Annotated in this window: 58 protein-coding genes and 2 tRNA genes (2 of these 60 only partly in view); 33 read left to right on the top strand and 27 right to left on the bottom strand. The window is 60.9% G+C overall.

Annotated features, from left to right (window positions below; all coding sequences use genetic code 11):
• From O4G74_RS03695 to O4G74_RS03680, 4 genes are all read left to right on the top strand, one after another.
• Window positions 1-266, top strand: the 3' end of a protein-coding gene (locus O4G74_RS03695; protein ID WP_269401311.1) for a uroporphyrinogen-III synthase. Its footprint begins 454 nt before the window's first position; the window shows 266 of its 720 coding nt (coding positions 455-720); the start codon falls outside the window, past its left edge; it ends in the stop codon at window positions 264-266.
• A 60-nt stretch (window positions 267-326) separates the two neighbouring features.
• The gene (locus O4G74_RS03690) at window positions 327-1,517 is read left to right on the top strand and encodes a COG4223 family protein (RefSeq protein WP_269401310.1); all 1,191 of its coding nucleotides are present in this window, start codon (window positions 327-329) and stop codon (window positions 1,515-1,517) included.
• Between the two features lie 11 nt (window positions 1,518-1,528).
• Entirely contained in the window at window positions 1,529-2,998 is a 1,470-nt protein-coding gene (locus O4G74_RS03685; protein WP_269401309.1) for a heme biosynthesis protein HemY, read from the top strand.
• An 87-nt stretch (window positions 2,999-3,085) separates the two neighbouring features.
• Window positions 3,086-3,161: transfer RNA gene (locus O4G74_RS03680), tRNA-Thr, on the top strand.
• A 192-nt stretch (window positions 3,162-3,353) separates the two neighbouring features.
• Here the strand turns inward: O4G74_RS03680 and O4G74_RS03675 are convergent.
• The 3 genes from O4G74_RS03675 to rffA are packed head-to-tail and all read right to left on the bottom strand — an operon-like array spanning window position 3,354 to window position 5,924.
• Window positions 3,354-3,776 (bottom strand): GtrA family protein, encoded by a 423-nt coding sequence (locus O4G74_RS03675; protein WP_269401816.1) that lies wholly within the window; start codon window positions 3,774-3,776, stop codon window positions 3,354-3,356.
• Window positions 3,776-4,735: a glycosyltransferase family 2 protein gene (locus tag O4G74_RS03670; protein ID WP_269401308.1), complete on the bottom strand. Its 960-nt coding sequence runs from the start codon at window positions 4,733-4,735 to the stop codon at window positions 3,776-3,778. The genes O4G74_RS03675 and O4G74_RS03670 overlap by 1 nt, the downstream gene beginning before the upstream one ends.
• A gap of 55 nt (window positions 4,736-4,790) precedes the next feature.
• Window positions 4,791-5,924, bottom strand: a complete 1,134-nt coding sequence (rffA, locus tag O4G74_RS03665; protein WP_269401307.1) for a dTDP-4-amino-4,6-dideoxygalactose transaminase — start codon at window positions 5,922-5,924, stop codon at window positions 4,791-4,793.
• 320 nt (window positions 5,925-6,244) lie between these two features.
• Between rffA and O4G74_RS03660 the strand changes: the two genes are divergently transcribed.
• On the top strand, window positions 6,245-7,963 hold the full coding sequence (locus tag O4G74_RS03660) for a hypothetical protein (RefSeq protein ID WP_269401306.1): 1,719 nt from the start codon (window positions 6,245-6,247) through the stop codon (window positions 7,961-7,963).
• 16 nt (window positions 7,964-7,979) lie between these two features.
• Here the strand turns inward: O4G74_RS03660 and thpR are convergent, their stop codons facing one another.
• Window positions 7,980-8,519, bottom strand: a complete 540-nt coding sequence (gene thpR, locus O4G74_RS03655) for an RNA 2',3'-cyclic phosphodiesterase (protein ID WP_269401305.1) — start codon at window positions 8,517-8,519, stop codon at window positions 7,980-7,982.
• Between the two features lie 53 nt (window positions 8,520-8,572).
• Window positions 8,573-8,905: a DUF2853 family protein gene (locus O4G74_RS03650; protein ID WP_269401304.1), complete on the bottom strand. Its 333-nt coding sequence runs from the start codon at window positions 8,903-8,905 to the stop codon at window positions 8,573-8,575.
• A gap of 253 nt (window positions 8,906-9,158) precedes the next feature.
• On the opposite strand from O4G74_RS03650, the gene O4G74_RS03645 reads away from it, so the two are divergent.
• From O4G74_RS03645 to O4G74_RS03635, 3 genes are all read left to right on the top strand, one after another.
• The gene (locus O4G74_RS03645) at window positions 9,159-9,941 is read left to right on the top strand and encodes a Bax inhibitor-1 family protein (RefSeq protein ID WP_269401303.1); all 783 of its coding nucleotides are present in this window, start codon (window positions 9,159-9,161) and stop codon (window positions 9,939-9,941) included.
• 156 nt (window positions 9,942-10,097) lie between these two features.
• Window positions 10,098-10,553 carry a DNA repair putative endonuclease MmcB gene (gene mmcB / locus O4G74_RS03640; RefSeq protein WP_269401302.1) on the top strand — a complete coding sequence of 152 codons (456 nt, stop codon included), beginning with the start codon at window positions 10,098-10,100 and terminating at the stop codon, window positions 10,551-10,553.
• Window positions 10,554-10,602: 49 nt separating this feature from the next.
• Window positions 10,603-11,157: a hypothetical protein gene (locus O4G74_RS03635; RefSeq protein WP_269401301.1), complete on the top strand. Its 555-nt coding sequence runs from the start codon at window positions 10,603-10,605 to the stop codon at window positions 11,155-11,157.
• On the opposite strand, the gene O4G74_RS03630 is transcribed toward O4G74_RS03635, so the two are convergent.
• Together O4G74_RS03630 and msrB are read right to left on the bottom strand one after the other, a co-directional pair.
• Window positions 11,154-11,303: a hypothetical protein gene (locus O4G74_RS03630; RefSeq protein WP_269401300.1), complete on the bottom strand. Its 150-nt coding sequence runs from the start codon at window positions 11,301-11,303 to the stop codon at window positions 11,154-11,156. The genes O4G74_RS03635 and O4G74_RS03630 overlap by 4 nt on opposite strands.
• Window positions 11,304-11,365: 62 nt before the next feature.
• Window positions 11,366-11,896, bottom strand: coding sequence for a peptide-methionine (R)-S-oxide reductase MsrB (gene msrB / locus O4G74_RS03625; protein ID WP_269401299.1), 531 nt, complete (start codon window positions 11,894-11,896; stop codon window positions 11,366-11,368).
• Between the two features lie 158 nt (window positions 11,897-12,054).
• On the opposite strand from msrB, the gene O4G74_RS03620 reads away from it, so the two are divergent.
• Window positions 12,055-12,306, top strand: coding sequence for a DUF2312 domain-containing protein (locus O4G74_RS03620; protein ID WP_269401298.1), 252 nt, complete (start codon window positions 12,055-12,057; stop codon window positions 12,304-12,306).
• Here the strand turns inward: O4G74_RS03620 and O4G74_RS03615 are convergent.
• Window positions 12,303-13,532: an FAD-dependent oxidoreductase gene (locus O4G74_RS03615; RefSeq protein ID WP_269401297.1), complete on the bottom strand. Its 1,230-nt coding sequence runs from the start codon at window positions 13,530-13,532 to the stop codon at window positions 12,303-12,305. The two genes, O4G74_RS03620 and O4G74_RS03615, sit on opposite strands and share 4 nt — an antisense overlap.
• A 57-nt stretch (window positions 13,533-13,589) precedes the next feature.
• Between O4G74_RS03615 and O4G74_RS03610 the strand changes: the two genes are divergently transcribed.
• The 4 genes from O4G74_RS03610 to O4G74_RS03595 all read left to right on the top strand — a co-directional run bounded on the left by O4G74_RS03610 (window position 13,590) and on the right by O4G74_RS03595 (window position 16,322).
• Window positions 13,590-14,153 carry a hypothetical protein gene (locus O4G74_RS03610; protein ID WP_269401296.1) on the top strand — a complete coding sequence of 188 codons (564 nt, stop codon included), beginning with the start codon at window positions 13,590-13,592 and terminating at the stop codon, window positions 14,151-14,153.
• Window positions 14,143-14,601, top strand: coding sequence for an ASCH domain-containing protein (locus tag O4G74_RS03605; protein WP_269401295.1), 459 nt, complete (start codon window positions 14,143-14,145; stop codon window positions 14,599-14,601). Before O4G74_RS03610 ends, O4G74_RS03605 begins: the two co-directional genes overlap by 11 nt.
• A gap of 41 nt (window positions 14,602-14,642) precedes the next feature.
• Window positions 14,643-15,497, top strand: coding sequence for an SDR family oxidoreductase (locus tag O4G74_RS03600; RefSeq protein WP_269401294.1), 855 nt, complete (start codon window positions 14,643-14,645; stop codon window positions 15,495-15,497).
• An 87-nt stretch (window positions 15,498-15,584) separates the two neighbouring features.
• Window positions 15,585-16,322 (top strand): enoyl-CoA hydratase/isomerase family protein, encoded by a 738-nt coding sequence (locus O4G74_RS03595; RefSeq protein WP_269401293.1) that lies wholly within the window; start codon window positions 15,585-15,587, stop codon window positions 16,320-16,322.
• A gap of 3 nt (window positions 16,323-16,325) precedes the next feature.
• Here the strand turns inward: O4G74_RS03595 and O4G74_RS03590 are convergent, their stop codons facing one another.
• A complete protein-coding gene (locus O4G74_RS03590) occupies window positions 16,326-16,709 on the bottom strand; it encodes a YidH family protein (protein WP_269401292.1) in 384 nt (127 codons plus the stop codon).
• A 32-nt stretch (window positions 16,710-16,741) separates the two neighbouring features.
• Window positions 16,742-17,638, bottom strand: a complete 897-nt coding sequence (locus O4G74_RS03585) for a tyrosine recombinase XerC (RefSeq protein ID WP_269401291.1) — start codon at window positions 17,636-17,638, stop codon at window positions 16,742-16,744.
• A gap of 106 nt (window positions 17,639-17,744) precedes the next feature.
• Between O4G74_RS03585 and O4G74_RS03580 the strand changes: the two genes are divergently transcribed.
• The 5 genes from O4G74_RS03580 to atpD all read left to right on the top strand — a co-directional run bounded on the left by O4G74_RS03580 (window position 17,745) and on the right by atpD (window position 24,906).
• Complete coding sequence (locus tag O4G74_RS03580; RefSeq protein ID WP_269401290.1) at window positions 17,745-19,913, top strand: primosomal protein N'; 2,169 nt, start codon at window positions 17,745-17,747, stop codon at window positions 19,911-19,913.
• A 169-nt stretch (window positions 19,914-20,082) separates the two neighbouring features.
• A complete protein-coding gene (gene atpH, locus O4G74_RS03575; protein WP_269401289.1) occupies window positions 20,083-20,643 on the top strand; it encodes an ATP synthase F1 subunit delta in 561 nt (186 codons plus the stop codon).
• 7 nt (window positions 20,644-20,650) lie between these two features.
• Complete coding sequence (atpA, locus tag O4G74_RS03570) at window positions 20,651-22,186, top strand: F0F1 ATP synthase subunit alpha (RefSeq protein ID WP_119379176.1); 1,536 nt, start codon at window positions 20,651-20,653, stop codon at window positions 22,184-22,186.
• Between the two features lie 26 nt (window positions 22,187-22,212).
• Window positions 22,213-23,097, top strand: a complete 885-nt coding sequence (locus O4G74_RS03565; protein ID WP_269401288.1) for a F0F1 ATP synthase subunit gamma — start codon at window positions 22,213-22,215, stop codon at window positions 23,095-23,097.
• 12 nt (window positions 23,098-23,109) lie between these two features.
• Window positions 23,110-24,906, top strand: coding sequence for a F0F1 ATP synthase subunit beta (atpD, locus tag O4G74_RS03560; RefSeq protein WP_269401287.1), 1,797 nt, complete (start codon window positions 23,110-23,112; stop codon window positions 24,904-24,906).
• Window positions 24,907-24,984: 78 nt separating this feature from the next.
• Here atpD and O4G74_RS03555 read toward each other — a convergent pair whose 3' ends face one another.
• Entirely contained in the window at window positions 24,985-25,776 is a 792-nt protein-coding gene (locus O4G74_RS03555; RefSeq protein WP_269401286.1) for an enoyl-CoA hydratase/isomerase family protein, read from the bottom strand.
• A 158-nt stretch (window positions 25,777-25,934) separates the two neighbouring features.
• On the opposite strand from O4G74_RS03555, the gene O4G74_RS03550 reads away from it, so the two are divergent.
• Together O4G74_RS03550 and O4G74_RS03545 are read left to right on the top strand one after the other, a co-directional pair.
• A complete protein-coding gene (locus O4G74_RS03550) occupies window positions 25,935-26,342 on the top strand; it encodes a F0F1 ATP synthase subunit epsilon (protein WP_269401285.1) in 408 nt (135 codons plus the stop codon).
• A gap of 109 nt (window positions 26,343-26,451) precedes the next feature.
• Complete coding sequence (locus O4G74_RS03545; protein ID WP_269401284.1) at window positions 26,452-26,997, top strand: hypothetical protein; 546 nt, start codon at window positions 26,452-26,454, stop codon at window positions 26,995-26,997.
• Here O4G74_RS03545 and O4G74_RS03540 read toward each other — a convergent pair.
• Genes O4G74_RS03540 through O4G74_RS03525 form a run of 4 tightly spaced genes read right to left on the bottom strand, consistent with a single transcriptional unit; the run spans window position 26,994 to window position 29,677 of the window.
• Window positions 26,994-27,254: a hypothetical protein gene (locus tag O4G74_RS03540; protein ID WP_269401283.1), complete on the bottom strand. Its 261-nt coding sequence runs from the start codon at window positions 27,252-27,254 to the stop codon at window positions 26,994-26,996. The genes O4G74_RS03545 and O4G74_RS03540 overlap by 4 nt on opposite strands.
• Before the next feature lie 55 nt (window positions 27,255-27,309).
• Entirely contained in the window at window positions 27,310-28,095 is a 786-nt protein-coding gene (locus O4G74_RS03535; RefSeq protein WP_269401282.1) for a thioesterase family protein, read from the bottom strand.
• A gap of 9 nt (window positions 28,096-28,104) precedes the next feature.
• Complete coding sequence (locus O4G74_RS03530; protein WP_269401281.1) at window positions 28,105-28,425, bottom strand: 2Fe-2S iron-sulfur cluster-binding protein; 321 nt, start codon at window positions 28,423-28,425, stop codon at window positions 28,105-28,107.
• 16 nt (window positions 28,426-28,441) lie between these two features.
• Window positions 28,442-29,677, bottom strand: a complete 1,236-nt coding sequence (locus O4G74_RS03525) for an NAD(P)/FAD-dependent oxidoreductase (RefSeq protein ID WP_419715364.1) — start codon at window positions 29,675-29,677, stop codon at window positions 28,442-28,444.
• Window positions 29,678-29,878: 201 nt separating this feature from the next.
• Between O4G74_RS03525 and O4G74_RS03520 the strand changes: the two genes are divergently transcribed.
• From O4G74_RS03520 to O4G74_RS03475, 10 genes are all read left to right on the top strand, one after another.
• Window positions 29,879-30,997: a cystathionine gamma-lyase gene (locus tag O4G74_RS03520; RefSeq protein WP_269401279.1), complete on the top strand. Its 1,119-nt coding sequence runs from the start codon at window positions 29,879-29,881 to the stop codon at window positions 30,995-30,997.
• Complete coding sequence (tsaE, locus tag O4G74_RS03515; RefSeq protein ID WP_269401278.1) at window positions 30,997-31,452, top strand: tRNA (adenosine(37)-N6)-threonylcarbamoyltransferase complex ATPase subunit type 1 TsaE; 456 nt, start codon at window positions 30,997-30,999, stop codon at window positions 31,450-31,452. Before O4G74_RS03520 ends, tsaE begins: the two co-directional genes overlap by 1 nt.
• Window positions 31,442-32,539: an aminoglycoside phosphotransferase family protein gene (locus O4G74_RS03510; RefSeq protein ID WP_269401277.1), complete on the top strand. Its 1,098-nt coding sequence runs from the start codon at window positions 31,442-31,444 to the stop codon at window positions 32,537-32,539. Before tsaE ends, O4G74_RS03510 begins: the two co-directional genes overlap by 11 nt.
• A complete protein-coding gene (locus O4G74_RS03505) occupies window positions 32,539-33,261 on the top strand; it encodes a nucleotidyltransferase family protein (protein WP_269401276.1) in 723 nt (240 codons plus the stop codon). Before O4G74_RS03510 ends, O4G74_RS03505 begins: the two co-directional genes overlap by 1 nt.
• A complete protein-coding gene (gene addB / locus O4G74_RS03500; protein WP_269401275.1) occupies window positions 33,258-36,338 on the top strand; it encodes a double-strand break repair protein AddB in 3,081 nt (1,026 codons plus the stop codon). Before O4G74_RS03505 ends, addB begins: the two co-directional genes overlap by 4 nt.
• Window positions 36,331-39,840, top strand: a complete 3,510-nt coding sequence (gene addA / locus O4G74_RS03495) for a double-strand break repair helicase AddA (RefSeq protein WP_269401274.1) — start codon at window positions 36,331-36,333, stop codon at window positions 39,838-39,840. The genes addB and addA overlap by 8 nt, the downstream gene beginning before the upstream one ends.
• 18 nt (window positions 39,841-39,858) lie before the next feature.
• Window positions 39,859-40,212 carry a thioredoxin gene (gene trxA / locus O4G74_RS03490; RefSeq protein WP_267896085.1) on the top strand — a complete coding sequence of 118 codons (354 nt, stop codon included), beginning with the start codon at window positions 39,859-39,861 and terminating at the stop codon, window positions 40,210-40,212.
• Between the two features lie 71 nt (window positions 40,213-40,283).
• Window positions 40,284-40,781: a hypothetical protein gene (locus O4G74_RS03485; protein ID WP_269401273.1), complete on the top strand. Its 498-nt coding sequence runs from the start codon at window positions 40,284-40,286 to the stop codon at window positions 40,779-40,781.
• Window positions 40,782-41,444: 663 nt separating this feature from the next.
• The gene (locus O4G74_RS03480; RefSeq protein ID WP_269401272.1) at window positions 41,445-42,236 is read left to right on the top strand and encodes an SDR family NAD(P)-dependent oxidoreductase; all 792 of its coding nucleotides are present in this window, start codon (window positions 41,445-41,447) and stop codon (window positions 42,234-42,236) included.
• Window positions 42,237-42,320: 84 nt separating this feature from the next.
• Entirely contained in the window at window positions 42,321-42,587 is a 267-nt protein-coding gene (locus O4G74_RS03475) for a hypothetical protein (RefSeq protein ID WP_269401271.1), read from the top strand.
• Window positions 42,588-43,232: 645 nt separating this feature from the next.
• On the opposite strand, the gene O4G74_RS03470 is transcribed toward O4G74_RS03475, so the two are convergent.
• Complete coding sequence (locus tag O4G74_RS03470) at window positions 43,233-43,979, bottom strand: DUF3800 domain-containing protein (protein WP_269401270.1); 747 nt, start codon at window positions 43,977-43,979, stop codon at window positions 43,233-43,235.
• A 340-nt stretch (window positions 43,980-44,319) separates the two neighbouring features.
• On the opposite strand from O4G74_RS03470, the gene O4G74_RS03465 reads away from it, so the two are divergent.
• The gene (locus tag O4G74_RS03465) at window positions 44,320-44,913 is read left to right on the top strand and encodes a hypothetical protein (protein WP_269401269.1); all 594 of its coding nucleotides are present in this window, start codon (window positions 44,320-44,322) and stop codon (window positions 44,911-44,913) included.
• A 172-nt stretch (window positions 44,914-45,085) separates the two neighbouring features.
• On the opposite strand, the gene O4G74_RS03460 is transcribed toward O4G74_RS03465, so the two are convergent.
• From O4G74_RS03460 to O4G74_RS03430, 7 genes are read right to left on the bottom strand one after another with little or no spacing between them, the layout of a single operon-like run.
• Window positions 45,086-46,354 carry a bifunctional folylpolyglutamate synthase/dihydrofolate synthase gene (locus O4G74_RS03460; RefSeq protein ID WP_269401268.1) on the bottom strand — a complete coding sequence of 423 codons (1,269 nt, stop codon included), beginning with the start codon at window positions 46,352-46,354 and terminating at the stop codon, window positions 45,086-45,088.
• Window positions 46,351-47,340 carry an acetyl-CoA carboxylase carboxyltransferase subunit beta gene (locus O4G74_RS03455; RefSeq protein WP_269401267.1) on the bottom strand — a complete coding sequence of 330 codons (990 nt, stop codon included), beginning with the start codon at window positions 47,338-47,340 and terminating at the stop codon, window positions 46,351-46,353. Before O4G74_RS03455 ends, O4G74_RS03460 begins: the two co-directional genes overlap by 4 nt.
• A gap of 27 nt (window positions 47,341-47,367) precedes the next feature.
• Window positions 47,368-48,195, bottom strand: a complete 828-nt coding sequence (gene trpA / locus O4G74_RS03450) for a tryptophan synthase subunit alpha (RefSeq protein WP_269401266.1) — start codon at window positions 48,193-48,195, stop codon at window positions 47,368-47,370.
• Window positions 48,195-48,524 carry a divalent-cation tolerance protein CutA gene (cutA, locus tag O4G74_RS03445; RefSeq protein ID WP_269401265.1) on the bottom strand — a complete coding sequence of 110 codons (330 nt, stop codon included), beginning with the start codon at window positions 48,522-48,524 and terminating at the stop codon, window positions 48,195-48,197. Before cutA ends, trpA begins: the two co-directional genes overlap by 1 nt.
• 28 nt (window positions 48,525-48,552) lie before the next feature.
• Window positions 48,553-49,029 (bottom strand): hypothetical protein, encoded by a 477-nt coding sequence (locus O4G74_RS03440; RefSeq protein ID WP_269401264.1) that lies wholly within the window; start codon window positions 49,027-49,029, stop codon window positions 48,553-48,555.
• Window positions 49,029-50,240, bottom strand: a complete 1,212-nt coding sequence (gene trpB / locus O4G74_RS03435) for a tryptophan synthase subunit beta (RefSeq protein WP_269401263.1) — start codon at window positions 50,238-50,240, stop codon at window positions 49,029-49,031. Before trpB ends, O4G74_RS03440 begins: the two co-directional genes overlap by 1 nt.
• Window positions 50,161-50,919 (bottom strand): phosphoribosylanthranilate isomerase, encoded by a 759-nt coding sequence (locus tag O4G74_RS03430; protein ID WP_269401262.1) that lies wholly within the window; start codon window positions 50,917-50,919, stop codon window positions 50,161-50,163. The genes trpB and O4G74_RS03430 overlap by 80 nt, the downstream gene beginning before the upstream one ends.
• A 123-nt stretch (window positions 50,920-51,042) precedes the next feature.
• Between O4G74_RS03430 and O4G74_RS03425 the strand changes: the two genes are divergently transcribed.
• A complete protein-coding gene (locus O4G74_RS03425; RefSeq protein ID WP_269401261.1) occupies window positions 51,043-52,218 on the top strand; it encodes a CaiB/BaiF CoA transferase family protein in 1,176 nt (391 codons plus the stop codon).
• Between the two features lie 17 nt (window positions 52,219-52,235).
• Here O4G74_RS03425 and O4G74_RS03420 read toward each other — a convergent pair whose 3' ends face one another.
• The 4 genes from O4G74_RS03420 to O4G74_RS03405 form a co-directional block, all read right to left on the bottom strand.
• Window positions 52,236-52,838 (bottom strand): hypothetical protein, encoded by a 603-nt coding sequence (locus tag O4G74_RS03420; protein ID WP_269401260.1) that lies wholly within the window; start codon window positions 52,836-52,838, stop codon window positions 52,236-52,238.
• A gap of 51 nt (window positions 52,839-52,889) precedes the next feature.
• On the bottom strand, window positions 52,890-54,662 hold the full coding sequence (locus O4G74_RS03415) for an EAL domain-containing protein (protein WP_269401259.1): 1,773 nt from the start codon (window positions 54,660-54,662) through the stop codon (window positions 52,890-52,892).
• A 2-nt stretch (window positions 54,663-54,664) separates the two neighbouring features.
• Window positions 54,665-55,210, bottom strand: a complete 546-nt coding sequence (locus tag O4G74_RS03410) for a GAF domain-containing protein (protein WP_269401258.1) — start codon at window positions 55,208-55,210, stop codon at window positions 54,665-54,667.
• Window positions 55,211-55,294: 84 nt separating this feature from the next.
• Window positions 55,295-55,384, bottom strand: a tRNA-Ser gene (locus O4G74_RS03405).
• A 107-nt stretch (window positions 55,385-55,491) separates the two neighbouring features.
• Between O4G74_RS03405 and msrA the strand changes: the two genes are divergently transcribed.
• Window positions 55,492-55,644: the start of a peptide-methionine (S)-S-oxide reductase MsrA gene (msrA, locus tag O4G74_RS03400; protein ID WP_269401257.1), read on the top strand. Its footprint extends 501 nt past the window's final position; the window shows 153 of its 654 coding nt (coding positions 1-153); its start codon is at window positions 55,492-55,494; its stop codon lies beyond the right edge, outside the window.

The following is a 55,644-nucleotide window of genomic DNA, read 5'->3' as shown; positions in this document are numbered from 1 at the left end:
GCCACGCGCCCGGCCTCGCTCCGGCTGCTCGCGCAGCGATAGAACGAGGTGAGCGCTGCATTGTCCTCATCCACTCCGCGAAAGGGGCGAAGGCTTTCATGGATCTCAGCGAGGGTCTGGACCTTAGTCGCATCTCGTACGTTGCGATCTCAGAGCAGGCGGCCGGGCCCCTGCGTGAGGGCGGTGAGGACCTGATTGACGTTGCAGACCATCCAGACGAAGCGCACCTCCTGGAAACGCTCGACCGTTTGCTTGTGGCGCGCTGAGCGGCAATACATTGAAGGGCATCTGGACCGATTGGCCCGGAGCCGACAGGATGAACCCGAATGAGTGATCCGCAGACCCCGACTACAGATCCGATCGATGCCGAGTTCGAACCGGCAGAGCACGAGTCTGCGCAGGAAACCCGCGCCGACGAAACACCTGCCCGCAAGACGTCCAGCAGCGGGCCGGGCTGGCTCTCTCTTCTGTTCGTGATGCTTGTCGCCTTCGGCGCGCTTGGGCTTTCCCTCTGGTCGTCCGGCCTCCTGCAGAAAGGGTTGAAGCCGGACGAGACCGCGACCGGCCTTGCCGCGATGACGGATCGCCAGGGAGAGCTGGTCAGCCGCATTGAAACGCTTGAACAGCAAGTCAGCGACATCAGCGCGCGGATCGACAGGCTAGGCAGCGACATCGAAACGCTCGATACTGCGCCCGCTGCGAATGCGACGCCCACCGATAACACCACTGTCGATGAAGGTGCACTTGTCGACCTCTCTGCCCGAATTGAAGCGGTGGAAGCGGCGCTGGAAAACCAGCCAGCCGCAACGTCTTCGATTGACCCCCAGCGCATTGCCGATCTTGAAGCCGCGCTCCAGACTTTCGACAGTGAAAGCGCGCCCACCTCAGCGGAACTTGCAGCCCTGAAGCAGGAAGTCTCGAGCCTCCGGGCCCGCGTGCAGCAGCTCGCTTCCGCGCAGTCTGCACTGGAAGAGGCTGGCGCTGAAACCTCCAGACGCGCAGAAAACGCCCGGCGCTCTGCCACGTCAGCAGCTGAAAGCGCGCTTGCAATCGCCTCCATCGAGAACGCCATCTCCGCAGGGGCGAGCTTTGAAGCGTCCGCACAACGCTTGCAGGAACTCCAGCCCGCCAGTGAAGCCGCTGCTACGCTGGAGCGCTTGTCGCGTGGCCCAGTCCCCAGCCTCGCCATGCTTCTGGGACGCTTCGATGAGTTAAAGGGCGACGCGCTGGACAAGGATAGTCAGGCGGCTGGCGAACCGGGCTGGGTCGACACGATCTTCGGCGACACGGTCTCCGTCCGGCGTGGCAGCGGCGCAAGCATTGTCCCTGATATTCTCTTACGGGCTGAAGCCGCCCTAGAAGCTGGTGATCTTGAAGAAGCGATTTCAACGCTCGAAGGTCTGCCCGCAGAAAGCCGGGCTGTTTACGCGGACTGGCTCACCTATGCTCGCAATCAGGTTGACGCCCAAAGCGCGATTGGCGCCCTTCGCCTCGAATTTGCCGCGCAAACCCCTTAGATGAGTCTCCAATGATCGCTCTTTTCCTCATCGTCTGTCTCGTCGTTGTCGCTGGCCTTATCGTCCTCTGGGCGTCCGGCCTGTCGGGCAATGTCGTCATTACGCTCGGCACTGACACAATCAGCATCGAGCTTGTCGTGGCGATTCTGGGTGTCATCCTGCTCGGCGCCGTCATGGCGCTTGTGTGGGCGGCCCTTGCCGGTCTTATCAAGCTGCCGAAGCGTTTTGGCCAGGCGCGCCGCAATTCGAAGAAGCGCAGCGCCAACCGGTCACTCGCCGACGGGATCCTCGCCGCTGAAGCTGGCGATATCAGCCTGTCGCGCAAACATGCGAGCCGGGCGGCGCAGCATGCAGATGATGAGCGGCTGAAACTGCTGCTCGAAGCACGCACGGCCGAGATCGCCCATGATTGGCCAAGCGCCGAGCGCGCCTGGGGCCAGCTGGCCCGCCTGCCGGGCGGCGAACTTGCCGGCCTCCGCGGCGCGGCCATTGCCGCCACAGAGCGTGGCGACACCGCCGCCGCCGAAGCGCGCGCCCGTGAAGCGCTGGAACTCAAGACGGCTGCCGACTGGCCATTCACATCGCTCTTCGACAGCCAGGTCGCCCGCGGCCACTGGCAGGACGCGCTGGAAACACTCGCCATCGGTGAGCGCCGCGGCCTCATTTCGGGCGACAGCCTCCGCCGCAGGCGCTCGGTGCTCTACACGGCGCACGCGACCAGCATGCCGAATGCAGAGCGGCGTGATGCTCAGAAGCTGCTTGCCGATGCCCTTCGTGCCTCACCGGCATTCGCACCTGCGGCCTATCATGGTGCGCGGCAGCTAAAGCTCGAAGGCAAGGCGAAAGCCGCTCAGGGCGTCCTTGAGCTCGGTTGGCGTTCCAGCCCACATCCAGCTCTCGCGCATCTCAGCCGCCGGCTCGACCCGGAAGATACGCCCAAGACGCAGACCGCACGGTTGCGCGCGCTGATCGGCACGAACCCTGATGCGCGTGAAAGCCGGATCCTCAAGGCAGAGATTGCAATGGCCGACCGTGACTGGATCGGCGCCATCAAGGAGCTTGCCCCACTGGTGGAGGAACAACCCACAGCGCGCCTCTGCCTACTTCTGGAACAGGCGCTGCGCGGCTATGGCGACAATTCCGAAGCTGACCGCTGGGGACGTATGGCGAGCACGGCATCGCGAGAAGCCGAATGGTCGGACATCGACCCGAACGGGCAGGCCTTCGACTATTCGCGCCGCGACTGGGCGCGCCTCGTCTACGCCTTCGGCGATGCGGGCACGCTTATCCATCCACGCTACGAATCCTATGGACGTGAGCTTGAAGCAGGCCGCTATATTGCCCTCCCCTCACCAGTTGCAGCTGTACGCACGCGAGAAGCTGAACCGCAAAAGGCGCTACCGCCTGCGAGCGAACCGACACGTACGATGACCGAACCGCCGGCAGACTATGTCCGCGGGGGCGCCGAGGACGACGACTAGCGACGCAATGGAGCGCGCTGCACCCCTCTGAATTGGCCACTTGCCGAACGGCACACTTGCAGGTATGGAGGCGCCTTCCAACGGATAGCCGCCTTAGCTCAGCTGGTAGAGCATCGCATTCGTAATGCGGGGGTCAGGTGTTCAAGTCACCTAGGCGGCACCACTCATTTCCCGGTTTGCTTCGCAAATTTTTGGTCCACTGGACCAAAAACAGGGAATGAATGCGGCGGCCACCGCCTTCCAAAGAACGAGACTCAAGTGAAAGATTCCCGGTAGGGGCTTTTGGCTTTTGACCCCTATCGGCTATTCGAACCTCACCTCAGTACTGGCCGAGGCCACCAGAAAACGGGCCCGCTCAGCCCGCCTCGTTCGGCGGTTTGAAGACGACAAGCGACAAGACAACGAACGAATAGACCGCCGCCACGCCTACGCTGAACAGCACTGAGAGGATCTCTGGCCAGCCAAGGATCGTCGCGAACACTGGATAGATCGAGATCTGCAACAGATAGGTCGACGCATAGAGCAACGTGTAAAGGATCAGCGAACGCACGATCGCCGCGTTACTCCTGAAGACAAAAGACCGCTGCAGGTAGAAGTTCAGCAACAAGCTGCCGACCGTCGTTACCGCAAACGCGATTTCATGCGGCACACCCAGCTTTCTCTGGATGTAGACGATCGCCGCTGCGAGCAGGTTCATGGACGCGCCAACCACAATGTATCGGATCAGCGCACCGCTTCTCGGCGACGATTTCAGCTTCTTGAACAGCCCACCAATCATCACGGTTTCGGTTTGTCCGACCCCGGCACATCATTGAGATAATCGGCCACTATATAGGATGGGCGCGCCTTAGCCTCTCGCAGTGTCCGGCCGACATAAATCCCTGTCAGTCCCACACTGCAGATGAGCACCCCGCCCATAAACCAGACCGACAGGATGAGAGACGGATAGCCAGACACGCTGAACTGCCCCAACAACGCCTGGATGAAGGTCACAATGGACAGCACGAAGGTGATCGCGGCGATGATCAGGCCGATCGTGACGATGATCCAGAGCGGCCGGTCGGAAAACGAGAATACGACATCCGAAGCCAGTTTCAGCAGCTTCCTGAAAGTGTAGGACGACTTGCCTTCACTGCGCCGACTATGGGCGACATCAAGATAGACAGGGTCAAACCCCATCCACTGGATCATCACAGGGAAGTACTTCTGTTCTTCTTCCCAGCTGCAATAGGCATCGACGACGGTGCGGTGATAGAGGCCGAAATTGGCGACGCTCGCATCCAGTGGCTTGCCCGTCATGAAGCTCAAAAGGCCATAATAACCCGCCGAAATTGCCCGGCGATACAGGCTGTCATTACGCTCGGCCCGGCGCGCGAGAACGATCTTGGCGTCCTCTTTCTGGGCCGCTTCGAACAGGTTCGGGATCTCTTCCGGCTGGTCCTGCAGGTCGCAATCCATGACCACGACCCAATCCCCGGTCGCGTGCTTGAGGCCCGCCTCGATCGCCGAATGCTGACCGAAATTGCGTGAAAACCTCATGCCCTTAACAAACGGGTTTGCCGCGCAGATTTCTTTTACGACAGCCCATGACCCGCGTGGGCAGTGATCGTCTACCAGGATGATCTCATAGCTGATGCCCATCTTGTTACAGACATCGGCCACACGCTGGCAAAGCGGCTCCAGCGAGGTTGGGCTGCCATAAACCGGGGAGACAACTGACAGGGTTGGTGACGTCATGGAGTTTGTTCTTCCTGTAAGTCGCAGGCGGGCGCGTCGATGCCTCGACGGGTCGTCAGGTCTGGAAATAGGCCTCGACCGCTTCAATCACCTTGTCGCATTCATGCCCATCCATTGTGTACATCGGCAAGCGGACAAGACCGTCGGAGACAGCATCTGTCGTCTTCAACTCTCCTGCCGCCCGGCCAAACTTTTTCCCGCCAATGGAGGAATGAAGCGGCACATAATGGAATGGTGCCATGACGTCCCTGGACTTCAGATATTCCCGGAACGCTTCGCGCGCCTCCAGTTCGGGGAAAAGCAGATAGTACATGTGCGCATTGTGCTCGCACTCCGGCGGGATGAAAGGCAGGCGCGCCCTGTCTTCCGGGACGCAGACCTTGAAGGCGTCGTTGTAGCGATGCCAGACAGCGAGGCGCCCTTCACGCACCGTATCGGCCACCTCTAGCTGACCATACAGGAATGCAGAGATGATCTCGCCAGGCAGATAGGACGAGCCGATATCAACCCAGGAATACTTGTCGACAGCGCCGCGGAAGAAGAGCGAGCGGTTCGTGCCCTTTTCCCGCAGGATCTCGGCGCGCTCGCAATACTGCGGATCGTTAATACAGAGCGCACCGCCCTCACCGCTGATGATGTTTTTCGTCTCGTGGAAGCTGAAGGCTGACATCACACCAAGCGTGCCAGCATTGCGCCCCCTATAGGTTGAGCCAAGCGCCTGCGCGGCGTCCTCAACAACCTTGAGGCCATGCCGGTCGGCGATTGCGTTGATCGCATCCATGTCGCAGACGACACCGGCATAATGCACCACGAAGATGGCCACGGTCTTTTCCGTGATGGCCGCCTCTATCACCTCGGGTGAAATATTCAGCGTGTTCGGATCGATATCCACAAAAACCGGGGTCGCCCCACGCAGGCAGACGGCGTTGGCCGTAGAAACAAAGGTGAAGGACGGCATGATCACTTCATCGCCTGCCTCCAGGTCCAGCAGGATCGCCGCCATTTCCAGCGCCGCCGTACAGGAATGGGTGAGGAGCGCTTTCCTTACCCCGAGCATTTCCTCGAGCTTTGCGTGGCAGCGTTTGGTAAAAGCGCCATCGCCAGAAATCTGACCGAGCTCGATCGCCTCGCGGATATAGTCGATCTCCCTGCCCTGAACTTTAGGCTTGTTAAACGGTACTGTCGCCATGATCCCCGGCTTATCCTCATATCCCTGTGCGCATGCTCTTAGTACGCGCGAATCCTGCGTTCAAATAAATAGATGAATGACTGCGCGCGCAATGCGGCTGGCGCGGTTCGAGTCTGGCGTACTGACTGGCGTATAAAGCGAAGTTGCATCCCCGTAGCGGGAACGCTAACAGCCAGTGTCTTGCAGATTGCCTGAGGGGGCAGCAAGGGTAATGCCTTACACTTGTGGTAGTGCACGAAGGGGAGCAGCAGGTGAATTCATACGCTGAGCGCATAGCGAACCATCCTCGGTCGCAAAGAGCGCCCGTCCTGTTTCTGATTTTGCTCATTCTGGTTTTCTACGGCTATGGCCGCTGGGTGATCGCCGACTATTATGACGCTGCGATCCCGCACTACGATTCAGTGGGCGCCTATCTCAGATACTTCATCGTACTGGACGCCGTGCACCAGCATGGGCTGGTTCCGGCAATTCCGTACGCATTCGCTGATGCGCTCTCGCCGCTTCAATCGATCTTCACGCTTGCTTTCAGCCCCTTCCTCAGCAAGTCGATGTCGTCCTTCCACCTGTACAATACGCTGTGCTTCATCCCTGCTGTTTTCGGCATGTATGCGGCCGCGCGCGCCTATCGCTGCACCGCGGGAACGTCGGTTCTATTCGCCTGCCTGCTTCTCGTCCCAGGCGGCATGTATTACTGGGACCTCGGAGTCTTCGACCTTCGCCGTGACCCGGGCACATATTTTCTACTGGTTGGTGCGCTCTTCTTCGCCATCGCATATTTCGCCGGCGAAGCGCCCACACCGCGCCGGCGCCTCGCCTACGGTATCTGCACTGGCGTAACAGCGGGGCTGTGCCTTCTGTCGCGCGACTCTGCCTTCGGCTTCCTGTTCGGCGTGGTTGTGTTGCCCGCGATTGGTATGTGGCTCGCAAATTTCCGCCGCAAGACGGTTCGTGACAATCTGTTCGATCTTATCCCGGTCATCGTCAGCTTTATTCCGTTCGTCTTTATCTGGGGCCTGTTTGTCGATTCCATTCTTGGACGGATCCTGAACCCGTACCTCTATTATGGCGCAGGCAATGACGGGCCGACGACGCTGGTGGACAATGTCGCGGTAACCCTCTTCCTGATTACCGATCTTGGTCATTCCTTCTTCTGGATGAGTTCCAAATGGGAGACCGTGAAGATCATGGCGGGTTTCGCAGCTCTCGTCGCGGGCATCTACTTCCTGTCTCGCAACACGCCGGCCGCCAAACCAGAGCCGCAACCTCGTCAGCTGAGCGCGACATCCAGAACGGTCACGCTCGTGTCCATTACGGTATTCATTGTCCTCTACGTCCACTTCTTTCTCGCCTTCGTCGTAGGCTGGCTCTCGGTGAATTCGCGTTCGATCCTCGAGGTCGCGGCGCCCTACTATCCGTCGATGGCCGCCTTTCTTGTTGCTGGGCTTCTCGGGCTGACCTTCCTGCCGCGCAGCCAGCGTATGCGTGTCCAGATTGGCAGCGCACTTCTCGCGCTTACCCTTGTCGTTGTCGGCATGCATACCCGCTCGCAGACACGCAAACCGAACTATCCAGACTGGTTCGTCTCCGCGCATGAGCAGGTCGGGCAGATGCTCGCCAATAGCGGCACGCCTTATGTCGTGGCCGAGATGGCCAGCGACTTCCGTATGCCTGCGGTTCAGCTCTACGCCGTGCAGAGCGGTGCGAAGCCACCTCAGCGCCTCTTTTATCAGTTCGACGGGCGCGGGCATGACTTCTTCGTCGCGGGGCCTGCCGATCCGGCCATGAACGCTGGGTTCGAAGCTGCGATGGAAGAGGCCGTCCTTTGCCGGGCTGACTTCATCCTGACCTTCGCAGATATGAGCCGCTATCAGATAGAAGGCGCCGCCATCTACCTCGAAAGCTCTGGCACCGAGGTGGTCAACCGCATTACGGGCAAGCTCGAAGAAGCGCCAAAGACCTTCTACGGCGAAACCCCGGAAAGCCCGCTTTTCCGCGTCATCGATAACCGCGCCAGAAGCGCCTGCGAAACTGCACAATAAGCCTGCAGGCTATCGCTCATACGCCAAGCGGATAGTCGGCGACCGCCTCATAGATGCTCTTCTTGCCTTCGCGCGGAATGCTCTCGTAGAGGTGGAAGAGGTCAGCCGTCCACGGGCCTGCACGCAGAACCTGCCAGCGCTCCGACCAGGCCATTGCAGCCTCAAGCGATACGTTACTGAGATAGGCTAGCGTTATGTGCGGTTTGAAAGGTTTGGCGTCAGGCGAAACGCCAATCCGGACCGCGGCCTTGCGACAATCGCTGGCGAGTTGATCAAGCACCTCGCTCCGCTTTACGGTTGCGAACAGGGATGACGGCTCCTTACGGCCGAACCAGCCAACGCCTGCGATCTCGAGGTCAAATTGCGGCGGCGACAGCTCTCCGATCTCCGCGTCGAGTTCGGCGGCGACGGGCTCGGCGATCTCCCCAAAGAAGCCAAGCGTCACATGGAAATGAGATCGGTCACGCCAGCGCGCGCCATCGACGCCCTTCTGCAAGGGTTCGAGTCGATCGGCAATATCGTTAGGGACGGGCAGGCCCGCGAACAGTCTGATCATGCTCCAAGCTGACCGCTAATCGCTGCCTCCATCAAGAGCAGATAAGCGCCAAACTATCCGGCGAGCTCGTCCAGCTTTCCGAAATGCTCTGCCAGGAGATAGTAGAAGGTCACGCGCGACTTGTTTCCGCCCTCCGGCTTCAGCGTCTCGCAGATCTTGCCAATTGCGGCATCAATCTCGGCATTCTTTTCCTTCAGACCCAGCTTGTTACGACAGTATTTGTCTCGAACCCGCTGAAGTTCTGTCTGGTCAGAACAGGAGACCAGTGAAGAATCCCGATTTCGCAGGGCGATACCGAGGTGGCCGACAATCTTTTCGGCGGCTTTCTGGTTATAGCCTTTTGCGTACTTCTTGATGTTGTCAGCATATGCCGATGCGTCGGCCATACGTCGTCCCCCGTAAGTATTTCGCTGCGTCCCTGCTGTCACACCCCGACAGCTTGTATATGCTGCCGCCAGACTTGGCGAAAGTCAAACTAGACTTGGGCTCTTTTCCCGTGTGAGGCGTAAAATCAAAGTAATGGTTCGTGCGCATCACGCTTGCGTCAACACATCCGGTTCTCCTTGAACTCGGGCATCATTTCCCACATATTATCGCTAATCGGCATGCACGTATGCCGGCCTTTCGAAAGAGGGATAAATGAACGACTTTAACTCATCTGTCGCCCGCGGCAGGACTATGGATGCCAGCATTGACCAGGGGCTTCGCACCTTCATGCTCGGCGTCTATCAGAAACTGACGCTCGGCATCGCGCTTTCTGGCGTGCTCGCCTTTGCGGCCGGCACCTGGGACCCGCTCACCGCGCTGATCTTCGGCACGCCATTCTATTACGTCGTGGCTTTTGCCCCGATCGCGCTGATCTTCGGCTCCATGTTCTTCATGAAGAATCCGTCACCCGTTGGATCGGCCATCCTGTACTGGGCGATCGTGACCTTTGTCGGCCTTGGCCTTGGCGTATATTTCTACATGGCTAGCTCGGGCATCTCGACCCAGACAGCTGGCGGTATTTCGCAATCGCTGAACTATATGACGATCGCGAAGGCCTTCATGATCACAGCCTCGGCCTTTGGCGCGCTGACGCTCTGGGGTTACACGACCAAGCGTGACCTGTCGGCTATTGGCAGCTTTGCCATCATGGCGCTCTGGGCCCTCGTGGCCGTTTCGCTGGTCTACATGGTTCTGCCCATGCTTGGCATTCTGGAAGCGTCTTCCGGCATGGAATGGCTGATCTCGGGCGGTTTCGCGCTCCTATCGGCTGTTCTTGTCGCCTGGCAGACCCAGGAACTGAAGGAAGGCTATTACCAGCTTTCGCATGATGGCCGCAGTCTGGCCGTGATGACGAACTGGGGTGCCCTCAATTTCTTTATCATGTTCGTGAACATGTTCCGCTTCGTGCTGATGCTCCTCGCCTCGCGCGAATAAGCAGCCGCGCAGCTAACAATTGACGAAAGCCCCGGAACAGCCGTTCCGGGGCTTTTTTTATGCGCCGAGCCCAGCAGGACCGCGCTTCCCCGCTTGACGATCTGCGCTTGCTTTGAGAGGCTCGGAACAGATCATGAACCTGAAGGTGGGGCGCTGATGGCCTATGACCCACACAATCCATGCGCCAGCGATATCTGCCGCGGCGTCCTCCGACTGTTCGGCGCGATGAACCTCGCAGGCGTAACGGAGATGACCCTTGCCAATGGCAGGCGCGCCGATGTCGCTGCCATTGGCCCGAAAGGCGAGATCGTCATTGTCGAGATCAAGAGCTCCGTCGCTGACTTTCGCGCGGACGGCAAATGGCCAGACTACCGCCCCTTCTGCGACCGTTTCTATTTTGCGGTCAGCCACGGTTTTCCGAAGGACCTGATCCCGGACGAGACAGGCCTGATCGTGGCGGACGGATTTGGCGGTGCAGTCCTGCGAGAGCCAGACGTAACACCTTTGGCTGCAGCGCGGCGAAAAGCCATGACCCTTCGTTTCGCGCGGCTCGCGGCCATCCGTGCCACCCAATACGTCCACCAGCCTTTCACCCCGGAAGCGGCCAAATAGGTGGCAGGCAAGTCTGGACGCCTGCCCGTAGAATGCCTAGCTGAACCCCATGAGCCTTGCCTATCCCCTCGCCACCTCTGCTGACGATGCCCTGAAGGCTGGCGGGGATGCCGCGCGAACGCGGTATGAGGCCGAGAGCCTTGCGGGCGATACGCCAATCCTGTCGCTGGAAACTGAATGGCTACAGCCGGATGCGGCTGACGTTCAGAGCCTGATCAAGGAAGCCGAGTCAGGCGATGCAAAGGGCTTCATTCAGATTTACGAGGATGCTGACGGCAAACCGGTGCTTGCTGTCACCTACTGGAAGCTGAAACATGCACGCACCGGCGAGGCCGCAGCCTCAGCCCCGAAGCCGTCAGAGCCAGAACCAGAAAGTCCGCCGCCGCCGAAGCCGAAGAAGCAGGCGACGGAAATCGATCATACCGACGACCTCTATTTCCGGCATGCGCGCAGTAAGCGCTCACGCAAGACCAAGCAGGCAGATCCGCGCCAGATGGACCTCTTCGTCAGCCCCGACCAGCGCGGCTACGAACACAAGGACCCCCATAATCCGAATACGATGCTGACGGATGAGGAAGGCGACGGCACCACATTCGGTGGTTAGCCAGCCAGAAGCAGTTGGGCGATCATGGAAACCAGCGCAGACACCGCCATCACGACAAAGAACACAATGCCGAGCATCTTAAGTCCCGGCTTTTCACGAGACGGCACACCGGCCCACCAGGACCTGAAACTGTCATGCTTTTCCATTTGGCCCGCCTAGCAGGACAGGCTGCACGCCGAAAGAGCGAAGTCCTGAGTTTCTACCAAAATCAGGCGTTTGCTGGCTTGAAGGTCAGCGCAACGCCATTGTTGCAATAACGCAGCCCCGTTGGCTGTGGCCCATCCTCGAAGACATGCCCCTGATGGCCGAGGCAGCGCGCACAGTGGTATTCGGTCCGCGTATAGAAGAGCTTGTTGTCTTCCTTGAAGCCCAGACTGCCCTCGATATAGCTCCAGAAGCTCGGCCAGCCGGTGCCGCTGTCATACTTCCATTCGGACTTGAACAGCGGCAGGTCACAACCCTTGCAGTGGAAGGTGCCTTCGCGCTTCTCATCGTCCAGAGGCGAGGAGCCGGCGCGCTCTGTATCTTCCTTGCGGAGCACGTTGAACGCATCGCGCGGCAGGCGCTCGCGCCATTCAGCTTCGGTGAGGTTACGCCAGTCCGTATCGGCATACTGCGCTTCGGCAGCGCTCTGGCTTTCGGCAGAACTGCGCGCATTGGTGCACGCAGCAAGGAGACCGCCGGCAACGCTACTCAGCAGCAGACGGCGGCGCGACATGTTTGCAAAGACGTGTTTCATGCTGGCGATATGGCCCTTCACGGCGCGCCGACCACTCACAAATGCGTGTGGAAAAGGTGAGAGCCGCGCGAAAAATGCCTGCAACGAAGGGTCGCTTTCGGCTTCCACAGCCTTTAGAAGTCCGCCTTCAAATTAACCTCAACGTGCCGGAGCAGGTCATGGACGACGGAAAGCTGACAGACGCAGCGCGCGAAAAGCTGCGCCTCACGGTCGAGCGTATAGAGCGCCTCGAAGAAGAGAAAAAAGAAGTCGCTGACCAGATCAAGGACGTCTACGCCGAGGCAAAGGCCATGGGCTACGACACCAAGGCGCTCCGCCAGGTCGTGCGCCTGCGCAAGCAGGACCGTCAGGAGCGTGAGGAACAGGAAGCTGTTCTTGAAACCTATCTGATCGCTCTCGGAGAGGTCTAGCGACCCGTCTGGTCGAGTTCTTTCGGCCAGTGCTCTGGGCGCGGTCCCATCCCGACAGCGCGTGCGGGCAGGCGTCTCAACGCAGGGAATGTGTCCAGCAGCCGGACAATGAAGGGGGCATCGCCAGACGTTTTTCCATGGATAGCAGGCAAGATTACTCGCTCGTGGAAGAAGGTCTGAACCGTCTGTGTAATTTCAGCGGGCCATTCGCGCCGCTTCTGCACCTTGGCAAGCGTTGCTTCTGACAGGCTGCCATCTTTCAACGCCGGACCGATGATCCGTGCCGCTGCAACTGCGTCCTGCACAGCGAGATTGATTCCGACACCGCCAACTGGCGACATGGCATGGGCCGCATCGCCAATCGCGAGCAGGCCCTGACGCCACCATTTACGCAGCCGATTCACCTCGACACGAAGCAGCTTCACGTCATCGAAACTTTCGATAGCCTGCGCTTCCTCTGCGAGGTCAGGCGCGATGGCCGCAACCCTGTCCCGGAATGCAGGCAGCCCCGCCTGCCGGATTTCGTCAAAGCCATCTTTCTCTATGACCATGGCCGCCTGCCAGTAGCTGCCGCGATTGATCGAGACGAGGAAGCCTCCCTTGGCGAGATGCCCTAGCGACTCCGAAGGAGACTCGACGGCTTCACGCGGCAGGCGGAACCACAGTACGTCAAACGGCACCCCCTGCTGCACCTGTTTCAGGCGGCCCGCCTCTCGTAGCGTAGAGTCGCGGCCGTCACAGGCGACAGTCAGTTTCGCACGGATCTTGAAGTCTTCGCCGTCCTTGCGCGCGCAGATGCCGGTCACCTGCCCGTCCCGGCCCATCAGTCGCTCTGCCCGTGTGTCCATCATCAAGGTGAAACCGGGCAGCTTGCGCGCTTCGCTGGCCAGGAAGTCAAGGAAGTCCCATTGCGGCATGAAGGCGATGAATTTCGCTGCTGTCGGCAAATGGCTGAAGTCGACCATCTTGTAATGATGACCGCTCGCGCTGAGACCGATCTGGTCTGTTTTCTGACAATCCCGTTTCAGGAAGGCGTCCAGCAGGCCAAGCTCATGGAACACCTGCATGGTGGAAGGGTGGACCGTATCGCCGCGAAAGTCGCGCAGGAAGTCCTTGTGCTTTTCGACGACGATTACACCGACACCCTGCCGGGCGAGCAGATAGCCCAGCATGATGCCGGCAGGCCCGCCGCCAGCGATACAGCATTCCGTTTCAATTACCTGCATGTGCCATCGCCCTGATCTTGGCGTTTCACCTGAACCGACCTAATGTCTCAATTACTGATGTCACGCGAAATCGACGAGAGAAAGAAGCGCAAGGCGCTGCGCAAACTGCGCAAGGCGGCAGAGCTCGCCGAACGCGGCGAGGGCCCGCCCCTTTCTGACTGGGAGCGTGAGTTCCTCGAGGAAGTCGAGCAGCGTATCGAGACCTTCGGATCCGCCTTCGCGGACCCTGAAAAAGGTAATCTCGAAGAGCCGATGTCGGCGCTACAGACCCGCAAGCTGAAGGAAATCGACAAGAAGGCGCGCGGCAAGGACACCGGCTTCAAGACGCGCAAGCCGCTCGGCTGGAAGAAGAAGCAGGACTTCACCCCGCGCGTGCGCCAGCTTGACGATGACATCGCCGAAGAGACCGCGCCGCCGCCGGAGACAAAGCCTGCACCCACGCCGTTCAGCGTGATCCGCGGCAGCGAACTTGGCGAACCGCGCCTCAAACGCACCCCGCGCAAGACACCGCCTGCAAAGCCTGCCGCCCAGTCCAAAAAACCGGAGCGTGAGACCACGCCAGAGTCAGCCCCGGAACGGCCCGCCTTTCGTGTCATTCAGGGCGGCAAGGATGACGCCTGACCAGCAGGCGGCATGGGACCGCTTTCAGGCTGACACCGCAGATGCGCGCAAGCCTTATGATGTCTTCGCTTTCGGCGACGGACCAGAACTCGCCGATGAGTTGCTCGCACTCGTACTGACCGGGACCAAACAGGCCACTGCGTCTCGCCTCAATCTCTACAAGACGATGGGTCTGCGCCCGCCCGCACCCGGCGATCTCTCTCTCGTGCTCGACGGAGCGGGCCACCCCGCCTGCGTGATCGAAACGACGCAGGTCGATATCGCGCCGTTCAGCGCTGCCACCGAAGAGTTCGCCTACATAGAAGGTGAAGGTGATCGCTCGCTCGCCCACTGGCAGTCGGCCCACCTGTCCTATTTCCACCGCGAATGCGCTCGTGAAGGCAGTTTCTTCTCTCAGGACGAGCCCATCGTCTTTGAGCACTTCCGGCTTATCTGGACGCCTGAATAGCAATAGCAGGCCGACCCAAGGCCTTCTGATGGAGCACAGGAATGAAGACCGTCGTCATCACAGGCGCCTCGACCGGCATTGGCCGCACCGCTGCTGAACACCTCGCTGCGCAGGGCTGGAAAGTCTTTGCAGGCGTGCGGAAGAAAGAAGATGCCGACGCCCTCACCAAGGCGAACCCCGCCATCGAACCCCTCATGCTGGACGTCACCAAGCCTGAAGACGTCGAAAAAGCGGTCGCCAAGGTCGCGGAATCTTTGGGCGGGGCGAAACTCGCTGGCCTCGTCAATAATGCTGGCATCGCGAATATGGGCCCGCTCGCCCTTCAGCCTGCGGACGAATTCAAAGCCCATTTCGAGGTAAACGTCTTCGGCACACTGAACGCGACGCAAGGCTTCCTGCCGCTGCTCGGCATGGACCGTAACCGCACCGGGGAGCCGGGCCGCATCGTCAACATCACCTCGCTAGGCGGCCGTATCGCTGCGCCTTTCCTTGGTGCCTACACGGCCACCAAGCATGCGGTAGAGAGCATGACTGACAGCTTCCGGCGGGAGCTGATCATCTATGGCATCGACGCCATCGCAATCGGCCCGGGCTCAGTGAAGACGCCGATCTGGGACAAGGCCGAAGACAAGAATGAAGGCCAACCCTACGCCAATTCGGCCTGGGCCGAGCCGATCTCCAAATTCTCCGACACGATGCTGAAGGGCGGACGCGAAGGCCTGCCGCCAGAAAGGATCGCTGAAGTCATCGAGACCGCGCTGACCGATTCCAGCCCAAAGGCGCGCTACGCCCCCGTCCCGAACAAGTTCACCAACTGGACGATCCCGACCCATATCCCGAAACGCTGGCTCGACAGCATCTTTGCCAACCGTTTCGGCATGAAGAAGCCCGACTGACGCGGAAGGCCTGCCCACGCGTCAGCATTCCAAGCACCGCCTGCCCGTTCTAGACTCTCCCGTAACAAGAGAACGGGAGACACGAATATGGGCGACCTCGTCACGCGCAAGGATGACAATGGCCTTTGCTGGCTCACACTGAACCGGCCGGACAAGCTGAATGCGCTGACGGTCGACATGTTCAGGGAACTGCGCGCGCATGTCGGCGACCTCTACAAGGATGACAGCATCGGCTGCGTCATCCTGAAGGGCGCAGGCAAATGCTTCTCTGCGGGCCATGATCTTGGCGACATCGCCGAAGGCGAAGCCGTGCCGTCGCGCGGCTGGCATTCTGAGACGCTGCGCCTCATGGAAAAGCTGCCAAAGCCGGTCATCGCAGGCGTGCACGGCCACTGCTATACCGGCGCACTCGAAGTTGCCCTCGCCGCAGACTTCATTCTCGCGGCCCAGTCCGCCAAATTTGCGGATACGCACGCCAAATGGGCGCTGACCCCGATCTGGGGCATGAGCCAGCGCCTGCCGCGCCGCGTCGGTATCGCGACCGCCAAGCGCCTCATGTTTACGGCGGAAACGGTGAAGGCCGATGAGGCCATGCGCATTGGCCTCTGCCAAGCGATCTTCGCCGATGATAGCTTCGAGGCAGACCTTGAAGCCTTCGCCCGCCAGATCCTCGCCAACTCCCCCTTCAGCCATGCCGCCAATAAGCGCCTGCTCGAGGCGACCGACGCCGACAAGATCGATGCCGGCCTGCAATGGGAAATTCTGGAGAATGAAGGCGTTGGCCCGGACATGCAGGCGCGTATCGGGGCCTTCATGAAAAAGTAGGCGCTACAGAAACCAGAGGATGACATTCAGCATCAGCGACCCCACAATAAACAGCATCGAGATCAGCCTGAAATTGCTGTGACTCATGGGTTCTGCGGCATGCGAATCCATACGGCGCTGCAGGTCGCAAGCCTTTCGATAGGCAATGTAGAAGATGACAACACCGATCAGGATGAAGATTGTCGCGCCTATCTTGGCCAGCCATGTGGGCTCAAACTTGCCAAAGATCGCCTGAAAACCGAGCCCGACACCTGCAGAGGCGAGGCCGGTCCGCATCCATCCCGCAAAGGTGCGCTCATTGGCGAGGATTGTGCGGTCTTCAGCCCAATCGGTCCGGTCTTGCGCGAGATCGGTCCGGTCTTCTGCCAGTTCGTTAGACGTGGGCATGCTTTTGGTAACTGCCCTGAGGCCAGATGGTTTCAGCCGCGGGGGTGCGCGCCCGCGTGAACGGCGCGCAAACGCTCTGAATCGACACCTGTATAGACCTGTGTCGTCGACAGGCTCGCATGCCCGAGAAGCGTCTGGATCGCGCGCAAATCCGCGCCCGCTGAAAGCAGGTGTGTCGCAAAGGCATGGCGCAGGGCATGCGGCGTTGCGGTCTCTGGCAGGCCAAGCGCGCCGCGTAGCACCTGCACCCCCCGCTGCATGATCGCAGGCTGAAGCCGTTTGCCGCGAACACCATAGAAAAGCGGTGTCTCACCGGTCAGCCTGTAGGGGCAAAGACGCGCATATTCATTGATCGCACTGCGCACCGCCGGGATCAGCGGCACCAGGCGGATCTTGCCACCTTTGCCGACGATTCGCAGGCGCTCCGGCGCGGGCACCATACCCCCGTGCAGGCCCAGCGCTTCTGAAATACGAAGGCCCGCCCCGTAAAGAAGCGTCAGCACGGCTGCATCGCGCGCGGCCACCCAAGGCTCCTCTGCCGTCGCCTCTGCGGTCTCAATCATGTCGCGGGCCGCTGCCACAGACACAGGGCGCGGCAATCGCGATTGGCGTTTTGGCCCTTTTAGAAAGGCGATCTCCGGATTGTCGATGCCATGATGGTCGTCCAGCCAGTGAAAGAAGGTCTTGATGGCCGACAGGACCCGCGCAACCGACGTATCCGAAAGGCCCTCGCGGCGACGTTTCGCCAGAAAGGCGCGGATGTCGCTCGCATGCAGGTGCCTGAACGCCTTGATGGCGACCGGCTCGCCCAGATGATCGTCCAGAAAGGCGAAAAAGCTTCGAAGATCGTGGCCATACGCCTCGACCGTATTGTCTGCGAGGCGCCGCTCACGGGAAACATGGTCGAGAAAGGCTGAGAGGATTTCCATAAGACCTGAGTCTCCGCCCCCGTGGTTAAGGAGATGTTGAGAGGGCACACACTTGCATGAAGCGGGCGGGTGACGAGGCGACGCGCTGACACTAAACCGTTTGGCAATGAAGATCGCGAGCATCCTCTTCCCTCTGCCCCTGCCCGAACCGTTCGATTATGCCATTCCCGATGGCATGTATGTTGAGCCCGGCAGCTATGTGCGCGCGCCGCTCGGCAAGATTGAGCGGACCGGCGTGGTCTGGGCGGTGAAGACTCGCGCCGAGGACGACACGCGCGACCTCAAACCCGTCATCGATGTCTACCCCGTCCCGGCCATGCCAGAGCCGATGCGCAAATTCGTGAGCTTCGCCGCGCGCTATAATGTGGCCCATCCCGGCCATGTGCTCGCCATGGTGCTGCGCGCGCGAGGCGGTCTGAAACCTTCGCCCACCGCAACTGTGTATGAGCCAACCGGATACCGCTCGAACCGGATGACCGAAGCGCGGGTCAAAGTGCTCGACGCTGCGCGCGAAGCTGGCCCGACCAGCGCTGCAGAACTGGCCAGACAGGCGGGCGTCTCCCCCGGCGTGGTGAAAGGTCTCGTCGATATCGGCTCGCTTGAAGCACGTGAGGTTGAGACAGACCTGCCCTACCTTCAGCCCACCCGCTTTGAATGCGGCGAACACCTGACGGCCGAACAGAAGACGGCAGGCGATGAGCTGCGCCGCGCCATCGCAAAGGGCGGCTTCCAGCCTTTCCTTCTCGACGGCATAACCGGGTCCGGCAAGACAGAGGTCTATTTCGAAGCCATCGCCGAAGCGCTGCAGAAGGCCGATGATGCGCAGGTCCTCGTCCTCCTGCCTGAAATCGCCCTGACGCAGGCCGTGCTGGCCCGCTTTGAGGACCGCTTCGGCGCGCCGCCCGCGCCCTGGCATTCAGGCCTTTCCGACGCAGAACGCCGCCGCACCTGGCGCGAGACGGCGCATGGCCGCGCCCGGATTGTCATCGGCGCACGCTCGGCGCTTTTCCTGCCCTTCAGGAACCTCAAACTCGTCATCGTCGATGAAGAACACGACACATCCTTCAAGCAGGAAGACGGCGTCACCTATCATGCCCGCGACATGGCCGTGATGCGCGCCAAGCTCGAGGATGCCGCCATCGTTCTGGCTTCCGCCACCCCGGCACTGGAAACAATGGTGAATGCCGAAGCTGGCCGCTATAAACGCCTCCGGCTCTCGGCCCGGCCCGGCGCTGCCCGCCTGCCAGACATTGAGCTTGTCGACCTGCGCCTGGACCCGCCGGAAAAAGGCAACTGGCTGTCGCCAACGCTTTCAAACGCGCTTGTCTCTACGTTTGAAGCGGGCGAGCAGGGCCTCCTTTTTCTAAACCGGCGCGGCTACGCCCCCCTCGTCATCTGCAAGGCGTGCGGTGAGCGGCTGAAAAGCCCCGGCACCGAAAGCTGGCTGACAGAGCACCGCTATACCAATCGGCTCGTCTGCCACCTCACGGGCTGGTCAATGCCAAAGCCGGAAGCCTGCCCGATGTGCGGGGCGAAGGATTCGCTCATGGGCGTCGGCCCCGGCGTGGAACGTGTCGCAGAGGAAGTCCGTGTGCTGCTGCCGCAGGCGCGGGTCGAGATTTTTTCCTCCGACACGGCCCGCTCCGGCGAAGAAACGCGCGGCATTGTCGACCGCATGGCTGGCGGAGAGATCGATGTGCTGATCGGCACCCAGATTGTCGCCAAGGGTCACAATTTCCCGAACCTTACTCTTGTCGGCGTCGTCGATGCCGATAGCGGCATGAAAGGCGGCGACCTTCGTGCAGGCGAGCGCACCTATCAGCTCCTCAGCCAGGTCGCAGGCCGCGCAGGCCGCGCCGAACGCCCGGGCCGCGCCCTCATCCAGACCTATGGCCCAGAAAACCCCGCCATGATCGCGCTAGCAGCTGGCGACCGCGATGGCTTCCTGCAGATCGAACGGGATGTTCGTGCCGAGCTTATGCTCCCACCTTTCGGGCGCATGGCTGCACTCGTCCTCTCAGCGCCAACACCGCAACTCATCGAAGAAGCAGGCCGCCTGACGGGCGCCGCCGCGCCGAACGGTGAAGGCGTCACGGTCTATGGCCCGGCCCCTGCCCCGATTTCCCTGCTTCGCGGGCGTCACCGCATCCGCTTTCTCATCACCAGCCCGCGCGACGTCGATCTCTCGGCTTACATGGCGGCATGGTTAAAGGGGCTGAAGCTCCCAAACCCTGTGAGAATCTCAGCAGATATCGATCCCTATTCCTTCCTGTAGACAGCCCGCGTGCCAATCGGTCGCAATTCAACCGCTGCAGCCACGTTGTCAGTGCCGAAACGAAGTGCTAAGCGCCCTCACAAGTATTGGGTCGGGGCATCGCTCGTCGGCCCGAACCCTTATGTTTCACTTCCGGGCATCCGCCCGCCAACAGACGGAATCCAAGGTCTTGGCCGCATCTTCCGCCTCCCATGCTAATGAAACTGCGCGCCGCTATGCGAGTGCTCTGTTCGATCTCGCTAATGATAAAGGCGAACTCGCAACGGTCGATTCCGACCTGAAGAGCCTCACCGCAATGGCCGCAGACAGTGAAGACCTTCGCCGTCTTCTTGAATCGCCTGCCTTCGCGCGCGAGGACAAGGCCAAAGCGCTTCAGGCGCTGGCCAGTGCTGCAAAGCTGTCCAGGCTCGTGTCGAACTTTCTTGCCACGATGGCGACGAATGGCCGGTCCAGCGACATTACCGGCGCTGCCAGCCATTTTGACGAGCTTTATGCAAAGCATCGCGGCGTGAAGCGGGCTGTCGCCCGGACCGCGGAAGAAATGACCGCAGAACAGCGCCAGAAGCTTGAAGCCATACTGGCAAAGGCTGTAGGCAGCGACGTCGAACTTGAGACAGAAGTGGTTCCAGCCCTTATCGGCGGCATCCAGCTGCGTGTCGGCTCCACTCTTGTCGATGCGAGCGTCGCCTCGAAACTTGAACGTATGAACACCGCCATGAAGGGAGCTTAGAGGCTCGATGGACATCAGCGCTGCAGAAATTTCAGGCATCCTGAAATCCCAGATCGAAAACTTTGGTGTCGAGGCTGAGGTCTCCGACGTTGGACAGGTTCTGTCCGTCGGTGACGGTATCGCCCGCGTCTATGGACTCGATAACGTACAAGCCGGTGAAACCGTCGAATTCGACGGCGGCGTAAAGGGCATGGCCCTGAACCTTGAAGCTGACAATGTTGGCGTCGTGATCTTCGGCGATGACCGCGGCATCAAGGAAGGCGACAACGTAAAGCGCCTGAACGAGATTGTTGCTGCACCTGTCGGCAAGGGGCTTCTTGGCCGCGTCGTGAACCCGCTGGGTGAGCCGATCGACGGCAAAGGCCCGATCGCAGACGTCGCAGACCGTAACCGCGTCGACGTGAAAGCCCCTGGCATTCTTCCGCGTAAATCGGTCCACGAGCCGATGATGACCGGTCTCAAGGCCATCGACGCCATGATCCCGGTTGGCCGCGGCCAGCGCGAGCTGATCATTGGTGACCGTCAGACCGGCAAGACCGCGATCTGTATCGACACCATCCTGAACCAAAAGCAGACCAACGATGCGGCGAAAGACGACAGCGAGAAGCTGTTCTGCGTCTATGTCGCCATCGGCCAGAAGCGCTCCACGGTTGCCCAGGTCGTCAAGACGCTCGAAGAGCGCGGCGCCCTCGACTACACCGTCATCGTGACCGCGACGGCTTCCGAGCCTGCACCGCTCCAGTACCTTGCACCGTTCACTGGCTGCACGATCGGCGAGTGGTTCCGCGACAATGGCATGCACGCCCTCATCATCTATGATGACCTGTCCAAGCAGGCTGTTGCTTACCGTCAGATGTCCCTGCTTCTTCGCCGCCCACCGGGCCGCGAAGCCTATCCGGGCGACGTTTTCTACCTTCACTCCCGCCTGCTCGAGCGCGCAGCCAAGTTGAACGAGGACTACGGTTCCGGTTCGCTGACCGCCCTGCCGATCATTGAGACCCAGGCGAACGATGTGTCGGCCTACATTCCGACAAACGTCATCTCGATTACCGATGGTCAGATCTTCCTCGAGACCGACCTCTTCAACTCTGGTATCCGTCCGGCCGTGAACGTTGGTCTCTCGGTGTCGCGTGTGGGTTCTGCCGCACAGACCAAGGCGATGAAGAAGGTTGCTGGCTCGATGAAGGGCGAACTCGCACAGTACCGCGAGATGGCCGCCTTCGCGAAGTTCGGTTCCGACCTCGATGCCGCAACCCAGCGCCTTCTGGGCCGTGGTGAGCGCCTGACCGAGCTCCTCAAGCAGCCGCAATTCTCGCCGCTGCAGATGGAAGAGCAGGTCGTTGTGATCTATGCCGGTACCCGCGGCTATCTTGACCAGGTGCCTGTCCGTGACGTGACGCGCTTCGAGAAGGAGCTTCTTGCCCACCTGCGCGGTGCCAAGAAGGACCTCCTCGCCAAGATCCGCAAGGACAAGGCGCTGACCGACGAGATCGAAGCCGAGATCAAATCGACCCTCGAAGACTTCACCAAGTCGTTCGCCTAAGACGCCACGCTATCAGGAGCTGAGCGATGCCCAGCCTCAAGGATCTGAAAAACCGGATCAACAGCGTGAAATCCACGCGGAAGATCACCAAGGCCATGCAGATGGTTGCAGCGGCCAAGCTGAAGCGTGCCCAGGATGCTGCGGCCGCCTCGCGCCCATACGCCCAGCGTATGGCCAGCGTCGTGGCCAACCTTGCAGGCTCCATGGGCGAAGGCTCCAGCGGCCCGAAACTTCTGTCCGGCACAGGCAGCGACCAGACCCATCTGGTCGTCGTCCTCACGTCTGAGCGCGGCCTCGCCGGCGGCTTCAACACCTATGTGGTGAAAGAAGCCCGCCGCCTGATCGCCGAGCTCGCCGGTGCCGGAAAGACCGTCAAGATCCTGACGGTCGGCAAGAAGGGCCGTGAGCAGCTGAAGCGCGAATATAGCGAGCTGTTCGTCGGCCACCTCGATCTATCTGAGGTCAAGGGTAACGACTATTCCGAGGCCGGTATCGGCCTTGGCAAGGAAATCACGGGCCGCTTTGAGTCCGGTGAGTTCGACGTCGCCACCCTCGTCTACAGCCAGTTCAAGAACGTGCTCAGCCAGGTGCCAGTCGCCCAGCAGCTCATTCCTGCGCAGGCCCCGGAAAACGCCGAGACGATCGACCTCAAGGGCGCGACCTATATCTATGAGCCGTCACAGGAAGAGATCCTCGAGACGCTCCTGCCGCGCTACATCAACACCCAGATCATCTCCGCCATGCTGGAAAGCGGCGCAGGTGAACAGGCGGCCCGCATGACCGCGATGGACAATGCGACCCGCAATGCCGGTGAAATGATCGACGATCTGTCGATGGAATATAACCGGGCGCGTCAGGCCCAGATCACCAAGGAGCTGATCGAGATCATCTCCGGTGCGGAGGCCCTCTAAGGGGACGAAACGATGAATTTCTGGGTCTACGAACACTTTTCGAACAAGCGCGCACGAGTGCACGCGGCCGATTGCCGGTACTGCAATCACGGCCAGGGTGTCGGCGGCGACCAGACCAATGACGATGACAAGTGGCATGGGCCGTTCAAGACCTATGCCGAGGCAGAGACGACCGCACAGTCTCTCGGCCAGAAGGACACCCGCGATTGCGGCGTCTGCAAGCCTGCACAGGCAAGCGAGCGCCGCGGTATCAAGGTGTCAGATGTTGCTCCGGCCATCGCCGCGGCAGCGAAAAAGGATACTGCCCCTAAGCCGGCGGCAACCAAAAAGCCAGCTTCAACAAAGACCAAAACGACATCCGCTCCCAAGGAGACGCCTTCCATGAGCAGCTCTGCATCCGCCGCAACAGGCAAGATTTCACAGGTTATCGGCGCTGTCGTCGACGTTGAGTTCGACGGCCACCTTCCAGACATCCTGAACGCTCTGGAAACCGACAATAACGGCAACCGCCTCGTCCTCGAGGTCGCCCAGCACCTCGGTGAGAACACGGTCCGCACCATTGCAATGGACTCCACCGAAGGCCTCGTTCGCGGTCACCCGGTGAAAGACCTTGGTGAACCGATCCGCGTGCCGGTTGGTCCTGAAACGCTTGGTCGTATCATGAACGTCATCGGCGAGCCGATCGACGAGCGCGGCCCGGTCGAAACCAAGCAGCGCGCCCCGATCCACGCGCCAGCGCCTGAATTCGTCGACCAGTCCACCGAGGCCGAGATCCTCGTCACCGGTATCAAGGTCATCGACCTTCTTTGCCCATACGCAAAAGGCGGCAAGATCGGCCTCTTCGGTGGCGCAGGCGTAGGCAAGACCGTTCTTATCCAGGAACTGATCAACAACATCGCTAAGCTGTTCGGCGGTTACTCTGTGTTCGCAGGCGTCGGCGAGCGGACGCGCGAAGGTAACGATCTCTATTACGAGATGATCGAATCCAACGTGATCAACCTCGAAGGCGACAGCCGCGTGACCCTGGTCTACGGCCAGATGAACGAGCCTCCTGGCGCCCGTGCCCGCGTCGCACTGACCGGCCTCGCACAGGCCGAGTATTTCCGCGACCAGGAAGGCAAGGATGTTCTGTTCTTCGTCGACAACATCTTCCGCTTCACGCAGGCAGGCTCCGAGGTGTCCGCACTTCTCGGCCGCATCCCGTCCGCTGTGGGTTACCAGCCAACGCTGGCCACCGACATGGGCGCCCTGCAAGAGCGTATTACCTCCACCAACAAGGGCTCGATCACCTCGGTCCAGGCCATCTACGTCCCGGCTGACGACCTTACCGACCCTGCACCAGCCACCTCGTTCGCCCACCTTGACGCAACCACGGTTCTGAACCGCGCCATCTCGGAAAAAGGCATCTATCCGGCTGTCGACCCGCTCGACTCCACGTCCCGTATTCTCGACCCGATGGTCGTCGGCGAAGAGCACTACAATGTTGCCCGCGGCGTTCAGGAAATCCTGCAGCGTTACAAGGAACTTCAGGACATCATCGCCATCCTCGGCATGGACGAACTGTCTGAAGAAGACAAACTGGTCGTGGCCCGCGCCCGTAAGGTCGAACGCTTCCTGTCACAGCCATTTGACGTTGCAGAAGTCTTCACCGGTTCGCCTGGTGAGCAGGTCAAGCTCGAAGAAACGATCAAGGGCTTCAAGGGCCTCATCGCTGGCGACTATGACCACCTGCCAGAGCAAGCCTTCTACATGGTTGGCGGCATGGACCAGGCCATGAAGAAAGCCGAAAAGATGATGGCAGACGCGTAAGGCGTTTCCTCAACCGGATTAATTCAGCAGCCGCATCGGAAACGATGCGGCTGTTTCCTTTCAGGGATGCCTTTCGCTTTAGTCTCCAGTGAACCTCGGAGCGCGTCCTTCCAGAAACGACGCTACACCCTCGCGGAAGTCGTCTGACTCCTGCATCAGCAGGAAACTCTCCAGGTCCCGATGGCCAGTGGCGCGCGTCAGCGCGTATGCGGCGACATTCACATCGTGCTTGACCATCTTGAGCGCGGTCGGCGGCAGCCTGCCCGCATCAGCCGCCAATGCCTTTGCCCGTTTCAGGGCGCCTTCAGGCGGCGCCACATAATCCACCAGCCCCCACGCCTCGGCGGTCCTCGCATCCACCTTCTCACAAAGCGCTGCAAGCCGCTTGGTCCGCGCCGGTCCTACAAGCGCGACGAAGCGGGGGATCGAGCCCCAGCTCATATTCATGCCGCGCTCGACCTCCGGCACGTAGAACCGGGCCGCCTCAGACGCCACGCGCAAATCCAGCGATGCCATAAGCGCCATGCCACCGCCAATGCACCAGCCTTCAATCGCGCAAATGGTCAGCGCATCGATCTTTTCCCATGCCTCGCAAAGGCGGGGTCCTGCACGCTGCATGATTCGGCGCTGGCTTAGAGGTATTTCTGCCGGGTCCTGCCTTTCAGGGTCTTTCAGGTCGGCGCCCATCGTGAACACGTCCGTACGGCCCGTCAGGATGACCGTGGATATCTCCGGCGCATCATGGAAATGGAGCGCTGCGGCAGTAAGCTCACGCATCAGGCGCTGGGAAAGGGCATTGGCGCGGCCGCCTGTGTCGAAACTGACAATCGCGCTGCGTCCCTCTATTTTTACCGTCACCAGCTCAGCCATTCCCTTCCTCCCTGGAAAACTGTTCCCACACTGTCTAAACAGCCGCGCAGTGTGCTGCAATTTCAGCCTGTTTGGCCTTGCGACAGCAGGTCCCGGTAGACATTAGCGCCCTAATCAGTATTGGAGACCACAGCAAAGAAACTTGGAAATCTCGTTCGATGGCCAGCAAACTTCACTTCTCCCTCGTCTCTCCCGCCAAGGAGCTTTTCTCCGGCGAGGTCGATCACGTGATCGCACCCGGTACGGAGGGTGAGTTCGGCGTGCTCGTGAACCACGCGCCTTTCATGACGACACTGAAGAACGGCGTCGTCCGCGTTCTTGAGAATGACACGACCCGGATGCGCCTGTTCGTGCGCGGCGGCTTCGCCGATGTGACGCCAGCCGGCCTCACCATCCTCGCCGAAGAAGCCGTGGATCTCTCGACCGTCGACGCAGCCAAGGTCGACGCAGAGCTTGAAGACGCCAGAAACAAACTTGCCGCTGAAGGCAAGGAAGGCCCACACGCCGCAACGCTGAAGGCCCAGGTCGACTATCTCAGCGATCTCAAATCAGCCGTCGTCAACTAGCAACGCCGACGTCTGTCACCAGCTTTATCAGGGCCGCCCCGAAACGGGCGGTCTTTGTGTATCTGGACATCCTGTGTCATGCTCTCCCGACACACGGGGAGACAAGAAAATGAATGCCAGACACCTCGCTCTCATCGCAGGCACTGCCTTAGTCGCCAGCGCCTGCGTCTCGCAAGAAGAGCGCGCCTTCTACAAGGACAGCGCCTATATCGACGAAAGCGCGGGCTTCAAGGCCTTCGCAGATGCGGTAACCGCACATTGTGCGCCCGCCATTGAAGGCAAACAGGGCTTTGCTGATTTCGAGGTCAAGGGCGCCACCCGTATCCGGATGATCGATGATAACAAGATCCCGGTCGTGTCGAGCGACACGCTTCCCGTCTGGCAGCTCGCAGAAGGTCTCGTCCAGATGCAACTCGACCCTTATGATCGTTGTGAGGTTGTGGCCGTTGGACTGCCTGCAGAGACGACACTCGAGGTTGCCATCAACGCTGCCAAAGCGAGCGGTTTCCGTGACGCGGAGGCTTCGGCCGATGGCGGGCGCCGCCTTGTGTCGGGTCAAGGTACAGCGATTGAGTTCTCAGGCCCTTCTGAAGCACAGACCCCGGACGGCCGGACCTACACAAAAGTCGCGGCGATCGTAACGCCAGGCAGCTAGCTGTTTGCGCGAAGCCATTTCAGGGCGCCGTCCCGCATTCCCTTGAATTTCGGTGCGTCTTCCAGAGGCGCAACGAGCAGGCTGTCGGGCAGGGCGGCATATTTTATGGCGTGATACACCTTGGAGCGACTAGCGTCCGACCGTAGCAGGTAAAGCCCCTCATCAAGCTGGCGCAGACCCGCGAACTCGCGAGGGTTCAACGCTTCGCGGGCACCGCGAAGATAAATAAGGTAAAGCCGTGTTTCGGACTGCGCCATTCTGACTAGACGTTTGAAGCAGTGCCTGGTTTCCCAGGCATCGCGAACGTCTCAATCAGGCGAACACCGCAATCGTCTGGCGACCGATCATCAGCGGTTCGCCATCTGCACTCCACAGCCTCATGGCCTGGCTGGAATAGCCGTCACGTGTCGCCTGTGCCTCATGATGGACGAGAAACCAGCCATCTGTGGTCGTGATCTCGTCAGACAGGAATTCCGCCATCCAGGTCATGGAACTGATTGGCCCCGGCTCGACCATCATGGACATGGCCGCTGGCGGCGGCGCATCCGCAAGCGACAGGAGCGTCGTTGCGTTATACAGCGCACCTTCATCCTTATGCCGCAGCCAGAGACAGATATCGCCGCGCTCTGCGCCGCTGACCGGTGGCTGGCCCTTGGCGAGCCTGACATTGAAATTATGCGCAAAATGCGGTCGCCGGCCCGAGCCGAAAAACGACTGGTAAGCTTCCGGGCCGTCGACGTCAGGCGGCTCAATTGACGCCTGATTGATCTGCGACGGGCGCTTGGCGCCGAAGGTAAAGATACAGCGGGCCATCACGCCATCTTCACTGACAAGATCAGCGTTGACGAAAGCCGACGATTTACCGCGCCGAAGGATCGTCGGCGAGATGACAACTTTCCCGCCGACCGGTCCGACAAAGGCAACCTGCGCCGACCGCACTGGCATGTCCGGAACAAGCTCCAGCGCCGCTTCCAGACAAAGCGCAGCCGTCAGTCCGCCATAAGTCGTGCGGCCCTGCATCCAGTCTTCAGGGATGGTCGCTTCGATGCGCCCTGCCTGACCGCGTTGCAGCCCGGCAATCAGCTCACTGTATTGCACAACGAACGCCTAGTGCTGGCTTTCCGGCGTGGTGACACGCAGGCCGTCCAGATCGTCGGAAACCTGGATCTGGCAGGACAGACGCGAATTGGCCTGAACGTTCTCTGCGAAATCGAGCATGGACTGTTCCATCTCTTCCGGCTGGCCAACCTTGTCCATGAAGGATTCATCGACATAGACGTGGCAGGTTGCGCACGCACAGGCACCGCCGCAATCGGCATCGATGCCGGGGACAGAATTCTTGATGGCGGTTTCCATCACGGTCTCACCGTTCTTGGCCTCGATTGGGCGCTCGGTTCCGTCGTGATCGATATAGGTAATGGTCGGCATGATATTTCCTGTCTCCTCAGGCGGCCGCGGCCGCGATTTCCTTCATGCTGATGGATGTATCTGCAAGCGTCTCTGACGCAACGGATGCACCAGACATGATCAGTCGTTTCGATGCAATGAATTCCGGCGGGCTGTTGATGGCATCCACTGCAATGAGGCGGCCATTCTTCTTGTAGAAGGCCGCAAATTTTTTCGCCTCGACATCGCCGCGCACGACGATCTCGTCATAGCCTTGCGACAGACCAGCGATCTGTAGCTTGATGTTGTACTGGTCAGACCAGAACCACGGGCAGTCCAGCGCGGGGCGCGGTTTGCCCATGATGGCGGCCGCGGCGAGCTTTCCCTGCTCGATCGCATTGTGAACGCTCTCAAGCCGCCCTGTACGCGCATAGTGCGCCAGCGGGCGCACGGTGCAGTCACCCGCGGCAAAGATCCGGGGGTCACTGGTGCGGGCGTCTTCGTCGACGATGATGCCATTCTTGCAGGGCAGGCCCGCATCTTCAGCAAGTTCGACATTGGGGATAATGCCAATCCCCGCGAGCACCATGTCCGCTTCGATTTCCTCACCGGACGCAAGCACCGCATGGGTCAGCTTGCCATCCTTGCCCTTCAGGCTCCCGAGACGCGCACCGCAGCGCACATCGACGCCGTGCTCCATGTGAAGTGCTTCATAGAAGGAACTGATGACCGGGCTGGTGACACGGGCGAGTGCGCGTTGTTCCATTTCCAGCACAGTCACTTCAAGGCCCAGCTGGCGCGCCACGGCGGCCGCTTCGAGGCCGATATAGCCCGCACCAACGATGACCAGCTTCTGGCCTGAGATCATCTTCGGCTGAATATGCTCAACATCGGAGAGGCCGCGCAGCTCGAAAACATTCTCAAGGTCAGCGCCCTCAACCGGTAGCGGACGAGGCCGCGAGCCGGTCGCGATGATTACCGCGTCATAATCGAGATGCCCGCCATGCTGAAGCAGGACCTGACGGTTGGCCCGGTCAATCTTTTTAACGCGCTGGGAAAGCAGCGTCTCGACCTTGTTGTCTTCATACCAGGCAGCCGGCTTGAAATAGAGCCGGTCCTCGGCGAGTTCGCCCTTCATATAGGCCTTGGAGAGAGGCGGGCGCTGATAAGGCAGCGCAGCTTCGTCACCGACGAGCGTGATCGCGCCTTCATAGCCAAACTGGCGCAGCGACTGAACCGCTTGCGCGCCAGCCTGACCGCCGCCAATGACCACAATATTCTTTGCTGTCGACAGGTCCAAACCTGTTCTCCTCCCTTGGTCCGCGCATTCATGACGCAGGCGTCACGAATTTTCAAGCCATAGCGGACATTCTCGATCCTTCGCCGCGATGCCTCATTTTCCGACACTCTTCTAGACCAAGCTGCAAACCTATTTGAAGAGGGCTTTCGGTCACGCTATCGCTTGGTCAACGTCGCAGGCACCGGAGTCCGAACCATGTCCACCAAAGCTGACCAGACGATACGCCGTGTCCTCGACATGCTGCATGGCCGCGCCCGCAAGGTTGCCAAGGGTGAGCCCCTCGCCCCGCCCATCATCAATGCTGCGAAATACGCCCTGCCCGGCGCGCCGGATCACCCCTTCCCCTATGGCCGTTTCGACAATCCGGGCTGGCAGGTCATTGAAGACGCGATCGGTGCGCTCGAAGATGCGCCCACCATCTGCTTTCCAAGCGGCATGGCCGCCGTCACCGCCGCCCTGATGGCGCTCGCAGGCCCCGGCGCGCGCGTCCTTCTGCCATCTGACGGCTATTACACCGTCCGTGTCCTCATCGAGGATTTCCTGCGCCAGCACGGCGTAGAGCCGGTCCTCGTCCCGACGCGGCAGATGGACGACTACGACCCTTCAGGCCTTGACCTTGTCTGGCTTGAAACCCCGTCCAACCCGGGCCTCGACGTTTGCGACATCAAGGTGATCTGTGAGCGCGCGCATGCTGCCCACGCAAAAGTCTGCGTCGATAACACAACGGCGACCCCGCTCCTGCAGGACCCGCTCGCGCTCGGCGCCGACATGGTGGTTGCTTCAGACACCAAGGCCCTCGCAGGTCACTCAGATGTCCTCTTCGGCCATGTCGCCTCAAAGGATGAGACCCTGATCGAGCGCGTGCGCCAGTGGCGTAAGCTCTCAGGCGCGACCCCCGGGCCCGCCGAAGCCTACCTCGCCTATCGCGGCCTTATGACGCTGGAGCTTCGTTTGGAACGCATGTGCGCCAATGCCGACGCCCTCGCCCGCCTCCTGCAAGGCCACACCGCAGCGTCCGCCGTCCGCTTTCCCGGCCTCGAAACCGATCCGTCATATGCCATCGCCACCATACAGATGGTCCGCCCGGGCTTCGTCCTCGGCGCGACCTTCAAGAGCGAAGAGACCGCAGAACGCTTCATCGATGACTGCCCGGCCATATTCCACGCGACCAGCTTTGGCGGAATCCAGACCAGCGGAGAACGCCGCGCTCGTTGGGGGGATGATGTCGCGCCGGGCTATGTCCGCCTGTCTGCAGGCTGTGAGCCGACCGATGCCCTGCTGACCGCCGTCAGTCAGACACTGGACACCCTCTGATGGCCGACAGTCTGGAACTACACCTCGCTGATGAGGCCGCAACCGCGCGCCTTGCCGCCCGCCTCGCCCCGCACCTGAAAGCAGGCGATGTCATCGCCCTTCATGGCGGGCTTGGCGCGGGCAAGACCACCTTCTCCCGCGCGCTCATCTCTGCCCTGCGCGGCAGCCCGACAGAAGTGCCCAGCCCGACCTATACACTGGTCCAGACCTATGACGCGCACGGCCTCACCATCTACCATTTCGACCTCTACCGGATAGAAGACCCCGGCGAGGTGACAGAGCTTGGTTGGGATGAAACCGCAGGCGGCCTCGCGCTCATCGAATGGCCGCTCAAGGCAGGCGAGCACCTCCCCGTCTGGCGGCTAGACCTCACCCTCGAACAAACCGCCGAAGGTCGCACAGCAAGGCTGGAACCGCATGGCGAAGACTGGCAGTCTCGGCTCCATGGGATTTGACGCAGACAGGCAGGCCGAGATCGAGGCCTTTCTCACCCGCGCCGGCTGGGCCGATGCGCGTCTCGACTGGCTGAATGCCGACGCCTCGACGCGCCGCTATGGCCGCCTGTCACGCACCGATGGAGAGGCCGCCCTCCTCATGGACGCCCCGCTGGTCGAGGATGATCCGTGCACGCCGGATATGAGCGACGAGGAACGCCTTGCAGGCGGCTGGAACAAGCAGTCTCGTCTTGCCGCCTCCCGCGTCGAAGCCTTCGCCGCCATTGGGGGCTGGCTGCGCACCAATGGCTTCAGCGCGCCCGAAGTGCTCGCAGGCGACGCCGCCCTCGGCCTTGCCGTGATCGAGGATTTCGGCAGCCAGAAAGAATTCGCGCGCCTCATTGAGAAGGGCGCCGACGAGGTGGAGCTTTACACTGCCGCCGCGGGCGCACTCGCAGACCTCCACGCGCTCGATATCCCGAAAGAGCTCTCCGCGCTCGAGCGGACATGGCCGATCCTCGATTTCGACACGCTGGCGCTCAATGTGAATGCCAGCCTGTTTGCCAACTGGTACCCGAAATTCGACCCGCGCATGTCTCTCTCGGACGCGGACCATGCGCGCTGGGAAAGCGAACTCGCTGCCCTGATAGAGCGCGCGCAGGCCTTCCCGCGAGAGCTCACCTTGCGCGACTATCACGCCGAAAACCTGATCTGGCTCCCTGAGCGGGATGGCCGCGCCCGTGTCGGCCTGCTCGACTTTCAGGACGCCGTTGTCGGCTGGGACGCCTGGGACATGGCCATGCTGGTGCAGGACGCCCGCCGCCCGGTCTCTCCGGCCGCACAATCAGCCGCCATCCGCACCTATCTCGACAGGACCGGCAAGGCAGAGGCGGACTTCCTCGAACGCCTCGCCATTATCGGCACACTCAATGCGCTGCGCATCGTCGGCATTTTCGCCCGCCTGATCGAGCGCGACGGCAAGGCCCGCTACAAGCTCTTCCTGCCGCGCCAGAAACAGCTTCTGGCCCGCAATCTCGAACACCCAGCCGCCGCTGGCATGGCCGCGTTCGTCGCCGATACCGCCCCCTTCATCTTTGAGGAGGCCTGATGGCCACCATCCCCCACACCGCCATGATCCTCGCCGCAGGCCTTGGCACGCGCATGCGTCCGCTGACCGACACCACAGCAAAACCGCTGATCGAGGTCGCAGGCAAACGCCTCATGGACCGCCAGATCGAGCCATTGATCGAGGCAGGCGTAAAGCGCCTCGTCGTGAACACGCACTGGTGCGCCGATCAGGTGGAGGCCCACTCGCGCGGCATTGGCGGGGTCGACGTCGTCTTCTCCGACGAGCGCGAGGAAGTTCTGGAGACAGGCGGTGCCATCTCGAAAGCCGCCAGCCTGCTCGGCGAAGACCCGATTTTCGTCGTGAACACCGACGCATTCTGGGCGCCGGGCGACAGCGCGCCGCTCAAGGCGCTGGCGGATGCATACGATCCGGCAAACGCCGACGAAATCCTGCTGCTGGCTGACCGCGAACGATGCCTCGGCTTTTCCGGCGAGGGCGACTTTCACCTCTCAGATGACGGCCTGATCACCCATCGCGGCGATGACCCCTCAGCGGCCTGGGCCTATGCGGGGCTGCGTATAGCAAAGCCCGCCCACTATGCCGCGTACCCGGCAGAGCCTTTCTCGGCCTTCCGCGTCTGGTCTGGCCTGCTTGAGAAAAAGCGTATGCACGGCCTGCCGCTTGACCGCTTCTGGCTCCATGTCGGTGATCCGAAATCCCTCGGGGATGCCGAAATGTGGCTGAGGTGCTTCGGCGCATGAGTGGCGCGAGGCTTTTTGGCGATGACGCGCCGCGCCTTCGAACCATTCCGCCAGGCGCAAATTTCCTGAACGAGCTTGCCCGCGCGCTGGTCGCGGAGAAAGACGTCGCCGCTCATCCCGACGCGCTGGCAGACGATCTCATCTATGTGCCCAACCGCCGGTCGGCCCGCGCGCTGGCCCTCGCCATCTATCGCGCGGCAGGTGTGAAGACTCTTCTCATGCCGGAGATCCGCCCACTCGGTGACCTTGAGAATGACGAGCCGCCCCCCGGCGTCGAGTCGGCCCTTGCGGACCTGCCGCCTGCCCTATCCGGCGCAGAACGCCTCGGCCAGCTCTCGCGACTCGTCTCTGCCTATTACGAAAAACAGGGCACGCCCGTCCCGCCCGCTTCCGCCCTCGCGGCCGCTGGCGAGCTGGCCCGCCTGCTCGATCAGGCCGCGCTCAGTGGCGGCATCAACTGGGACCTTCTCGATACGCTGGTGGAAGAGCGCCAGCTCGCCATCCACTGGCAGCAATCGGTCGACTTCCTGAAGATCATCACGCAGGCCTGGCCCGCCAGCCTCGAAGACCAGCAGCGCATGGACCCCTATGCCCGCCGCCTCGCCGCGGCTGAAGCAACCGCGGCAAGCTGGCGCGATCGGCCACCGCGCGGCGATGTCATTATCGCAGGCTCCACCGGCGCCGACCCTTCCGCTTTCGCGCTGATGACGGCAGCTCTCCATTTGCCGCGCGCCCTCATCGTTCTGCCAGGGCTGGACCGCGACCTCACCCGCGCCTCCATGGATCAGATCGTGGAGACGCCGAGCCACCCTCAGGCCGCGCTCGCCCGCACGTTGGACCGGCTCGGCTATCTTCCCGACGAAGTCGCGCCCTGGCCGGGCCTGAAAGACAGCAATGAAGCCCGCGCCCGCCGTGCCCTGATCCACGAAGCACTCGCCCCGGCCAGCGAAACTGCGGGCTGGCTGACCCGGCTGGATGAACTTGCAGGCGCCCGATCCCGCGCCGACTTCGCCCGCGACGGCTTTTCTGGCCTCACCCTGCTCGAAGCCGCCGATGAGCAGGATGAGGCCTGGTGCGCCGCGCTGCTCCTGCGGGAGACGCTGGAGCGCGAAGGTGAAACCGCCGCCCTTGTGACGCCAGATGCGGGCCTTGCCCGGCGCGTCTCCTCCCTGATGAAGCATTGGGGCGTCGATCTGGCGCCGTCCGGCGGCACGCCGCTCCTGCAAACCCGGTCCGGCAGCCTCGCCGCCCTCACCATGGACTGGGCGAGCGACCCGACCCACCCGGCGCTCATGCTGGCCGTGCTGAAGCACAGGCAGGTCACGCCAACCGAAGACCTCGACACGCTGGAACGCTACGTCCTGCGCGGTCCGCGTCGGTGGGAAGATTTCAGTGGCCTTGAGACTCATATCGACCGGCTGGATAAGGAAGCGCGTCATCAGGCAGAGCTGCGCGGGCGGCCAGAACCCCGATTTGCCGTCCCGTCTCACCGCATCGTCGCTGACCTCCAGCAGAGGCTCGCCAGCGCAGGGCTTGGCCCGGATGGCGAGGCGATTTCCGGTCGCCGCTTTCTCGAAGCCGTCAGTGACCTCATGGCAGACCTTGGTGACGCGCCGCTGCCCTGGGCTGGCGAAGATGGCGCAGCGCTCTCCACCGCGATGCGCGACTTCGCTGACATCTGCGACAGCCTTGAGCCTGCCGCTACCGAGATCTGGGCAGAGCTGTTCAAGTCCTACTGTCAGACCATTAGCGTCCGCGATGCCGGCGGCGATCACCCACGCCTTGCCATCTGGGGCCCGCTCGAAGCCCGTCTGCAAAGCGCTGACCGGCTCATCCTTGCTGGCCTCAATGAGGATGTCTGGCCAAAACAGCCGCCGCCAGACGCCTTCCTGCCGCGCAATTTTCGCAAGCGGCTGGGTCTTACCGACCCCGATGAGCGTATCGGCCTCTCGGCGCACGACTTTGCGCAGATGGCGGCTGCGCCGAATGTCACGCTGATCAGCGCCCGGCGCCGTGATGACGCCCCTGCGGTCGCCTCGCGCTGGATCTGGCGGCTGACCACGCTCGCGCGCGGCGCCCTCGGTGAGGAGGAGGCGGCGCGCGTTCTTGAACCGTCAGAAGGCGCTGATCCGCGCAACTGGCTCACCTCGTTGCGCGAAGCCCCTGCCCTCCCGGAGGCCTACACGTCGGAGCCTCGTCCCACCCCGGCGCTTGAGGCGCGGCCCGGAAAACTTTCGGTCACCCGGATCGAGGATCTCATCCGCGACCCTTACAAGATCTACGCCCAGCAGGTGCTCGGCCTCTATCCGCTCGACCCGCTCGACATGCCAGTCGATGCTCGCCCGCGCGGCACCGCCATCCACGCGGCCCTAGAAAAGTTTGAGGAAGAGGGCGTCGAAAAATCAGCTGACAGCCTCATCGCGCTGATCGAAGATGAACTTCGCAGCGCTGGGGAGCTTGAAGAGATCATCCTCGGCGGTGTGTCCGTCCGCAAGAAAGTCGCCGCAGAATATCTCGACTGGCGCGCAGGCCGCCTTCACCTCATCGCGGGGCGCGTCCACACCGAAATCTCCGGCCAGACAGACCTCACCGCCCCCGCCATGCCTGAGGGCCGCTTCACCGTAACGGCCAATGCTGACCGGGTGGAGCGCCACCAGAACGGTTCCATCGCCATTCTCGACTTCAAGACAGGCGATCCGCCATCTGAAAAGCAGGTGCTCTCGGGCCTCAACCCGCAAATGCCGCTCTCGGCCATTATCGCGCTCGGCGACGGATTCGACGTGAAGGATGACATCAAGCTTCGCAGCGACAGCGTCTCCGCGCTCACCTATGTCCGCTTCGGCTCGAAGTTCGCTGTCCGCAATATCGGGGATGGTACGGGACGTTCCATGCCTGAGAAACCCCTCGAAGAAATTATCGAGGAAACCCGCGCAGGCGTGACCCAGCTCGTCACGCGCTTTGCAGATCCGGCCCACCCATATGTCAGCATGCCAAGGCCCGTCTGGGCGACCTATGGCTCTGACTATGCCCGCCTTGCGCGCCGCGATGAGTGGATATCGGAGAGCGGCGATGACTGATGTGATCGACTTTCCATCCCCCTATGCCCGCGCCCAGAAGGCGCAGGCCGATGCCGCCCTGCCGGACCGCTCTGCCTGGGTCGAAGCGCATGCAGGCTCCGGCAAGACAAAAGTCCTGATCGACCGCGTTGCCCGCCTCCTCCTTCGCCGCGATGGCGAACGTCCCGGCGCACCGCCGGACACGATCCTCTGCGTCACCTACACCAAGGCCGCCGCGAACGAGATGCTGGGCCGCCTCTTCCGCACCCTAGGCAGCTGGTCGGTCGCCAATGACGAGGAGCTTCGCGGCGAGCTTGCCCGCCTGGAGCACCGCCCGGCGGACACCTATGAAGCCAGCGATCTCGACGCCGCCCGCGCTCTGTTCGCACAGGCCCTCGAAACACCGGGCGGCCTCCGAATCGAGACCATCCACGCCTTCTGCGCGCGCATCCTCCGCCGGTTTCCACTTGAGGCGCGCGTCTCGCCCGGCTTCACCGAGATTGAAGACCGCGAGGCCGATGAACTCTGGACCGACGCCATGCGTGAGGAGATTCTCCGCGCCGCCGAAACCAATCCCAACGCCCTCGCCGCCCTCTCCGAAGCGGGCGGCGGTCTCGGTGCATCGGTCATCCTCTCGGCGCTGCGCAGTGTCGCCACAGACCTCACCGGCCGCGACCCCGAAGCACTCAAGGCTGAGGTCAAACAGGCTCTCAACGCCCCAAATGAAAGCGCAACCGAGCTCGTCGAGAACGCAATGGGCTGCGACCTCCCCCGCGCCGACATCCAGTCCCTTGTCTCCATCCTCTCCGGCGAAACCAGCCTGAAGAAGACCGACGCCGACCTCATGGACAAGCTGGTCGACTGTCTCTCAACCCGCCCCGCAGAAGACCGGTTTGAGACCTATTGCAGCCTCTTCCTCACCCAATCTGGCGACTGGAGGAAATCCAACCCTTACACCAAGGCGATCGGCGACCTCTGTGCCGAAGCCGCCGCCCTCTACCAGTTGAAGGATGGCGATGGCAGCGAAGCTTTCCGCATCCGCAACCTGCTGGAGCGGCTGAAAGCCCGCCGCGCCTATGAGACGACCGCCGCGCTGATCGATATCGGCCTGCCGGTCCTCTCCGGCTACGCAGCCGGAAAACGCGCCCGCGCCGCCCTCGACTTCGATGACCTGATCGAGCGCACCAAGAGCCTCCTCACCGCCCCCGGCATTGCCGAATGGGTGCTCTACAAGCTCGATGGCGGGCTCAACCACATCCTGCTCGATGAGGCGCAGGACACCAGCCCCAGCCAGTGGGTGCTGATCAACGCCCTCGTCACTGAGTTTCGCGCCGGCATGGGCGCCGAGCGCGCCGTCGATCCGCGCACCCAGTTCACCGTCGGCGACAAGAAACAGTCGATCTACTCCTTCCAGGGCGCCGACCCTGAACGTTTCCTGCAGGAGAAACAGGCCTTCATCGGCGCCGAAGAGTCCCGCCACGGACAGGCAAACCTGCCAGACATGACCATGTCCTTCCGCTCGACGCCCGAAGTCCTCGGCTTCGTCGATGCGGTGTTCAATCAGGAGAGTTTCGCAGGCGACCCCTTCTCCGACATGCCCCCCGATGAGGCCGACACGCTCACCCATGTCGCCAGACGCAGCAATGAGACCGGCCGCGTCGATCTCTGGCCCATCACACCGCACACAGAGGAAGAAGAAGGCGACCCGTGGGACGCCCCGCTCGACCACATCAGCGAGAGCTCGCCCAAGAACAAACTCGCCAAGAAGGTGGCAGCCGAGATCCGCCGCATGGTCGATGCGGGTGAGCCTGTCTGGCGCAAAGGCGAACCGCAAGGCGCACGCCCCGAAGACTTCCTCATCCTCGTCAGAAAACGCGGCGCCCTCTTCAACGCCCTGATCCGCGCCCTCAAGGATCAGAACCTCCCCGTTGCAGGTGCAGACCGGCTCGTCCTGCTGGACCATATCGGCGTGCAGGACTGCCTGAACCTCATCCGCTTTGCCCTCTTCCCGTCCGATGACCTGACCCTGGCGGAGATCCTGCGCGGGCCCTTCTGCGGCCTCATTGATGACGACAACCACCTCTTCCCGCTCGCCTATAAGCGAAAGAATGAGAGCCTCTGGGAGCGGCTGCAGGCTGCGACCGACCCTGTCTTCGCCCCGGCCCGCGCCTTCTGCGAGGACATCCTCGCCCACCGCCACCTGCCCGCGTTCGACTTCCTCTCCCGTGCCCTCACGACGCGCCGCGAGGCCGGCCTCTCAGGCTGGGACTGCCTCATCCAGCGCCTCGGAGAGCCTGCCCGCGACCCGGTAAGCGCCCTTATCGATCGCGCGCTCGGCTATGACATGGGCGAGGCCGCCAGCCTCCAGCTCTTCCTCGCCGAGATTGAGAGCGACACCAGCCAGCTCAAGCGTGACCTTGCCGAGGCCAATGGCGAAATCCGCGTGATGACCGTTCACGGTGCCAAGGGCCTGCAGGCCCCCATCGTCATCCTGCCCGACACGACTGGCGCAGAAAAAGCCGACACGAACGGGCTGTTCATGCTGGAAGGCGGCATCCCGGTCTATTCCAAACGCGCCGCCGAAGACCCGCCGGTCATCGCCGCCCGCCGCCTTGCCCGACAGACCGCGCAAGCCCGAGAGTCCCGCCGCCTCCTCTATGTCGCGCTCACGCGCGCGGAGGACCGCCTCATCATTGCGGGCGCCCATCATGGTGCGAAATCTGGCGCAGGCTATACCGACACTTCGTGGTACGCGCTTTGCCGGCAGGGCATGCTGTCGCTGACAGGCGGCGACGGCGCAGACGCCGATGAGACCCTCACCTATGGCGAGGTCCAGCCGGCCGTCACACCAGATAGCGGCGCCAGCGCGGCCCCGCCTGCCGCCCCCCTCTGGACGAAACAGCAAGCCCCCGGCACCGGCCCCACCACCCGCATCCGCGCGCCGAGCCGCCTGCTGACGGACACAGCACCCGTCTCCAAACCCTTCGGCCCGGCCCGCGCCGCTGCCCTCAAGCGCGGCAAGCTCATCCACACCCTGCTGCAATACCTGCCAGAGCTCGCGCCAGACGCGCGCGAGGCCGCCGCTCGCACCTGGCTCGACCGCCATGCAGAGCTGGATGACACCGCCCGCGCCGAAATCCTCGCCGTCACCCTCCGCACGCTCAGCGATGACAGTTTCAGCCACGTCTTCGCCCCGGGCGGGCGCTCGGAAGCCGCTATCGTTGGCGAAATCGACACTGCCTCAGGTGCCACCCTCATTAATGGCCGGGTCGACCGCCTCGTCGTCAGCGACACCGAAGTCCTCATCATCGACTACAAGACTGACCGCCCCGCCCCGGCGCGGGTGGAGGATGTTGACGCCTCCTATATCGCCCAGATGGCGGCCTATACGCATATCCTGTCAGAGACCTGGCCAAAGCGCACCGTCCGCGCGGGCCTCCTCTATACAGACGGCCCCGTCCTCTTCGAACTGCCTGCCAGCTTATTGCAGAACTCATTGGAGCGTTTAGCTGGCCGCCTTTGAAGAATCCGTACAATTCCTATCTATAAGAGCAGACAACGAGCAAAGGAGGCACAAATGGCCGCCGAAACGATTACAGACGACAATTTCGAAGACGCCGTAGCCGGTGACAAACCGGTCGTGGTCGACTTCTGGGCCGAGTGGTGCGGACCGTGTAAACAGATGTCCCCCCACCTTGAAGCCGTGGCCGAGGAAATGGCCGACAAGGTGAAAGTCGCCAAGATCAATGTCGACGAAAACCCCGTCGCCGCCTCGAAATTCGGCGTGCGCGGCCTGCCAACCCTGATGATGTTCAAGGACGGCAAAGTCACCGCCACCCACCTTGGCGCGATGTCCAAACAACGCATCGCCGAATGGATCAAGGAAAGCGCGTAAACGCGCCACATTCGACTGACACAAGACAGCCCGTCAACCGAAAGGTGGCGGGCTTTTTTGTGAGGCGCAAAATGAAAGCAATCCTCTGGACAGTCATCATCATCGTGGCTTCAATCAGCATAGTCTTTGCAATTGACTATGCCGGGCGGTACCGGAGCTGGCAGAGCCTGTCCGGCGCGAAACTGAGCCGAGAAATCTCTCGCTACATCGACCGCTATGACGTCCCTGCTGCGCATGCCTGTCTGTATGCGGTGGACTGCTCGACCGGTCGCGCCCGTTTAGCTCTACTCGGCACGCTAGACGACGACACGATCAGCGAAGCAAAATCGCGAGTGTGGGACCGCCGGTTCAACCCCGGTTTCTGCGACGGCCGCACAACGAATTTCGGCTTGCAGCTTCTGGGTAAAGACAACGCCGAGCCGCTGGCTGATTTCAACGCCCACGCTCGATGGAGCTTCGCGAATGATCGATTTATCCAGCGCTGGAGCCGATTTCAAAGTGGGGCCTTCAGTGAAGAGCCCTGGGAGCGTTGCACACCAGAAAAGGCTCTCTGGCATTCTGGCGAGTGACGCACGACCAAGCGACTCGCTGCATTCAGGCCGAATGGCACACTCTGCCATTCGGCCACAGCCAGCCTCTTTCGATCTTCTTTTCCGGGTCAAGGGCGCTTTGCGTCCGTAGGATTTCACCCTTGACCCGGAAAAGAAGATCGGACACCCGCCCCCCTCGTCCCGCGTCACTCCCGATGAGCGCCAGCTCATCTGGGAGCCCACCTCCCGCCACCTCCGCCCACCCAAACACCAAGGTCAGGAGATGAACCCTCAGACCGCTCCGCGGTCGAGGGTGACGCCAGCTGAAACCCTGCCCCCCCCCCCAAATTCCGTCATCCCGGAAGAGCCGCAAGGCTCCATCCGGGACCCATGGCGGCTGGGCGTCCCCCTCTCAAACAAGTCCTCCCCCTCTCCCGATCGCGGGAGAGGGGTCAGGGGTGAAGGCACTGAAGCGAGTAATTGTCCCGACCTTCCGCCAATCGCCAACTTCCCAGCCCCATCAAGGTGAGCGCAGTCTCAACCGCCATGGGTCCCGGATATTCGCTGAAGCAAATTCCGGGATGACGGCAAAGGTAAGTGTGGTCGCTAAAGCCGACCCTTCCCCACACGTCACCCCTGTACGAAACCTCTCCCCGCCCCTACGCCTTCCTCAACAAAAACACCTCAGGAGGAGACCCGCCCATGGAGCCGTACCAGCCGCTTTCCCGCTCGATCAAAGGCAAGACCGCCCTCATCACCGGCGCCGCCTCCGGCATGGGCCGGGCCACCGCCCACCTCTTTGCCCATGAAGGCGCGAACGTCGCCGTGACGGACCTCAAGCAGGACGCCGTCGACAAGGTCGTGGAAGAGATCAGGGCTGCCGGCTTCGAGAACGTCAAAGGCTGGGCCATGGATGTCAGCGACGGCGAGGCGATAAAGCGCGTCGTCAAGGAAGCCGCCGAGCATTTCGGCGGCCTCGAAATCCTCGTCAACAATGCAGGTTTCGCCATCCCGGCCAATGTCGCTGAAGAAAGCTATGAGGATAGCTGGGGCCCAAGCATCAATGTCATGCTGACCAGCCATCAGCGCGCCATCCGCGCGGCCCTCCCCTATATGCGCAAGGCAAAGTTCGGCCGCATCGTGAACGTCGCTTCCACTGAAGGCGTCGGCGCGACCCCCGGCAACTCGCCTTACGTCGCTGCCAAACATGGCGTCATCGGCCTCACGCGTGGCCTGGCGTGCGACCTTGGCCGCGAAGACGACATGGACATCACCGTCAACTGCATCTGCCCCGGCCCCATCCGCACCGGCATCACCTCCGGCATCCCGGAAGAGCACAAGACCATCTACGCCAAGCGCCGCGTGCCACTGCGCCGTTACGGCATTCCAGAGGAAGTCGCGAACATGACGCTCTCAGTCGTGCTCCCGGCGGCCAGCTTCCTGAACGGCGTCCACATCCCGGTCGACGGCGGTCTGACGATCAAGAATGCTTGAGGGGTAAGCGCTCTCCCGACCCCCTGGACGAAAAATTGCCCGCGCGCTTGCTTTGGGTAAAGCGGTTGGGATAACGCTGTTTACATGAAACTCCCGCAAGACTTCGAAGCCCGGTTCACTGATATATTTCAGCCCGTCTTCATCTGGGGTGTCGGCGCACTGGAACTCGCGCTGATCCTCTACACGCTCTATTCGGAGTTTCTTACAGGCACCGGGCCATCCCTCCTGACGACTGTCCTGCCGCTAAGTATAGCGATAGCCGTTGCGTGGGCCGTCCTCGCCGTCCTTATCACGCTCGCCATTATCGCCTTCAAAGCCCGCAAGGAAGGCAAGAAGGTCGAAGAGGGCTAACGCTCCTGTGGCGCCTATAGAAGCTCGGCCGCCACACGCTGCAAAAGCCGCAGATACATTCCGGTCGATTGCGGCCTCACGATTAGGAATGCTTGAGGGATAAACAAATCGCTTCTTGGGAGAGATTCATTGGTCAAATTAAGAGTGTCAGAGTTAGACTTAGAAGATGTATTCGAAGACATGGTTCGGGTTCATCAGTCTCATCGGCCAGGCACGAAAGCCGGGCAGGTCGTGAGTATCAGAGCAAACGGCGGCAGAAAAATTTTCGCAGTCGCCCGAGGAGCGCCCTCAAACCAAAAAGGTATAATTCGGATGGATCTGGCAAGTCGGCAAAAGCTTGGCCTAGCTCCGAACGCCGAAGCCGAGTTTGAGATCGTAAGGGCGAGATTCTTTGGAGAATTCTGTTGGGCTTGGGGAGCGACAAACGCGATGCCACGCATTGGTGCGCGCCTCGCAATACTATCAGTTATACTAGGTGGAGTCGGACTAATTCTTGGGGCTGTATCCATATTCACTTAGCGTGCGAAAATTTTGTGGTAGAAATGGTATTTTCCGCAAATTTTCGTCAATCTCTGCAAAGACAGCAGCCTGACGAAGAATGCTTAAGCCCATGATCGCGAGAAGAGCAAAGAAATGAAAGCTCTGCTACCCAGCCCGCTCGCTTTTAACAATAACTTTCGAGTCATTGATCTCCCAGCCCAATGAATATTGCGACGCATTTTTTGGATGTATAGCTGCGTATCTGTTAGAAAACTTGGAGTCAGCCGATCGGTGATGTCGCATATATCCTGCTGCTGAGTGCGCTATGAAATCGGCAACTTCTAGGCCCTGCTCAAGTTCGGCCTTTTCTAATGTTGCCCAAGACACCGGAACCGTCACGCCGTCGTTTCTAATTAGGGTTTGGTGCGGCCAAGCCTCCCTGATCTTAGAAATTAAAGGCCCGTCCTCGAAAATTACGGACACCGCCTCCATAGGAACTGCGCCCACCATAAGCTTAGCAATACCCTTTAATAGCATCGCCATCGCGACTTGGAGCACCGGAGTAAATGGTAACCCATCAACTTCAAAAACTGTCCGATCAGTGATCACGATACTGGCGCGCTTTATCTCCTCATCAGAAAAAAACTCTGCAATTGCATCGGACTTACTCTTGCCGAACCGCCTGCTGAGTTTGCGCATGTGAATCGGCTGGCTTTCTCCGCCAACCACTGTTTTGCGAACCTCATTCCATGGCAGTCGGAGGGTGTCATTTAATTTATCTCCCCACACGGCGCATGCTCCGAAAGCAAAAATAGGATTGTTGGGATCAGCTAACTTCGGGTCCCCTGCCTCATCGACAAAAACGACGATCTCCCTCGTCCCATAAAAAAACTTCTCGAAAACCGTAACCAATGTAAAATCCTGCTATTGAACTAATGAAGCGGTAGCCGCCGGAACTGGTCTTAGCTCATTCATGGCACCGAATCGCCACCGCCGCCTCAATCATTCCCGTTCGCAAAGGCGCCTCGGCCTAGCCAAAAAAAGCGAGAGCATGCTTTGTAGGCTATATTCAGCATTTTAGCAGCAGGGCAGCGGGCCGACGGTGAGCCTGTTAACCTGAGCAATGTGCGCGTAGGAAAAAGTATCGATTCGTCTCGATGTCGAAAAAGCTTCCGCTCTCAGAATTTGTGACATTGCTGATTTGGTAACCACACTTTCCCACCCTAAACCACCGCGCCCTATCCTCCCTCAAATGACTCAGCTTACCGGTTTCATCGAGGAAGGCTTTTCCACTGTCCGCGAGGCAGTGGTGGAGGTGATGGACCGGTTGAGCGTGGATTTCAGGCCGGAGGTGACGCAGGCGCTCGCGCGCTATGCCCGCAGGCAGATCAAATTCATTGAGATCCTGCTGCGGCGACTGATCCTGCTCCTCGCGTCAGACATCGAGCTGGCCCCGCCCGCGAAAGCGTCTGCCAACCCACCGACACGTGAGCCCCAGACCCCTAAAACCAGAGCAGGCGCCTTCAATCTCCTGCCAAAGCTCGGCCAGGCCGGAACACCGTTTGAGCGCCTTCGCGCCCTGCACACGGCACCCGCGCGCAGAAACACCGCCAGTGCACCACTGCTGCACCGTCTGAGCACACTCCTGTACCACCTTGAGAACCCGATGCCGCTCGCCCAACGCATGGCGCGCATCCTTGACCGCCTCAAAACCGAAGGTGAGCCGCGCCCCGTCATCCTGCCGCTGGCCGGTCTGCACCGCGCAGGCCCGCAGCTCGCCCTCCTCACGACCAGCCTCATGCTGCACGGCAATGACGTGCTGCGCGACTGGTTCGATACGAGCTGAAGGGGGGACATTTCGGGCCACATCCCACAGATCCGCCGGGTCTGTGGCCGCAAGCGCAGCTTTTGGCGGCTTTATCCTTCGACAAGCTCAGGATGAGGATCGATTGGAGGAAAGTGTTTGTTGAATTGAACCTCACCCTTAGCCTGTCGAAGGGCGAGGTTCTGAGCGAAACCTAGTCAGGCAGCTCATCATTCAGGGCCAGCACCTTGCCCGCCAGGTAGAGGGACCCACAGATCAGGATACGCTCTGCGCCCGCCGAACGGGCCGCTTCCATCGCCGCGCGGAAGCTCTGATGGGCCTCGGCCCCCGCCCCCGCCTCACGCGCCGCATTGGCGAGCTCGTCGGGCGTGAAACTGTTCTCATTATTGTCGATGGGGCAGGTAAAGACGCGAAGGCCGGGCCGGTTGAGAGCGGCAAAAAAGCCGCGCGCATCCTTGTTAGCCAGCATGGCCGAGACGAGCATGGTCCGCTTGGCAGGCTCTTCGCTGTCCAGCGTGTCGAGGACCGCAGAAAGCGCCCGCCCCGCATGGGGGTTATGGCCCCCATCGAGCCAGACTGGCTTCTCACCGGCAAGCGTGGTGACGGGGCCGATCGAGAGCCGCTGCATCCGGGCAGGCCAGCGGGCAGACGCGGCGCCTTTGGCGACGGCCTCAGGGGTAATACCCTGAATGTTCGCCGCTTTCAGCGCCTTGGCGGCAAGGGCGGCGTTGGCAAACTGGTGCTCGCCCCAGAGGCCCAGCGGCGGCTGGATCAGGGCGAGGTCAACGGGGGTGAGGAAGTCAATTTGGTTGCCGGTGCGCGCGGCTTCGGCCTCCAGTGCGACTTGCGCCTCTTCGTTCTGGATGGCGGAAACGGCCGGGCAACCGGGCTTCAGAATGCCCGCCTTGTCGGTCGCGATCCTAGTGATCGTATTGCCGAGAAAGGCCTGATGATCGAGGTCGATGGGGCAGAAAACACTGCAGGCGGCGGCCTGAATGACATTGGAGGCATCATATCGCCCGCCAAGGCCAACTTCGAGGACGAGGAGGTCTGCCGGGGTCTCATGAAAAGCGAGGAAGCTGGCGGCCTGCGCCGCCTCGAAATGGGTAATCTGGCGATGGCCCTTGAGGGCGGCTTCGACCCGTTCGAGGCAGGAAACGAGATAGTCGTCCTCGATCAGTTTGCCGGAAAGCCGGATCCGCTCATTGAAGCGGACGAGATGCGGCGAGGTCGATGTGTGGACGGAAAGGCCCGCCGCCTCTGCCATGGCGCGGATGAAGGCAACAGTAGAGCCTTTTCCATTCGTGCCGCCGACATGGATGACGGGGGGAAGATCTAGATGCGGATTGCCAAGCTCCTCCAGCACGACCAGAAGCCGGTCGAGCGCGAGGATGCGGTCTTTGGGATTGTAGCGTTCGAACCGTTTGAGCGCCGTTTCGACGCCAAGCTGGGCGTCGATCAAGCTTTCTTGCCCTTGGACTTGTCTCTGGCTTCTGGCGCCGGAACGTCAGCCATAGGCGCTTTGAGCGGTCCGATTGGCGTCTCATCCATCGCACGTTTCGGCATCAGGTGGGCGAGCAGGCACCCAACGGTTGCTTTCAGCTCGCGCCGGTCGCTGACGATATCGACCTGGCCCTTCTGGCGCAGGAATTCAGAGCGCTGGAAGCCGTCCGGCAGCTTCTCGCGGATGGTCTGTTCGATCACGCGCGGGCCGGAGAAGGCAATCATGGCGCCCGGCTCAGCGATATGAACGTCGCCGAGCATCGCATAAGAGGCCGAAACACCGCCCGAGGTCGGGTCGGTCAGGACAACGATATAGGGAAGGCCCGCCTCACGGACTTCATCGATGGCAAGCGTCGTGCGCGGCATCTGCATGAGGGAAAGTGTCCCTTCCTGCATGCGCGCACCGCCAGAAGCGGTGCAGACGATGAAAGCGGCCTTGCGGGCCACGGCCAGCTGGGCTGCCGCGATAAAGGCTTCACCGGCTGCCATGCCGAGCGAGCCGCCCATGAAGGCAAAGTCCTGCACGAGGACGACGGCGGGCTTGCCCTTGATGCGTCCGAAGGCGGCCGCCATGCAGTCTTCCTGCGAGATTGGCGGGCTGGCGTCCGGGCTTTCTTCCTTCTCGCGGGCGGCCAGTTTGGACTTGGCGGCCTTCAGGCGGGAGGGGTAAGGCTTGTCATCGCGGAACTTGAGTGGGTCCTGCGGGACAGGCGGAAGTTGCAGAGGCTCCCAGCGCTCATTGTCAAAGAACAGACGGAAACGGCGGCGCGGCGAAATGCGAAGATGCGCGCCTGCCGGGGTGACATACCAACTCTCTTCCAGGTCGGAGCGATAGACGAGCTCACCGGATTTGGGGCATTTGACCCAGAGATTATCGGGCGTGTCCTTCTTCGAAGACAGGAAAGTCTTCAAACCGGGCGTTCTGAAGTTGGTGAGCCAGTTCATGTCAGAGTCACTCCTAAACTGTACTGCCTAGTTTCGCCCGGCATCGGCGAGGGCGCCAGACAGTTCTGCTGCCAGCGCGCCGATTTTAGACGGAATTTCATCCGGCGTGCCCGCTTCCAGAGATGTGCGTACATGATCCACGAATGCGGACCCGACGACAACCCCATCTGCAATAGCGGCCATGGCGGCGGCTTGTTCCCCCGTGCGCACGCCGAATCCGACGCAGACGGGGAGGCCGGAAACGCGCCGGGCACGCTCCACACCTTCGCGAATATCTTCTGGATCGGCAGAGCCGGACCCGGTCACGCCGGCAACGGCAACATAGTAGAGAAAGCCGGACGCACCCTCTGCGACCTTGGCAATACGCTTGTCTGTCGTGGTCGGCGTTGCCAGCCGGATGACGGATATCTCGTGGCGCGCATAGGCTTCGCGCAGCTCATGGTCTTCCTCAGGCGGAAGATCGACGAGGATCGTACCATCGATGCCCGCATCGGCGGCAGCGTCAGCAAATGCTTCGTAGCCAAGATGGAAGACCGGGTTGGCATAGCCCATCAGGATCAGCGGCGTGTCCTGATCGTCTTCTCGAAAGCGTGTGGCGAGCGCCAGAACGTCGGTGAGCTTCGTGCCGGCCTTCAGGCTGCGCTGCCCAGCGCGCTGGATCGCCGGGCCGTCTGCCATCGGGTCGGTGAACGGCGCGCCAAGCTCGATTATGTCGGCGCCATTGTCGCGCAGGGCACAGAGTGCCTTGTAGCTGGTCTCAAGATCGGGATCGCCCGCCATGATATAGCTTACCAGAGCGGCGCGGCCTTCGGCGCGAACCTTGTCGAACCGTGCAGTAATTCGGGATGTCGGCATTAGCGGGAAGGCGCTTCCGTATTTTCTTCAAGCCACGCTGCATACTCACCCAGCGCATGAGTGCAAGGCCAGGCTACCATAGCTGGTATGTCGTAGGGGTGGAGGCCCGTTACGAGGGTTTCCAGCGCCTCCCAGCAGCTCTCGACCGATTTCAGCCAGAGAATGTGCTCGAACGCCTGCTCGACAACGCCTTTCCAGAGATAGGTGGACGAGACAGGGCCTTCGATATTGCCGCAAGCGGCCAGCCGCTTTTCGACCGCCGCATCGGCGATCTGCTGGGCTACATCCTGCGAGGGGCAGGTAATCCGTATGAGGAGCGCTTTGGTCATTCACTATCAGTCGTTCGTTGATGGGCTACTAGCAAGTCCCAACTTGCTCAGGAGCCAGAAGGATTATGGTATTGATTTGCGACCAATCCATCGCCCCTTCGCCGTTTCCAGCCCACTTTGATACTTCACTCTCCGGGCCGTCGATCAGCCACATGAAATACAATCTTTCTTCGCATCCTTCACTCGAAGCCCGAGTAAGCCAAACTACGTTCGCCGCACCGTCTCCTCCGACCCAGCCCTGATCGATCAGCTGTTCGAAAATCTGCCCTTCAATTGAGGCATCATCATTTTCAGACGAGCTGAACTCAATGCAATTCGCCCGGTCAGGCAGTTCGTCAACCGGCATGTGATAGGTAGTGCAGTCGTTTCGGATGAAAGCACCTTGGGGAACAGCAATGCTATAATAGCCGTCTAGCTCTAGCTTCGGCTCTGCCGCAGCGGGCTGTCCGCATGAGGCGACCAATAAAGTGATAGCCACCAGACTTTTCAAAACAGGCGAGAACATCAGATTTCCATGCCAAGGTGTTCGGCGACTGAGAAGATGTCCTTGTCGCCACGCCCGCACAGATTCATGATCAGGATCTGGTCCTTGTCCATTGTCTCACAGATATCGCCGAGACGGGCGATCGCGTGGGCAGGCTCAAGCGCAGGGATGATCCCCTCAAGACGCGTACAAAGCTGGAAGCCTTCAAGCGCTTCCTTGTCCGTGCAGGTAAGATATTCAGCCCGGCCCGAATCACGCAGGAAAGCGTGTTCCGGCCCGATGCCCGGATAATCTAGACCCGCAGAGATTGAGTGGGCATCGATGATCTGGCCGTCATCGGTTTGCAGGAGATAGGTCTTGTTGCCGTGAAGTATACCGGGCCTGCCACCATTCAGCGCGGCTGCATGTTCACCCGTTTCGATGCCATGGCCTGACGCTTCGACGCCGATCAGACGCACGCCCTCATCCTCAATGAAAGGATGGAAAAGGCCGATTGCGTTCGATCCGCCACCGATACATGCCACAACGGCATCGGGCAGGCGGCCTTCGCGCTCCATGAGCTGGCTTTTCGCTTCCTGGCCAATGACCGACTGAAAATCACGGACGAGTTCAGGATAAGGATGCGGACCCGCCGCGGTGCCGATCACGTAGAATGTGTCATGCACATTGGTGACCCAGTCGCGCAGCGCCTCATTCATGGCGTCCTTCAGCGTGCCCGTGCCAGAAGACACAGGCACAATCTCTGCGCCCAGCATCTTCATACGGAAGACGTTCGGCTTCTGACGCTCCACATCGGTCGCGCCCATGAAGACGACGCATTGCAGGCCAAAGCGCGCGCACACCGTTGCCGTCGCGACGCCGTGCTGGCCTGCGCCCGTTTCAGCGATGATGCGTTTCTTGCCCATCCGCATAGCGAGGAGCACCTGGCCAAGGCAGTTATTGATCTTGTGCGCGCCGGTGTGATTGAGCTCGTCGCGTTTGAAATAGATCTTCGGCCCGCCGAAATGCTCGGTCATCCGCTCTGCATGATAGAGCGGAGACGGACGGCCGACATAATTGCGCCAGAGGTCGTCCATCTGGGACAGAAAAGCAGGGTCTTTCTTGGCGGCGCGGTACTCATCCTCAAGTTCGAGGACGAGCGGCATCAGCGTTTCAGCGACGTAGCGCCCGCCAAATTCGCCGAAGCGGCCCTTCTCGTCGGGCCATTGTGCCCATGTGTTTGGCTTGTTCATGAGAGCCCTCATAGTCCTGACTTTTCGCCGCCGCAATGAAGGCCCGCACGAGGTCGGCATCCTTGATGCCGCGCTGGCGTTCCACGCCAGACGAGACGTCGACCGCTGGCGCACCGGTTGCCTTGATTGCGCCTGCTACATTGTGCGGAGTGAGGCCCCCGGCAAGTAGCCAGGGTGTCGCTGGGGCCCAGTCCTGAAGGATCGACCAGTCGAAGGCGGCACCGTGACCGCCCGTCCGGTCCGCCCCCTCTGGCGGCTTTGCGTCGATCAGCAGCCTGTCAGCAGACCGATAGAGGCGAGCTGCTTCCTCCAGGTCTGCGCGAGAGGAGACACCGACCGCTTTCCAGACCTCAACAGATGAAGGCAGGCTGGCCCGAAGATTGGCGACGAACTCTGGCGACTCCTTGCCATGAAGCTGGAACACATCCGGCATGACCGTACCGCCAACGCCGCGCAGAATGGCGGGCTCTGGATCCGAGACGAGCACCACAGAGCGGACATTATTCGTTGCAGCCGCGAGCAGCAGGTCGATCACCTGTTCGAAACGTGCGCTTCCACCGCCAAGAACGTTGCGCGGACTTTGCGGCACCAGAACAAAGCCGACCCAGTCAGCCCCAGCTTCCGCTGCGACCTTCACCATATCGGCGTCAGAAATTCCGCATATCTTTACGTCTGCCATGGCGCTTAGGTCAGGCGCGCACGCGGCACTGTCAAGCCGACAGGCTTTGACCCTGCGTGACCTTGCTGCGGAATGTTTACGAAAGCGCCCAAGCTTGCTGAATAGCGGGCGAAGGAGATTGCCATGCCCGCTACATCGCTATTGTCCGATATCAAGATTGCCGACATGACCACGGTGATCTTCGGCCCTTACTGCACGCAGACCCTCGCCGATATGGGCGCCGATGTCGTGAAGCTGGAGCCGGAAACAGGCGATACATTCCGCAATGTCGGCAAGCCCGCCAATAATCGCGGCATGGGCCCCTGTCATATGACGATCAATCGCGGCAAGCGCTCTGTGGTCTGGGATATGAAGTCAGACGAAGGCAAGGCCGCGATCCGGAAGCTGATCGAAGCAAGTGATGTCTTTATCCACAATATCCGCCCCGAAGCGGTGGCACGGCTGGGCCTGACCTTTGAAGATGTAAAGGCGATCCGGCCCGACATCGTTTATGTTCATTGCCTGGGTTTCGGCACTGAAGGCCCTTATGCAGGCCGGCCTGCCTATGACGACCTCATCCAGTCGCTTTCTGGCGCCTGCAATCTGCTACCCCAGGTCGATGGAAATGAAGCGCCGCGCTTCCTGCCGACAGCCTTTGCCGACAAGGTGTCGGGGCTGCATGCCATGTATGCGACGCTCGCCGCGCTGCATCACCGCGCCCGCACGGGTGAGGCGGTGCATGTCGAAGTTCCCATGTTCGAGTGCATCTCCTCATTCCTGCTGGAGGAGCATTTCTATGAGGCGGCCTTCGATCCGCCGGTTGGCCCATACTATTATCAGCGCCAGATCGACCCATCGCGCCAGCCGGTGCGGACGCAGAATGGCTGGATCACGATCGCCCCTTATGTCGACCATCGCTGGGTGACGCTATTCGACGCAATCGGCCAGCCGCAGGAGCTGGAAGACGAGCGGATCAATGATTATCGCGGCCGCTTCTTCAACCATGACTATCTCATGTCTCGCGTGCAGGCGCATTTCGTGAACTTCACGACCGAGGAATTGCTGGACATTTTAGGCAAGGCCGATGTGCCCGCCGCCCGCGTCAATGACATTTCGGACCTGCGCGAAGACCCGCATCTGAAGGCCGTGGACTTTTTCACCCGCCGCGAACACCCAAGCGAGGGCGCTTACTGGGAGGTCAAACCGCCCGTGAGATTTGTCGGCCATGCGGAGCATGAGATCACGCCCGCGCCCAGGCTTGGTCAGCACACGGAAGATATCCTGCGCGAACTCGGGCTGGGCCCGGCCGGTGACGAATAGGCTGATCTGGGATCTAGCTAGTTGATGACCTGATTGGCCTCGACGATGCGACGCCTGCGCGGTCCCCAGCGGAACTGTTCGGTTTCACGCGTCAAGCCGCGAGCCCGTAGCGTGCCCCGGTCACGGTAGAGACCAAAGCGACGGCGCGCGGCAACCGGTTTGCGGCTGGGCCCGTGAATACCGACTATGGTCACCGTAAACTCCAGTGGCTCATCTCGGTCGGTGTCGCCGGTGTCAATTTCGCCATGCTCGACTGCGAAACGCTCCAGCAACTCTTCGAAAGAGCCAAGCTCCAGCGCTTCACCGTGCGCGAGCGGGATCTGGAATGAACGTTCGTGATTATCTGCGGCCGGCTCCGTGATGTCGCTGAGAAGGTCTTCGCCATTTTTCCTGAGACGCGCCGTCAGGTTCTGGATGTGAAAACTGCCTTCGCTCATGTTCGAGATAAAGCAGCGAGCTGCGGCATCCGACTTCAGCGATGAGGATACGATCAGGCTGGAGCGGCGCTGGCGGATGATCCCGTTGAGCATGAGCTGCAGATAGGTGACCCACACGATCACCATGATCACATTCGCCCCCGCACTGATCGCCGAGGAATTATTGCTGATGAAGTCCATCATGCGCGCGACAACGCATGGCTCTGAGCAGAAGTTGCGTCGATTGCTGGCGTGTCAGCTTGCCAGTTGGCTCACGCTGTCGGCGCTCGTTTCACCGGCCGCATCTTTCAGCCACGCAGTCATATCCGGACCGCTCAAAGGCGCAGCGAAATAATAACCCTGCATTTCCGGACAGCCCGCCCCTTCGATGAAAGCGCCTTGTGACGCGGTTTCCACGCCTTCGGCCACCATTGTCAAATCGAGCGCCCGGCCAAGCTGTACCAGTGAGATGACGAGGTCGAGCACCTTGTCTTCTTCCTCAATGCCCGACACGAGCGACTTGTCGATTTTCAGCTTGTCGAGCGGCATGTCGAGAAGCGCCCGCAGATTTGAATAGCCGGTGCCATAGTCGTCGAGCGCGATCTGGACGCCCTCCTCGCGCAGCCGGTTCAGGTTACGGCGCGCGGAGCTGACGTCTTCGACAAGCGAGGATTCAAGGATTTCGAGGCAGATAGCAGATGGCGGGAGGCCCGAGGCTGCGATCTCGCGCAGAAAGTCTGTCGCATAGCCCGGCGTGACGACGTCCATCGGCGAAGCATTGAACGACACGAACTCGATCTCGCCTGACACGATCCAGGGTTTTGCGATCTGCGCGGCTTTCCGGAAAACAAGGCGGTCCAGATTGCCAACAAGCCCCATATCCGTGGCAGCGGCGACAAATTCGTCGGGCCTGACATGGCCGAGATCCTTATCATGCCAGCGGGACAGCACCTCTACGCCAATCGGCTGGCGGGTGCCGCTGGAGACGATCGGCTGGAAAACCGGCGTGATGAGCGCCTGCTCAAGCGCCTGGGGGAGTTTCTCTTCAATCTGGAGCCGGCGCCGATAGGCACCGAGAGTGTTCTCGTCGAACATCTGCGATGCGGCGCGGCCACCACGTTTGCCTGCGAACAGGGCAAGGTCGGCACGGCTGAGAAGCTCTGACGGCGTGGTCGCATCCTTTGGATAGATGCAGATACCGGCCGAGCCCGAGAGCTTGATTTCACGGTCGCCGGAGGTCGTCGGGCGAAAAACGATCTGCCGAAAGCGTTCAAACCGGTCGGCGAAGGAATCACCAAGCTCGTCCAGGTCTTCGGTGATGACCGCGAACTCATCGCCACCAATACGTCCGACGCTCCGGATGCCGGGGAGGGATGCCAGTCTTTTCCCGACCGTTTTCAGCACGCTATCGCCAACCGAGTGACCAAACCGGTCATTGATGCGTTTGAAGTAATCGAGGTCAACGAGCGCAAAGCCAAATGATTTGCCCTCTTTTTCAGCATCCTTGACCCGGTTCTCCAGGTCAATTTCCAGACCACGACGGTTTCGCAAACCGGTCGCCGCATCGGTCTGTGCGACTTTCAGGGCAGTTGCCTTGTCGCTCAGCGCTTCTTCGAGGCGCTTCTGCAGCACCGTCATCTGAGGCTGCATACCGCCAAAATGCGGAAGCGATGCCGCCTTCTCGCCGTCGCTCTTATCGATATGAATGAAGTCCATCACGATCCCGAGGAGGCCCCGCGAGCCATCTTCAAATGTGAAGGGAACCTTCTTGGTGAGCGCGAACTGGTTGTCGCCGATCTGCTCTTCATTGAGGCTTTCTTCGCCAGCAAGAACAGCATCATCCTCCCGCCAGAAAACAGTTACCTGTTCTTCATCGAAGATATGGCTGTCATCCTTACCAATGATGTCATCGCAGCCGATCAGCTTCTTGAAAGCCGTATTCCCATATACCCAGCGGTGCTGGTGATCCTTGACGAAGACCGCGTAGGGAATGGCGTCAAGAACGCTCGAGAAGTATGGCCTGATCATTTTTAATCCTGAGCCACTGACGCAACGGGGTCGCGACCGGCCATCCGTGCATCCAGTTTGATCTGGCGCCGGACAAGTGTGGCCATACGCGTCAGGTCGGCTTGCTGCTCTGGCGACAGCGATCTCGGTTCGTGATCAATGATGCAGAACGTGCCGATATTGTATCCGTCCACATTGATCGGGGCGCCGGCATAGAACCGGATAAAAGGTTCCCCCGTCACCATGGCGTGATGCTTGAACCGGGGGTCCTGCCGGGCGTCTTCAACGACAAACACCGCGTCAGTCTGAATGGCATAGGAGCAGAAAGAGTTGGCCCTGTCCGACTCACAGGCGTCGATCCCGACACATGACTTGAACCATTGCCTGTTCACATCAACCAGCGACACCAGAACGATGGGCACATCGAAATGACGCGATGCGGCGCGGCTGATCGCGTCGAAGGCCCGGCTTGGAGCGGTATCGAGGATTTGCTGTCGGCGCAGGCAATGAAGGCGGGCTGCTTCGCGGCCCGCTGGCGTGATATTGACCTGAGGTTCTAGGTTCTGCATCCAGCGACGAATACGGACGGCCTGTAAACATCTGGTTGATAGATGCCGGTCAATTTCGTGCGCACTGCAGTTCTCGGAGGGAAGTGGCGGTGAGACAGGGATTCGAACCCTGGATACGATTGCTCGTATACACGCGTTCCAGGCGTGCGCCTTCAACCACTCGGCCACCTCACCACAAGGGCGCGTCTATAGAGGAAGGTGCTAGGCAACCGCAAGCCCGTGATTGTTTCTCCGCTGCTGAATTCCATATTGAAGGCTGAGACATTGAAAGGACGAACAGCATGTTCTTTACTCGCAAACCAGCCGAACTGCCTGAAAAAGGCGAGGCCCTGCCCGGCCGCGCGCAGGCCATTCCGACCTCTGATATCCATTTCGTGAATGGCAACGATATGAGCGCGCCCATCCCTGACGGTTTCGAAGAAATCGTCTTCGGC

The organism is Henriciella marina (assembly GCF_027213945.1).
In the GTDB taxonomy this organism is placed as follows: Bacteria; Pseudomonadota; Alphaproteobacteria; order Caulobacterales; family Hyphomonadaceae; genus Henriciella; species Henriciella marina_A.
This window is presented reverse-complemented; position numbering and strand designations above follow the sequence as displayed.

Coding starts and splice junctions, on each gene's coding strand:
- O4G74_RS03675 (WP_269401816.1), bottom strand. CDS start 3,776: ATGATTGGTGGGCTGTTCAAGAAGCTGAAATCGTCGCCGAGAAGCGGT.
- O4G74_RS03420 (WP_269401260.1), bottom strand. CDS start 52,838: ATGATGGACTTCATCAGCAATAATTCCTCGGCGATCAGTGCGGGGGCG.
- O4G74_RS03690 (WP_269401310.1), top strand. CDS start 327: ATGAGTGATCCGCAGACCCCGACTACAGATCCGATCGATGCCGAGTTC.
- mmcB (WP_269401302.1), top strand. CDS start 10,098: ATGGCCTATGACCCACACAATCCATGCGCCAGCGATATCTGCCGCGGC.
- O4G74_RS03505 (WP_269401276.1), top strand. CDS start 32,539: ATGGCCACCATCCCCCACACCGCCATGATCCTCGCCGCAGGCCTTGGC.
- O4G74_RS03610 (WP_269401296.1), top strand. CDS start 13,590: ATGTCACGCGAAATCGACGAGAGAAAGAAGCGCAAGGCGCTGCGCAAA.
- addB (WP_269401275.1), top strand. CDS start 33,258: ATGAGTGGCGCGAGGCTTTTTGGCGATGACGCGCCGCGCCTTCGAACC.
- O4G74_RS03465 (WP_269401269.1), top strand. CDS start 44,320: ATGACTCAGCTTACCGGTTTCATCGAGGAAGGCTTTTCCACTGTCCGC.
- atpA (WP_119379176.1), top strand. CDS start 20,651: ATGGACATCAGCGCTGCAGAAATTTCAGGCATCCTGAAATCCCAGATC.
- O4G74_RS03410 (WP_269401258.1), bottom strand. CDS start 55,210: ATGCAGAACCTAGAACCTCAGGTCAATATCACGCCAGCGGGCCGCGAA.
- O4G74_RS03600 (WP_269401294.1), top strand. CDS start 14,643: ATGAAGACCGTCGTCATCACAGGCGCCTCGACCGGCATTGGCCGCACC.
- O4G74_RS03545 (WP_269401284.1), top strand. CDS start 26,452: ATGAATGCCAGACACCTCGCTCTCATCGCAGGCACTGCCTTAGTCGCC.
- O4G74_RS03540 (WP_269401283.1), bottom strand. CDS start 27,254: ATGGCGCAGTCCGAAACACGGCTTTACCTTATTTATCTTCGCGGTGCC.
- O4G74_RS03425 (WP_269401261.1), top strand. CDS start 51,043: ATGCCCGCTACATCGCTATTGTCCGATATCAAGATTGCCGACATGACC.
- O4G74_RS03530 (WP_269401281.1), bottom strand. CDS start 28,425: ATGCCGACCATTACCTATATCGATCACGACGGAACCGAGCGCCCAATC.
- O4G74_RS03615 (WP_269401297.1), bottom strand. CDS start 13,532: ATGCAGGTAATTGAAACGGAATGCTGTATCGCTGGCGGCGGGCCTGCC.
- O4G74_RS03670 (WP_269401308.1), bottom strand. CDS start 4,735: ATGACGTCACCAACCCTGTCAGTTGTCTCCCCGGTTTATGGCAGCCCA.
- O4G74_RS03590 (WP_269401292.1), bottom strand. CDS start 16,709: ATGCCCACGTCTAACGAACTGGCAGAAGACCGGACCGATCTCGCGCAA.
- O4G74_RS03430 (WP_269401262.1), bottom strand. CDS start 50,919: ATGGCAGACGTAAAGATATGCGGAATTTCTGACGCCGATATGGTGAAG.
- O4G74_RS03520 (WP_269401279.1), top strand. CDS start 29,879: ATGTCCACCAAAGCTGACCAGACGATACGCCGTGTCCTCGACATGCTG.
- msrB (WP_269401299.1), bottom strand. CDS start 11,896: ATGAAACACGTCTTTGCAAACATGTCGCGCCGCCGTCTGCTGCTGAGT.
- O4G74_RS03580 (WP_269401290.1), top strand. CDS start 17,745: ATGAAGATCGCGAGCATCCTCTTCCCTCTGCCCCTGCCCGAACCGTTC.
- O4G74_RS03555 (WP_269401286.1), bottom strand. CDS start 25,776: ATGGCTGAGCTGGTGACGGTAAAAATAGAGGGACGCAGCGCGATTGTC.
- O4G74_RS03480 (WP_269401272.1), top strand. CDS start 41,445: ATGGAGCCGTACCAGCCGCTTTCCCGCTCGATCAAAGGCAAGACCGCC.
- cutA (WP_269401265.1), bottom strand. CDS start 48,524: ATGACCAAAGCGCTCCTCATACGGATTACCTGCCCCTCGCAGGATGTA.
- O4G74_RS03635 (WP_269401301.1), top strand. CDS start 10,603: ATGAGCCTTGCCTATCCCCTCGCCACCTCTGCTGACGATGCCCTGAAG.
- O4G74_RS03475 (WP_269401271.1), top strand. CDS start 42,321: ATGAAACTCCCGCAAGACTTCGAAGCCCGGTTCACTGATATATTTCAG.
- O4G74_RS03440 (WP_269401264.1), bottom strand. CDS start 49,029: ATGTTCTCGCCTGTTTTGAAAAGTCTGGTGGCTATCACTTTATTGGTC.
- tsaE (WP_269401278.1), top strand. CDS start 30,997: ATGGCCGACAGTCTGGAACTACACCTCGCTGATGAGGCCGCAACCGCG.
- O4G74_RS03455 (WP_269401267.1), bottom strand. CDS start 47,340: ATGAACTGGCTCACCAACTTCAGAACGCCCGGTTTGAAGACTTTCCTG.
- O4G74_RS03485 (WP_269401273.1), top strand. CDS start 40,284: ATGAAAGCAATCCTCTGGACAGTCATCATCATCGTGGCTTCAATCAGC.
- O4G74_RS03510 (WP_269401277.1), top strand. CDS start 31,442: ATGGGATTTGACGCAGACAGGCAGGCCGAGATCGAGGCCTTTCTCACC.
- trpB (WP_269401263.1), bottom strand. CDS start 50,240: ATGAACAAGCCAAACACATGGGCACAATGGCCCGACGAGAAGGGCCGC.
- rffA (WP_269401307.1), bottom strand. CDS start 5,924: ATGGCGACAGTACCGTTTAACAAGCCTAAAGTTCAGGGCAGGGAGATC.
- O4G74_RS03550 (WP_269401285.1), top strand. CDS start 25,935: ATGGCCAGCAAACTTCACTTCTCCCTCGTCTCTCCCGCCAAGGAGCTT.
- O4G74_RS03605 (WP_269401295.1), top strand. CDS start 14,143: ATGACGCCTGACCAGCAGGCGGCATGGGACCGCTTTCAGGCTGACACC.
- O4G74_RS03645 (WP_269401303.1), top strand. CDS start 9,159: ATGAACGACTTTAACTCATCTGTCGCCCGCGGCAGGACTATGGATGCC.
- O4G74_RS03565 (WP_269401288.1), top strand. CDS start 22,213: ATGCCCAGCCTCAAGGATCTGAAAAACCGGATCAACAGCGTGAAATCC.
- O4G74_RS03585 (WP_269401291.1), bottom strand. CDS start 17,638: ATGGAAATCCTCTCAGCCTTTCTCGACCATGTTTCCCGTGAGCGGCGC.
- atpD (WP_269401287.1), top strand. CDS start 23,110: ATGAATTTCTGGGTCTACGAACACTTTTCGAACAAGCGCGCACGAGTG.
- trpA (WP_269401266.1), bottom strand. CDS start 48,195: ATGCCGACATCCCGAATTACTGCACGGTTCGACAAGGTTCGCGCCGAA.
- O4G74_RS03650 (WP_269401304.1), bottom strand. CDS start 8,905: ATGGCCGACGCATCGGCATATGCTGACAACATCAAGAAGTACGCAAAA.
- O4G74_RS03595 (WP_269401293.1), top strand. CDS start 15,585: ATGGGCGACCTCGTCACGCGCAAGGATGACAATGGCCTTTGCTGGCTC.
- O4G74_RS03630 (WP_269401300.1), bottom strand. CDS start 11,303: ATGGAAAAGCATGACAGTTTCAGGTCCTGGTGGGCCGGTGTGCCGTCT.
- thpR (WP_269401305.1), bottom strand. CDS start 8,519: ATGATCAGACTGTTCGCGGGCCTGCCCGTCCCTAACGATATTGCCGAT.
- addA (WP_269401274.1), top strand. CDS start 36,331: ATGACTGATGTGATCGACTTTCCATCCCCCTATGCCCGCGCCCAGAAG.
- O4G74_RS03620 (WP_269401298.1), top strand. CDS start 12,055: ATGGACGACGGAAAGCTGACAGACGCAGCGCGCGAAAAGCTGCGCCTC.
- O4G74_RS03415 (WP_269401259.1), bottom strand. CDS start 54,662: ATGATCAGGCCATACTTCTCGAGCGTTCTTGACGCCATTCCCTACGCG.
- O4G74_RS03685 (WP_269401309.1), top strand. CDS start 1,529: ATGATCGCTCTTTTCCTCATCGTCTGTCTCGTCGTTGTCGCTGGCCTT.